Consider the following 45,542-nt stretch of genomic DNA (forward strand, 5'->3'; position numbering starts at 1 on the left):
AAGCCTTTCGCAGCTCTGGTTGAGAAGAAGTCAAAAAGTGGTGGTCGTAACAACAACGGTCACATTACTACCCGTCACATTGGTGGTGGTCATAAGCAGCATTATCGCCTGATCGACTTCAAACGTGACAAGGACGGTATCCCAGCAGTTGTAGAACGTCTGGAATACGATCCTAACCGCAGCGCAAACATTGCACTGCTGAAGTACGCCGACGGCGAACGTCGTTACATTCTGGCTCCTAAAGGCCTGAGTGCTGGCGATGCGATTGTGTCTGGTGAAGATGCACCGATCAAAGTAGGTAGCGCGATGTCTCTGCGCAACGTACCGGTTGGTAGCGTAATTCACAACGTAGAACTGAAGCCTGGTAAAGGTGGTCAGATCGCACGTTCTGCAGGTACCTCTGCTCAGCTGGTAGCGCGTGAAGGTGCATACTGCACTCTGCGTCTGCGCTCTGGCGAAATGCGCAAGGTTCTGTCTGATTGTCGTGCCACTATCGGTGAAGTTGGCAACAATGAGCACGCTCTGCGTGAACTGGGTAAGGCTGGTGCTTCGCGCTGGCGCGGTGTTCGTCCTACCGTTCGCGGTGTGGTAATGAACCCTGTTGATCACCCACACGGTGGTGGTGAAGGTCGTACCTCTGGTGGTCGTCATCCTGTTACTCCATGGGGCGTTCCAACCAAGGGCTACAAGACTCGTAAGAATAAGCGTACCGATAAACTTATCGTACGTCGTCGTTCTGCGAAATAATTAGAGAGGATAGAACTGTGCCACGTTCATTGAAAAAAGGTCCATTTATTGACCATCACTTGATGAAGAAGGTAGAGGCTGCTCTTGAGAAGAACGACAAACGTCCGATCAAGACCTGGTCTCGCCGCTCCACAATCTTTCCAGATTTCGTGGGGCTGACAATCGCTGTTCATAACGGCAAACAACACATGCCAGTTTTCGTAACTGAAGACATGGTAGGACATAAACTCGGCGAATTCGCGCTGACCCGTACTTACAAGGGTCATGTGGCGGATAAGAAAGCCAAACGTTAATAAGGGGTGAAATATGTCTGAAGTAGCCGCTGTATTACGTGGTGCTCGCTTGTCTGCACAGAAAGCACGTCTGGTTGCGGATCAGATCCGCGGCAAGAAGATTGATGAAGCTCTGAACATTCTTTCCTTCTCAGGTAAGAAAGGCGCAGACATCATCAAGAAAGTACTGGAATCTGCCATCGCCAACGCTGAGCACAACGACGGTGCCGACGTAGACGAACTCAAGGTTTCTACCGTGTTCGTTGACGAAGGTATGACAATGAAGCGTATTCGTCCACGTGCGAAAGGTCGTGCCGATCGCATCATGAAACGCACTTGTCACATCACTGTGAAAGTTTCAGAAAAATAGGAGTTGGTCAGATGGGTCAGAAAGTTCATCCAACCGGTATCCGTTTAGGTATCACTAAAGATCATAACTCGATCTGGTATGCCGGTAAGGATAAGTACGCCGACAACCTGCTGACTGACATTGCTGTTCGATCTCTGATCGAAAAGCGCCTGGAAAAGGCTTCAGTGAGCAAGGTCGTTATTGAGCGTCCAGCGCAAAACGCCAAAGTAACCATTCACACTGCCCGTCCAGGCATCGTGATCGGTAAAAAAGGTGAAGACGTAGAAGTTCTGCGTAAAGATCTCAGCGATCTGATGGGTATCCCGGTACACATCAACATCGAAGAAGTTCGTAAACCGGATCTGGATGCCAAGCTGGTAGCCCAGAGCGTTGCAAGTCAGCTGGAGCGTCGTGTGATGTTCCGTCGCGCTATGAAGCGTGCTGTACAGAATGCAATGCGTGGTGGTGCCGAAGGTATCAAGATCCAAGTGAGTGGCCGTCTGGGTGGTGCTGAAATCGCTCGTTCCGAGTGGTACCGCGAAGGTCGTGTTCCTCTGCACACACTGCGTGCAGATATCGACTACGCAACTTATGAAGCACACACTACCTATGGTGTTATTGGCGTAAAAGTATGGATCTTCAAAGGCGAGATCCTCGGTGGTATCCAAGAGGTACGTGACCGCGCTAAGAACCAGGGCAAAAAGAAAACCGGTCGTTCATAAGGGGAATTAGTTATGTTGTTACCAAAACGTACAAAGTTCCGTAAAGTTCAGACCGGCCGCAACCGCGGTTTGGCGATCCGTGGCTCTAAAGTGAGCTTCGGTGAGTACGCTCTGAAGGCTACTGGACGTGGTCGTCTGACTTCTCGTCAGATTGAGGCAGCACGTCGTGCGATGACTCGTAAAGTGAAGCGTGGTGGTAAAATCTGGATCCGCGTTTTCCCGGATAAGCCAATTACCGAGAAGCCTCTTGAGGTTCGTATGGGTAAAGGTAAGGGTAACGTTGAGTACTGGGTTTGTCAGATCCAGCCAGGTCGCGTTCTTTACGAAATCGAAGGCGTACCAGAAGAGCTGGCTCGCGAAGCCTTTGCTCTGGCTGCTGCGAAACTGCCTTTTGAAACCGCATTTGTTAAACGGACGGTGCTGTGATGAAAGCAAGTGAACTGAAAAATAAATCAGTGGCTGAGCTGCAATCTCAGCTGGAAGAACTGTTGAGCGATCAATTTAAACTGCGTATGCAGAAAGCGACAGGTCAGCTGGGTCAGACTCATCTGATCGGCCAGACCCGTCGTGACATCGCTCGCGTAAAAACCGTGCTGGCTAGCAAGGCAGGTGAATAATCATGACTGAGAACACAAAAACCGTTCGTACCCTGAGTGGTCGTGTCGTGAGCAACAAGATGGACAAGTCCGTCACTGTTCTGGTTGAACGCTTTGTTAAGCATCCGATCTATAAAAAGTTCGTGAAACGCTCTACTAAAGTGATGGCCCACGATGAAAACAACGAGTGCCAGATTGGCGATCTCGTTACTGTAAAAGAGTCACGCCCAATGTCTAAAAACAAGACCTGGGCGCTGGTAAATATCGACGAGCGCGCCGCCAAGGTCTGAGGACCGGGCGCAGTTAGTTAGGAGCGAGAGGCATGATTCAAACTCAATCAATGCTCGACGTTGCCGACAACAGCGGCGCGAAGCGCGTACAGTGCATCAAAGTACTGGGCGGTTCTCATCGTCGTTATGCCGGCATCGGTGATTTGATTAAAGTATCCGTTAAGGAAGCAATTCCTCGCGGTAAAGTGAAAAAAGGTCAGGTAATGAACGCCGTGGTAGTACGTACCCGTAAAGGTGTACGTCGTCCGGACGGATCTATTATCCGTTTTGATGTAAACTCTGCCGTTCTGCTGAATGCTTCATTGGCGCCAATCGGTACCCGTATCTTTGGCCCTGTGACTCGTGAGCTGCGCTCTGAGCAGTTCATGAAAATCATTTCCCTGGCACCAGAAGTGCTCTAAGGGAGGGGGACGAGATATGTTAAAGATTCGCAAAAATGACGAAGTAGTTGTTATTGCCGGTAAAGATAAAGGCAAGCGTGGCAAAGTGCAGAAAGTTCTGCAGGATGGCCGTGTGCTGGTATCTGGCATTAACGTGGTGAAAAAACACCAGAAACCAAACCCGTACCTGCAGCAGCCAGGCGGCATCGTTGAAAAAGAAACCGGTATTCAGGTTTCCAACGTAGCCATCTGGAACCCGAAAACTGAGAAAGCTGACCGCGTTGGCTTCAAAGTTGAAGGCGAAAGCAAGGTACGTATCTTCAAATCCACAGGCGATCAAGTCGACGCCTAATTGGAGTTGGATACTACTATGTCACGTTTACAAGAACTGTATAAAAACGAAGTAGTAGCCAAGCTGCAAGAAGAGTTTGGTTACAAAAACATTATGGAAGTGCCTAAAGTCACCAAAATCACCCTGAACATGGGTGTTGGTGAAGCACTGGGCGACAAGAAACTGCTGGACAACGCTGTGGCCGAAATGGAAGCCATCAGCGGCCAGAAAGTTGTTGTCACCAAGGCACGTAAGTCTGTCGCAGCTTTTAAACTGCGTGAAGGCTGGCCAATTGGCTGTAAAGTTACCCTGCGTCGTGAGCGTATGTGGGAATTCATGGATCGTCTGATCGACGTGGCTCTGCCACGTGTTCGTGACTTCCGTGGTATCAACCCTAAGTCTTTCGATGGTCGTGGTAACTACAGCATGGGTGTGAAGGAACAGATCATCTTCCCGGAAATTGAATACGATAAAGTAGACAAGGTCCGTGGTATGGATGTGACCATCACAACTACCGCAAAAACCAACGAAGAAGGCCGCGCTCTGCTGAAAGCGCTGCAGTTCCCGTTCCGTAACTAAGGAGTTAAGCATGGCTAAGATTAGCATGAAGAATCGTGAACTGAAGCGTGAAGCACTGGTTGCCAAGTTTGCCGCCAAGCGCGCTGAACTGAAAGCGATCGTGAGCAACGTTAACTCTTCTGACGAAGAGCGTTGGAATGCACAACAGGCTCTGCAGAAACTGCCACGCGATTCATCCGCGAGCCGTCTGCAGCGTCGTTGTCAAATGACAGGTCGTCCACACGGCGTATACCGTAAATTCAAGCTTTCACGTATTAAGTTGCGCGAAGAAGGCATGAAGGGTAATGTGCCAGGCCTGAAAAAAGCTAGTTGGTAAGCAATTCCCCCTTTCGGGTAGAACCGGAAGGGGGGCGCTGTACAACAGAGGTAACTATTAATGAGTATGCAAGATACGTTGGCGGACATGTTCACCCGCATTCGTAATGCCCAGCAAGCTGGTCATAAGAATGTAAGCATGCCGTCTTCAAAAATTAAGAAGTCTGTAGCCCAGGTTCTCGAAGCTGAAGGTTACATCAACAGTTTTTCTATCGATGAAGCGGTCAAACCGACCCTGACCATCGATCTGAAATACTACGAAGGTAAGCCAGTTATTGAACGTATCCAGCGCGTTAGCCGCCCTGGTCTGCGTCAGTACCGTGGCACCACAGAGCTGCCTAAAGTTGAAGCAGGTCTGGGTGTGGCTATCGTATCCACCTCTAAAGGCGTTATGACTGATCGCGCTGCTCGTGCTGCGGGCGTGGGCGGTGAAGTTATTGCGACCGTATTCTAAGGGGAATTACGATGTCTCGCGTAGCAAAAGCTCCTGTACAAATCCCAGCCGGTGTAGAAGTTAAACTGGCTGCAGACAAAATCGCCATCAAAGGCAAGCAAGGCCAGTTAGAACTGGATGTACATTCTTCTGTTGAAATCAAACAGGAAGAAAACGTACTGACCTTCGCTCCTAAAACTGGCGACAAGCAAGCCAACGCTCTGGCCGGTACTTTCCGCGCCCTGGTAAACAACATGGTTACCGGTGTTAACGTTGGTTTCGAAAAGAAACTGATTCTGCAGGGTGTTGGTTATCGTGCCAAAGCATCCGGCAAGTCATTAAATTTGACTCTGGGCTTCTCTCACCCAATCGACTATGAACTGCCGGAAGGCATTTCTGTCGAGACGCCAAGCCAGACCGAAGTGGTTATCAAAGGTATTGATAAGCAGAAAGTAGGTCAGGTTGCTGCTGAGATCCGTGGCTACCGTCCACCAGAACCTTATAAAGGTAAGGGTGTTCGCTATGCTGATGAAAATGTGCGTCGTAAAGAAGCCAAGAAAAAGTAAGGTCTAGGCCATGAATGAGAAGAAAAAAGCTCGTTTGCGCCGTGCCACCAAAACACGGATGAACATCCGTGAGAAAAGCGCGGTTCGTCTGTGCGTTCATCGTACGCCCAGACACATTTACGCTCAGATCATCTCTGCCAATGGCGCTACCGTCTTGGCGACAGCTTCAACCGTTGAAGCGGATCTGCGTAGTGACACTACTGGTAACGTTAATGCAGCGACCAAAGTTGGTCAGTTGATTGCTGAGCGTGCGAAAGCCGCTGGCATCACCAAAGTTGCGTTCGATCGTTCTGGTTTTAAATACCATGGTCGTGTTAAAGCTCTGGCTGACGCGGCTCGTGAAAGCGGCCTGGAATTCTAAGGGTAAAGATCATGGCAAATAATGAACGTGTAGAACGTAACGAAAGTGAACTGCAAGAGAAGCTGGTTCAGGTAAACCGCGTAGCCAAAGTGGTAAAAGGTGGTCGTATTTTCGCCTTTACCGCTCTGACCGTGGTTGGCGACGGCAATGGTCGTGTAGGTTTTGGTCGTGGTAAGTCCCGTGAAGTGCCTCTGGCAATTCAAAAGGCGATGGAACAGGCTAAGCGCAACATGGTCAATGTTCAGCTGGACGGCAACACTCTGCAGTATCCTGTCCGTGCCCGTCACTCTGGCGCACAGATTTACATGCAGCCGGCCTCTGAAGGTACCGGTATCATCGCCGGTGGTGCAATGCGCGCCGTTCTGGAGATGGTTGGTGTTAAAAACGTATTGGCTAAGTGCTATGGCTCTACCAACCCGGTAAACGTTGTTCGTGCAACCTTCAATGGTCTGGCACAAATGAAGTCTCCGGAAGAAGTAGCTGCCAAGCGCGGTAAGTCCGTAGAAGAGATCCTGGGGTAATACGTTATGGCTAAGAAAACCGTAAAAGTGACCCAGACACGGAGCACCATTGGCAAGCTGCCAAAGCACCGTGCAACCATGCAAGGCCTGGGTCTGCGTCGTATTGGTCATACCGTTGAGCTGGAAGATACTCCATCTGTACGCGGCATGATCAACCAAGTTCAATACATGGTTAAGGTAGAAGGGGAGTAATATGCGTCTCAACGAATTGAGCCCAGCTCCTGGTTCGAAGCCTGCTCCTAAGCGTGTTGGCCGTGGTATCGGTTCCGGTCTGGGTAAGACTGGTGGCCGTGGTCACAAAGGTCAGAAATCACGCTCAGGCGGTAAAGTGGCTCCGGGCTTTGAAGGCGGTCAGATGCCAATCCACCGTCGTCTGCCAAAATTTGGCTTTACTTCACGCAAAGCACAGTACGTTGCAGAGATCCGTCTGAACGAACTGGCTCTGGTTGAAGGCGATGTTGTAGATCTGGCAGCACTGAAAGCTGCAGACGTTATCGGCGAGAAGATCAAAGAAGCTCGCGTGATTCTGTCTGGTGAAGTCAAGAAGGCTTTGACCATCAAAGGTCTGAAAGTCACTCAAGGCGCAAAAGCTGCTATTGAAGCAGCCGGTGGAAAGGTCGAAGACTAATGGCTAGGCAAGGACTCCCACAGGGCATGCAAGGCGGACTGACTGAACTCTGGTCACGCATCCGCTTCGTGCTCCTGGCGATTGTAGTATATCGGATTGGCACCCATATCCCGGTGCCAGGTATTAATCCGGAAGCATTGGCACGTTTATTCGAGCAGAACCAGGGCACAATCCTGGAAATGTTCAATATGTTCTCCGGTGGTGCACTGGAGCGCATGAGTATTCTGGCGCTGGGCATCATGCCCTATATCTCTGCTTCCATTATCATGCAATTGCTGACGGCGGTGAGTCCGCAGCTGGAACAGTTGAAGAAAGAAGGCGAAGCCGGTCGTCGCAAGATTACCCAGTACACCCGTTACGGTACTGTACTGCTTGCAACGATTCAGGCCTTCGGCGTCTCGGCCGGCCTTGCCGGCCAGGGCGTTACTTTCTCTTCGGGCATTGATTTCTACATCGCAGCCGTACCTTCCTTCGTGGCAGGTGCAGTGTTCATGATGTGGCTGGGTGAGCAGGTTACCGAACGTGGTATCGGTAATGGCATCTCTATCCTGATCTTCGCCGGTATTGTTGCTGGTCTGCCGAGTGCAATTGGTCAGGCTTTCGAGTCTGCGCGTCAGGGTGACCTGAATATTCTGGTATTGCTGGTTATTGCTGCCCTGGCAGTCGTGGTGATCGGTTTCGTAGTCTTTGTTGAGCGCGGCCAGCGTCGCATCACCATCAACTACGCAAAACGTCAGCAGGGTCGTCAGATGTTTGCGGCACAGACAAGTCATTTACCGCTGAAACTTAATATGGCCGGTGTAATTCCTGCGATCTTTGCTTCAAGCCTGCTGTTGTTCCCTGCGTCTCTGGGAACGTGGTTTGGCCAGGGTGAGGGTATGGAGTGGCTGCAGGACATCAGTATGGCTCTGGCGCCAAGCCAGCCGCTGTACATCGTACTGTTCGCTGCCGGTATTATTTTCTTCTGCTACTTCTATACGGCGTTGATGTTCAACCCGAAAGATGTTGCCGAAAACCTGAAGAAGTCTGGTGCTTTCATTCCGGGTATCCGCCCGGGCATTCAGACTGCCAAGTATATTGATGCTGTCTTAGGACGCCTGACTCTGTTCGGTTCGCTGTACATTGCCGCGGTGTGTCTGATGCCTCAGTTCCTGGTAGTCGCTGCAGATGTACCTTTCTACTTCGGTGGCACATCGTTATTGATCGTGGTTGTGGTCGTAATGGATTTCATGGCTCAGGTTCAATCGCACCTGATGTCACACCAGTACGAATCGCTGATGAAGAAAGCAAATCTGAAGAATTTTGGCTCAGCACGCTGAGCCAGATTTAGGAGACTGTCATGAAAGTACGTGCGTCTGTTAAAAAAATCTGCCGTGAATGCAAAATTATTCGCCGTAACGGTAGTGTGCGCGTGATCTGTTCAGATCCAAAGCACAAGCAACGTCAGGGTTAATCCCCGGACAAGGTCGGGTGTGAGTATTACAGATGGCTTGATTTATTTTTGAGCTGACTGTAGTATCTCGCGCCCTTTCATCAAGTAAAGTGTAACGGAGTTAGACATGGCCCGTATTGCCGGTGTCAATATTCCTGACAACAAGCATGCAGTGATTTCTCTGACCTATGTCTATGGCATTGGTCGTACTACTGCCCAGCAGATCTGTGCCGCTACTGGCATTGCTGAGACCACCAAAATCGGTGATCTGAGCGAAGAGTTGCTGGATGTTGTTCGTAACGAAGTAGCTAAACATACGGTTGAAGGTGATTTGCGCCGTGAAGTGCAAATGAACATCAAGCGTCTGATGGATATGGCTTGCTATCGTGGTATCCGCCACCGTCGCAGCCTGCCACTTCGTGGTCAGCGTACTAAAACGAATGCTCGTACCCGTAAGGGCCCGCGCAAACCGATCCGTAAGTAATCTTACGGTCGGTCTTTTAGTGTAGCTGCATTCGACTTGTTGCAGTGTTGATATTAAAAGCAGGATTTAAAAATGGCTAAGCCACAAAGATCAACCAAGAAAAAGGTTAAAAAGACGGTAGTCGATGGCATTGCGCACATCCACGCCTCTTTTAACAACACCATCGTAACCATCACCGACCGTCAGGGTAATGCTCTGTCGTGGGCAACCGCCGGTGGTTCAGGTTTCCGTGGTTCTCGTAAGAGCACTCCTTTCGCCGCTCAGGTAGCAGCAGAGCGTGCTGGTGAAGCAGCAAAAGAGTACGGTCTGAAAAACCTCGACGTGGAAGTTAAAGGTCCAGGTCCAGGTCGTGAATCAGCAGTCCGCGCTCTGAACGCATGTGGATACAAGATCGCTAACATCACTGATGTTACTCCGATCCCACATAACGGCTGTCGTCCACCTAAGAAGCGTCGCGTATAAGGAGGCAGAAATATGGCACGTTATATTGGTCCTAAGTGTAAGCTGTCTCGTCGTGAAGGAACTGACCTGTTCCTGAAGAGCGGCGTTCGTGCATTAGACACTAAATGCAAAATGGAAACCAAGCCTGGCGTACACGGTGCTGGTCGCGGTCGTCTGTCTGACTACGGTCTGCAGCTGCGCGAAAAGCAAAAAGTACGTCGCTTGTACGGTATCCTGGAAAAGCAATTCCGCAGCTACTACAAAGAAGCAGCGCGTCGTAAAGGCGCAACCGGTGAAAACCTGCTGCAACTGCTGGAATCTCGTCTGGATAACGTTGTATACCGCATGGGCTTCGGCTCTACCCGCGCTGAATCACGTCAGCTGGTCACTCACAAAGCAGTAGCTGTGAATGGTCAGACTGTGAACGTTCCTTCGTTCAACGTTAAGAGCGGCGATGTGGTTACGATTCGTGAGAAAGCGAAAAATCAGGATCGTATCAAAACTGCTCTTGAGCTGGCAGCACAGCGCACTGATTGTGCGTGGATTGATGTCAATGCAGGTAAGATGGAAGGGACTTTCAAAGCAGTTCCTGAGCGCGCTGATCTCCCAGCAGAGATCAACGAAAACCTGATCGTGGAACTTTACTCTAAGTAATAGAGGAACTTAAGGGGCAGCTATGCAGCGTGCAGTTAATGAATTTTTGACACCTCGTCACATCCAGGTGGATGAGGTAAACAATACCCACGCTAAAGTGACTCTGGAGCCGCTTGAGCGCGGTTTCGGCCACACTTTAGGCAACGCATTGCGTCGTATCCTGCTTTCCTCTATGCCGGGTGCTGCAATCGTTGAATGCGAAATCGATGGCGTTCTGCATGAGTACAGCGCGATCGAAGGTGTACAGGAAGACGTAATTGAAATCCTGCTGAACCTGAAAGGTGTTGCGGTCAAATTACATGAACGTGACGAAGCGATTCTGAGCCTGGCGAAAGTTGGCCCGGCAACAGTAACAGCTGCCGATATTCAACTGGATCATGGTGTTGAGGTTGCTAACCCAGCTCACGTTATTGCCCATCTGGGTGAAGGCGCTGAACTGAAAATGACCCTGAAAGTTGCTTCCGGTCGTGGCTACGAGACTGTTGAGTCCCGTAACCAGAACGATGAAGAAACCAAGGCCATTGGCAAACTGCAGCTTGATGCTACCTACAGCCCGGTTAAGCGTGTTTCTTACAGCGTTGAAAGCGCTCGTGTGGAACAGCGTACCGATCTGGACAAACTGGTTATCGATCTCGAAACCAACGGTACCATCGATCCGGAAGAAGCGATCCGTCGTTCCGCGACCATCTTGCAGCAACAGCTGGCTATCTTCGTAAATCTGGAGAACGACGAAGTCGTTGAACAGATTCGTGAAGAAGAAGAGATCGATCCGATTCTCCTGCGTCCTGTGGACGACCTGGAGCTGACTGTTCGTTCTGCCAACTGTCTGAAAGCAGAAAACATTTACTACATCGGTGATCTGATCCAGCGTACAGAAGTAGAGCTGTTGAAGACTCCTAATTTAGGTAAGAAGTCTCTGACTGAAATCAAAGACGTTCTGGCCTCACGCGGACTGTCGTTGGGAATGCATCTGGAGAACTGGCCACCTGCCAGCCTCCGTAACGACGACAAAGTATTAGCCTGAGCAGAGCGTTCAGTTAGTTAAGGAATAAAACCATGCGTCATCGTAAAAGTGGTCGTCACTTCAATCGTACCAGCGCACACCGTCAAGCCATGTTTAAAAACATGGCGGTGAGCCTGTTCGAGCATGAAATTATCAAGACTACCCTGCCAAAGGCGAAAGAGCTGCGTCGCGTAGCTGAGCCACTGATCACTCTTGCAAAAGAAGATTCAGTTGCTAACCGTCGTCTGGCCTTTGCTCGTACCCGTAGCAAAGAAGCAGTAGGTAAGTTGTTCAGCGATTTGGGTCCTCGTTATCAAACCCGCCCGGGTGGTTACATTCGTATTCTGAAATGTGGCTTCCGTGCTGGTGATAACGCTCCAATGGCATATGTTGAACTGGTAGACCGTCCGGTTGCAGTAGCAGAAGCGGATGTTGTTGAAGTTCAGGATGAAGCCGCTGAGTAATTTCGGCAGTTAAATAAAAAGGCCCGCCGTCGTAAGACTGCGGGCCTTTTTATTGGCTTTTTTTTATTGGCCGTTATCCGCGCTTTTGCTGCTGTCTGGTAAAAGCCGCAATTTCATTCAGTGCCTGGCGAGCTTCAGGCATATAACCGGCGTGCAGCTGAAATACGTGCCACATCTGTGGGTATTCACTCAGGGTTACCTCAACGCCTGCATGGCGCATACGCTGAGCGAGGCGCACGCTGTCATCGTACAGAATTTCTTCGCTGCCAACCTGAATCAGGGTAGGTGGAAAATCGCTGAAGTCGGCATGCAGTGGCGATATATGCGGATTGTCCAGATTCTGCTGCCCGGCATACTGCTCCGCCGCAAAGAGAATCCAGTCTGTCTGCAGTAATACCTCCCGTTCTTTCCTTTCACTGATGGAAGCTCCGCTGCAGCTCAGATCACACCAGGGCGAGAATAAAACCAGAGCCTGTGGGCGTGGCAGCTGCTGTTCCAGAACAGCCGCAGTCAGGGCCAAACTCAGACCGCCGCCGGCAGAATCTCCGGCAATTATCACCGGCCCCTGAGCACTGAGGGTACGGTAGGCACTGAGTGCGTCCTCAAGGGCGGCTGGTGCCGGATGTTCAGGAGCAAGGCGGTAATCAATAAGCCAGGTATCAATACTACACTGGCGGGCGATACGGGCGACCATTTCACCATGACTGGTCGGTGAACCGACGACATAGCCTCCGCCATGCAGATACAGCATCACGCTTGCACCGGTATTTTGTGCGCTGCCGGCGTTATGTACGGTCGCCGGTGTCAGACGCCAGGCGGGAACGCCGCCACAGGGAGTAATCTGTTTGCGTACGCCAAAAGGCATGGGCATGAGTTGTTGCAGGGCATTTAAACGCTGGCGCTGGCGTTTAAGGCCGAATTCGGGTGTGAATGTCGGTTGCACCAAAGCACGCAGAAGAGTGCGTGTCAGGCGGGCGGTCAGACTGGCCATAAGCCTTCCTGTGATTTTTTATTGATTTTACTGATGGGGATAAAAAAAAGCGGGTCAAGATTAACCCGCAAACAACGTCTTAGGAAGGATACTCATCCATGAGCACGATCATGAGTTACTACCATAACCCAGGGCCATGTCAGATTGGGCAAGCAGCTGTAAAGAAGGGTCAGACGCTCCGCAGAGCGTCTGTGATCGTGTTTTACAGCAGCGCGAGGCTCAGGCCAGGCCAATAGGTAATAATCAGCACACAGGCGAGCAGAATAAAGAAGAACGGGATGGTGGCGCGGTACAGGGTCATAACCGGCTTATTAAAGCGGAAGCTGGCAATAAATAGGTTCATCCCAACCGGCGGCGTAAAGTAGCCCAGCTGCATATTCGCGAGGAACAGAATGCCCAGATGAATCGGATGAATGCCGTACTCAATGGCAATCGGCAGAATGATCGGAATCATAATGACGATGGCTGAGAAAATATCGAGCATCATGCCCAGAATCAGCAGGAAGATCGTCAGCAGCAGCAAAAAGGTGAACGAATCACTGACGTGTTGCTGGATAAAAGCAAAGATCTGCTCCGGAATGCCGGCATCAATCATGTAATTGGTTGAAGCCATGGAGACCGCCAGAATCAGCAGAATCGCGCCCACCAGTTTCATCGAGTCGCGCATCACCAGCGGCAGCCGGGTCAGGCTGATTTCTCGGCGGATAACCACACTGACGATCAGCACATAAAAGGCGGTCAGCGCAGCCGCCTCTGATACCGCGAAAAAGCCGCTGTAAATACCGCCCAGTACTACAAAAGGCAGCGGAATTTCCCATGCGCTGTCTTTAATCGCCGCCCAGGCTTCTGCTTTATCAAAAGGATGATGATCGCGCTCAATACCGCGTGACTGCCAGGCGCTGTAGAGCGACAGGGCAAACAACATCAGCAGGCCTGGCAGCAGACCAGCGAGGAACAGGTCATCGATGCTGACCGGCGTGTCCAGCGCCATTTGCTGAGCAACCACACCGTACAGAATCAGTGGCAGTGATGGTGCGAATAACAGACCCAGACTACCGGAAGTGGTAACCAGACCGAGATTAAACGACTCTTTGTAGCCTGCTTTCTGCAGGGCCGGCACCAGCAGCGCACCAAGAGCAACGATGGTCACCCCGGAGGCGCCGGTAAAGGCGGTAAACAGTGCACAGGCTGCCAGAGCCACAATTGCCAGACCGCCGGGCATCCAGCCAAGGAAGGCATCGGTAATGCGTACCAGGCGTTGTGGAGCCTTGCTTTCGCCCAATAAATAACCTGCGAAGGTAAACAGCGGAATTGCAATCAGCACCGGCATTTCAGCAATCTGATAGATGCTGATGGCCATGGTCTGCAGATCAACATCGGTTTGCCAGAAGCCCCACATCGCGCTGGCCGCAATCACGGTAAAGAGTGGTGCACCGGCCAATGCGAGAAATAACAGTAACAGCGGAACCAGAATGCTCATGCTTCAGCCTCCCGGGTCTGCCCGAGCAGTTCCTGCACGGCCTGCAGGCTGAAACGTAATCCCATCAGCGCGAAGCTTAACGGAATCACCAGTTGCAGAGGCCAGGCTGGCACACGTCCGAATGCGATATCGCCAAACTCGAAAGCAAAGCGCACAAAGGCCTGAGCATTCCAGGCTACAACCAGACAGATAAAGGCCGCAAAGGCCGAGGTCAGTACCGCCAGCCAGCGTTTGGTTTGCGGACCAGCGAGGCGGTTGATCAGATCAATGGCGATATGTTCGCGTGAGCGGGTGGCAAGCAGGGCACCGAGCAGGCCAAGCCAAAGTACCATAACCCGCAGCAATGGCTGCACCCAGACCACCCCGCCACCAAACAGTGTACGGGCGAGAATATCGACGCCGGCGAGAACAATCATCGCCAGCAGTAACAGCACCAGTACAGCATCTTCGATGCGGTGCAGGGTAGACAGCCATTTCTTCATTACTGCGCAGCCGCCTGACGGTTGTTGTTCAGGCTCTGCTTCAGCTTGTTGTACAGCTCAACCGGGTAAACCGATTTCTCGCGCAGGGTGTTAATGCTGTCCTGTGCCATCTTGCGCCAGGCCAGCTTATCTTCTTCGGTCAGCTCGACAAACTGCATGCCATTCTGTGCCAGTGCCGCACGTGCACCCTGCTCGTCTTTTTCGTTCTGTACATCCATCGCGCGGAAGGTTGCGGCCATAATGCGTTTCACAACGGCCTGATCAGCAGCGTCGATTTTGCTGAAGGCGCGTTCGTCAACGACCAGCATGCCGAAGATAAAGGCCAGTGGAAAATCGGTGGCATAGCTCAGTTTGGTGTGCCATTGCAGGGCAATCGCCGAGGTGGCATTGACGGCAACGGTATCAATCAGGCCAGTCTGCAGGCTGGTATAAACATCGGATACCGGCAGGGAGATCGGCTCAACCTGACCATTCTCAAAAGTGGTCTGGCTGATGATATCGCCTTCCGGCACCCAGACTTTCTGGCTGCGAACATCCACCGATGATTTCAGTGGCTTGTTGGACATCAGATAAGCAAAACCGCCTTCTGACAGGCCCAGCAGGATGTAGCCTTTTTCCTGCAGCGCTGCAGCGATGTACTGGTCGTACTCGGCGCGCACAGCACGAACTTCATCGAGATTGCGGAACGTGAATGGCAGGCTGTACAACTGCGTCACGTTGGTAATGTGTGACATTGCACCGGTAGAAACGGCACCACCCTGCAGCTGACGGATCTGCATTTTACGCAGCACGCTTTTATCGCTGCCCTGTACGCCTCCGGGGAAATATTTGATTTTTACCCGGCTGTCGGTTTCCTGCTTGATGTCATCAGCAGCCTGACGCATCAGCTTCATCCAGTTGGTGCCATCAGGAACCAGAGTGGCAATTTTCAGGGTGGTGGCAGCCTGAGCCAGAGGACTCAGCAGACTCAGGGTCAGCGCCAGGGCGGTGATCAGTTTCATAGGATCTCACTCAAAGTATTCAGAGGATTCGGCTAACAGAACGGCTGCCTGGCGCTGGGCCAGACGGTTAATCAGGGTGAGCCCCTCGCTGTGCGGGTCGGCATCCAGAGCTTCCTGTAATAAGCGGTCGTGCAATTCCTGTTCAAACATCAGGCGGGCGTATTGCTTGGCGTACAGCACCTTGGCCATCAGGTTTTCGCCCCGGGTCATGTCGATGGCGCGTTCAAAATATTCCCGTCCCAGTTCCGGTTTACCGCCCAGTGACGGAGGGAGCTGGGTTTCCAGTACACCGAGGTAAACCTGCACGGTCGCGTGATCGTAGGCGGGGTTCTGGGTTGCGACCCACTGCATCAGAATTTTGACCTTGCCGAGCTGGGCGATAGCATTCCAGTCGTCGCTGTTGGCCTGAATCCAGCCGGCCCAGGCGGCAGCCATGGCGTAGAACACGGCGATATCGTCGGCGTCGTAGTCTTCTTCCAGACCGGCCAGCAGATCATTCTGTGGGCCGTCGATTAAGGTGCAGGCATCTTCATCGTATTCGCACAGGGCGCGGCGGGCGTAGCCGATGGCCTTGTCGGCCATGCGTTTGGCCTGATCCGGGTCCTGAGCAAAGACGCCGGCATAAGCGCCGTACAGACGGGAGCCGGCGAGCAGGAAGTCTTCGTTTTCGGGGTAAGTAAGAATCAGGGCATCAAGTAACAACAGATAGGCCGGAGCACCGGCGGCGACGATGGCCGGGTCATCCTGGTTCATCATTGAACGGGAGAGGTTGCCGGGCAGGTTACTCACCGAGCAGGCGCTGAGTAACCCGAATAACATAAGACTGACTAGTGTTTTCATACCGCTTTCAGAACCAGAGCGCTGCTTTCAGGAGCGCGGATTGTACACTGGTTATCCTTGCGGTTTCATTACCTGCTCAGGCCATAAACCCCGGGTGTGTCAGCCAAGCTTCTCCAGCGGCTGATATTCAGCCGGTGCGCCGACGACAAAGTCGATACCAATAGAACGCAGAATTTCCCAGACGTTATTGTTGGCGCTGTATTCGGCGATGGTTTTTTTGGCCATAAAATGGGTGATTTCCTGAATGGATTTCACCAGCGCATAATCGGCTGAACTGGTATGCAGCCCGTCAATAAAGCTGTGATCGATCTTCACATAGTCAACCGGCAGGGCTTTGAGGTATTCGAATGACGATTGTCCGGTACCGAAATCCGACAGCACAAACTGGCAGCCGAGACTGCGCATTTCATGCATAAAATCGGCGGCATCTTCCAGATTGCGGATAGCGGATGTCTCGTTCAGCTCAAAACAGAGTTTCTTCACCGGAACATCTTTTTCGCGCGCCTGCTCAAAAATATAGGCCAGCAGGCTTTCATCATTGATGGCATGACCCGACAGGCGCAGCACAAAACGGCTGATACTCTGGGCGGCATTGGGGTGATCATGCAGCCACTGCACCAGTTGCTCCAGGGTCCAGCGGTCGAGCATATACATACGGTTGTAGTTTTCAGCAGCCTGCAGATATTCCAGTGGCGGAATCTGAGCACCATTTTTATCCCGGATGCTGATAATGATTTCGTACTGACGGGTACCTTTGTGGCGTTCCTGAATGGCGGTGATCGGTACGCACAGCACCTGTAACTGGTTGTTGGCCAGCGCCTGATTGAGTTTGTTGCCCCAGGCCATAAACTCATCGTGACGCAGGCGGCCGGCGTCATCGAATTCGTACTGAACGATACGTGAGCCACCTTTTTCCTTGGCAATCAGGCAGGCAGATTCGGCCTGCTCAACCAGATCGGATGCGTCGGTGATATCGGCATTCATGGCGGCCAGGCCGACACTGATATGAATATGGAAACTGTCTGAGCCACTGCTGATGGCAGTGCCTTCTATATTTTTCTTCAGTAGTTTGATGCTGGCTTCGGCCTGCTCCATATCCGCGTGATTGAGCAGTACGGCAAACTCGTTACTGCCGATACGGGCGCACAACGCATCTTTGCACTCTTCTTCCAGCATAGTCGCCACGGCCTGCAGGCAGGTATCGCCGCCATCGACGCCGTAGTTTTTGTTGATCAGTTTGAACTGGTCGATATCGATCATGGCCAGAGTGCAGGGTGCCGGGTTACGCAGGCTGGCCTGGAAGCGTTCCTGTAACTGACGCAGGAAATGCTGACGATTGGTGAGACCGGTAAGAGCGTCGATATTGGCCTGCTCAGACAGATCGCGGTAAATCTGTTGCACCAGTTTATCAACGCCCTGATCGACCGCTGATTCGTCCTGTTCGTACATCCGTTTCACCCGGCCTTCATCAAAGGCGCGGGCCAGTTCGGCCAGAGTAAAGTCGACCACTTTCATACCGCTGTGATTGACGCAGGCAAACTTGGAAGCATCCTGCGCAATCCACACCACAGACACCGCCTGATCCTGTTCCACCAGTAACAGCCAGTCGCCGATCTGCAGATTCATGGCACGGCGTACACCGCGACCTTCCGGCACCACTTCGGCGGGCTTGGCGACGAAGGTTGGCAGGTCGATGGCTTCACGGATTTCGCCCTGATTCAGATGGCTTTCGGCGGCGGCCATAATTTCGTCATACCAGCGCTGGTGCTCCGGCAGGCTGCCATTCAGCCGATCAAGCTCGGCGCGGGCCAGCTCCATCATCGGCTGAAAGCGCTGCAGTAATTCCCGCCGGCCACTGTTGTCGGGATTAAACAGTGCCAGTACCTGACGGTAGAGCTTAACCGCACCTTTAAAGCGCTTGCTGTCCGGACCTTCGCGCAACAGCAGCAATGCCAGTATCTGTTGCCAGCCCTGCTGCAGCCATTCAACGACACAGGATGGCAGTGTCCGGTCGGAGCTGTCTTTACCGACCAGATGTTCAATCTGGCGGCGGACCTTCTGTAACTTATGCTCGCCCTCAGCAGCCTGAGCTACGCGCTCGGCATTTTGCCGGGCTTTGCGTTCTGCGCCGCTGACCAGACCCTGCAGGCTTTCGAGCAATTCATCGAGTGAGCTTTCATCATTGCTGATGTTGTGCACAACCGGGTCAACCAGGCTTTGCAAACGGGCTGTTATCTGAGCTTCGCCGCTGGTGGTGAGCTGACCCAGCTTGGCCAGTTGATTCAGTACCTGCCGGCCGGGATGGTCAGGGTTGAACAGCAGGCTGGCGTCTTTCAGCATCAGCTGCAGTAATGGCCAGCCCAGACGTTCAATAAAGGGTTTGATAAATTCGGCAACCTGATCGCTCGACAGCAGGTGCTGGGTGACGTGTTCCAGTGTGTCGATGGCGTCACGGGATTCGGCTGGCAGGCTGACGTCTTTCTCGGCCAGGGCTTTTTCAACGTGCTCGCGTACATGGCCCTGAGCCAGGCTCTGCTGCTGGGCGACATGGCTCAGAACATTGCTGATCAGTTCAGGCTCCGCTGCCGGTAAGGCATCCTGTGCCAGAGCCGCCTGTTCAAAGCGCTGGTAGCGCAATTGCAGCAGATTCTGAATATTGGAATAGGCCTGGCGGGCTTCTTCCTGGTGACGCTGGAAGTTCTGCAGGGTCTGTTCGTTATAGTGAGCCGGCTGCATATTACGCGCAGCTGAACCTGAGCCAGCGGAGCTGCTGATGGGAGAGATATTTCCTGCGCCGCTGTTACTGGAGCCGCTGTTGTTACCAGAACCGTTGTTGCCGGAGCCGTTGTTGCCGGAACCATTCCCTCCGCCGTTATTCTGGTTCTGTTGCGGGGCGTTTTCCTGCTTTTCCGGAGTGGGTCTCCGGTAGCGGAAGGTCAGTGGAATATCGATCTGTTTAACCAGATTCTGATACGTGGTTTGCAGGTTGCCACCGGCAATCTGTTCAAAGGTTTCAAAGGCCAGTGCCCGTGCTTCCTGTGGCAGCTGCAGTTTTTCCAGCGCATCGCGGAAGGCTTCGGTAACCGTGCCCGGGCCAATCGGGTTAAAGCAGTTTTCGATGCTGGCGTCGGACAGTGTGTCGAGCAGCTGACGCAGCTCGAAGGTCATGTGGGCCAGCCGTGACTGCAGGTGGGAGGAGGTCACTTTGGCCAGTAACCAGTCTTCAAATTCTGCCTGCTGTACCAGCGACAGACGCATATCGCCGCTGGCCTGCTGATTTTCGGCGCTGTATTCCGGCTTGCCTTCGGACCAGAGTTCAAGCTGACGTTTCAGGTTCTGGGTAAATTTCTGATGCAGTGCCGCGGCTTTGTCTTTCGACTGTTTTTCCAGTCGCAGCCACTGTTGCTGCTCAGTGGTGTTGCGCGCCATGTTGGCTTTGGTAAAGGTGCCTTCAAGAAATTCCGGCAGCCAGAGTTTGGGCAGGCGGTCTATCAGGGCGTTGGCTTCCTGATGGAACAGCTCCAGATATTTTTTGCGCTGCTCGGGGCTGAGCTTCTTTACATTGCGGTGATTCTGGTTGAACTCCTGCAGCTGCAGAAACAGACGGTCGTCTGCTTGATGCAGGCGTACTCCGGCGTGCTGCTCGTTACAGAATACCCATTCTACTTTGACATTGGTTTTTTGCTGATCCAGTGACAGCTCCAGTGTCAGGGTGCCATTGGTATTCTGTGGCTGGCCGTGTGGCCAGAGCAGGTGCATGCCGCTTTGCGAATAGTCCAGTACCTGACAGTCGAGCGCGGTGCCATCGGCAAATAACAGGCGTGCGTTAACGTAGGTGGAAAATCGCGGGTGTTCTCTCAGTTCGACAGCCATGTTTCAGTCCATTTATGCGGGGCAGCTTGAGCTGGCCCCGGTTTTGGAGCCCGGATTATCAGTATAGTCCGTCGCTCCATCCCTTCCTGTTCTGTGCAGTAATGCTGTTATATCCCGGCATTACCTGCGTTCGGGCGCACGAATACCAGCCAGTGCAGTGGCAGTATAGGGGGCCGGCAGGAATATATCTGTAAACGCATATTTTATCTGAATCCATGGCCGCGCCTACTGTTATTACGGCCAAAGTATCAGAAGGTTACGGCGTACAGACACCCGTTTAATCGCTGTCAACAGATCCCGTATTGCGGTGATTATCTGCCCGCGCCTGCTTCAGTTTGCGGTACAGCGTGCGTTCACTGATGCCCAGTTTGTGAGCCAGTCTGGCATTGTCTCCCGGGTGACGGGCGGCCAGTTGGGTAAGATAAGCGCTCTCGAGCTGATCCAGTGGCATGATATCCGGCAGGCCATTGTGGGCAATCAGGGCTGCAGGATTGTTATCTGCAGCATGCTGATGCTGGCTGAACTGGTGCAGATTCAGGCGCAGGTGTTCGGGTTCAATCTGTGAGCCGTCACACAGCAGGATGGCGCGCTCAATGCGGTTGCGCAGCTCGCGGATATTGCCGGGAAAATCCTGCTGTATCAGCCAGTCGCAGGCTTCTTCTGAAAGCTGCAGGACACGGTGCTGGCTGAGTTGCTGCAACAGGTGAGTCGCCAGTGGAATGATGTCTTCCGGCCGCTCGCGCAGGGAGGGCAAAACCACCGGGAAAGGGCTGATGCGGTAATACAGATCCTGGCGGAAGGTGCCGGCGGCAACCATATCACCCAGTTGGCGGTGAGTAGCGCAAATCAGACGGAAATCGGCATGACGCGGCGTAATACTGCCCACTGGACGGTAACTGCCGGATTCGATCAGACGCAATAACTTAACCTGCATTGGCAGCGGAATATCGCCGATTTCATCCAGAAATAACGTGCCACCACGTGCTGCTTCTACCAGTCCGGGTTTGCGGTGAGTAGCGCCGGTAAAAGCGCCTTTCTCGTGCCCGAATAATTCACTTTCAAACAGGCTTTCAGTCAGTCCTGAGCATTCTACGGTAACAAAGGGGCTGTTACGCCGCGGACTGTGGCCGTGCAGATACTGTGCGGCCAGTTCTTTACCGGTGCCGGATTCGCCCAGCAGCAGGACGCTGATATCGCTGGCGGATGCACGACTGAGCAGTTCCAGCATCTGGGTATAAGCGGGGCTGTAACCAACCATCTGTTGTTCAAACGGGCAGTCGCCATGCTGCACCGGATTCATAATTTCTACGAAGAAACGGATTTCGCCCTGCTCATCACGGATCGGGCTGATTTCAACATCCACATGCTCACGTCCGCGGGCCGTGTTGTGAATATGCAGAATGCGCTGACGCTGGCCACTTTCGAAACACTGACGCAGCGGGCAGGTTTCACCGGCCTGATCGCAGGGCACCTTGTAGCCATGGGATACGTCATAGCAGTGTCGGCCGACCACATCATCATTACCGGCGAATGTGTGGCGATAGGCTTCGTTGGCGGCACAGATTTCATAATCCGGACTGAGCAGTACGGCAGGTGCGGCAATGGCATCCAGCAAAGAAGAGATGGCAGGCAGAGAGCGGTAATGTGGATTGCTGAACATAACATGACGCCTGTGGCAGGTGGTGTGTCAAATCTGGCAGTCCGTCAGTAATTTGTAAAGCATTGTCTGGGATTTATCCTGCGGTGCGGGCCTTTCAGCACGTTTATCCGGATTGGCCTGCTCCTTGCTATGCTCTGTGCCGCCCGGCGCGGCATATGGATAGTCCGCATCCCTGCGACAAAGCATCGCAGTGCTGTTACTGATATATTGCTTTATGCTGATAAAGTTATTTTGGCGTTTTATGTTTCTGTCGCGCTGCAGAGGATCTGCCGGCCATTGCCGGCCTACGGTGTGTCACTTTTGCAAGAGAACGTTTATGGCAAAAAAATCCCTGTTTTCTGTACCTCTGGTGCGCGAGCTGATGGTCGTTCTGCTGATCAAGCTGGTGTTGATTTTTGCCATCCGCATTTTCTGGTTTTCTGACCCTGTGGACATGACCAATCCGCAGGATGCTGTTTCGCAACAATTAGGTCTTTCAACTATTACCCCCTCGCAATCGGAGGATCAGCAATGATCAGTGAGAGTCTCGTCGATTTATCGCGGCTGCAGTTTGCTATCACCGCGCTTTATCACTTCTTGTTTGTACCATTAACGCTGGGTCTGTCATTTATTCTGGCGATTATGGAATCTGCTTTCGTGATGACCGGTAAACAGGTCTATCAGGATATGGTGAAATTCTGGGGCAAGTTATTCGGTATTAACTTTGCCCTTGGCGTAACCACGGGCCTGACCATGGAATTCCAGTTCGGTACGAACTGGGCGTATTACTCACATTATGTGGGTGACATCTTCGGTGCACCGCTGGCGATTGAAGGCCTGATGGCATTCTTCCTCGAATCGACCTTTATTGGTTTATTCTTTTTTGGCTGGGACCGCCTGACCCGCGTACAACATTTAATGGTGACCTGGCTGGTGGCGATTGGCTCTAATATGTCGGCACTGTGGATTCTGATTGCCAATGGCTGGATGCAGAATCCGGTGGGGGCAGAATTTAATTACGAAACCATGCGCATGGAAATGACTGACTTTGCTGAGGTGATTTTTAACCCGGTAGCGCAGGTTAAATTTGTACATACCGTATCCGCCGGTTATGTCACCGGGGCAATGTTTGTGCTGGCAATTTCAGCGTATTACATGCTGAAAAAACGCGACCTTCCTTTTGCCCGCCGCTCGTTTGCCATTGCCGCAAGCTTCGGTTTTGCCTCTATTATCAGTGTGATTATTCTCGGTGATGAATCCGGTTACGAAATCGGTGATGTGCAGAAAACCAAACTGGCGGCGATTGAAGCCGAATGGCATACCCAGGAGCCACCGGCAGATTTCACCCTGATTGGCTTCCCGAATCAGGAAACCATGGAAACCGATTACGCAGTTAAAATTCCGGGCGCTCTGGGGTTAATTGCTACCCGTTCGGTGGATGAAGAAATTGTCGGTATTAAAGATCTGCTGAAGGAACATGAGCTGCGCATTCGTCGTGGTATTGAAGCTTATGCTCTGCTTGAAAAAATGCGTCATGGCGATAAGTCTGATCCGACGGTTGCAGCCTTTGATGCACTGAAAGACGATCTTGGTTATGGCCTGCTGCTGAAGAAATATACCAACAATGTGGTCGATGCCACCGAAGAACAAATCAAACAGGCGGCGCAGGATACCATTCCGAAAGTGGCGCCTATGTTCTGGGCATTCCGTCTTATGGTTGGCCTTGGCTTCCTGATGCTGATTCTGATTTCACTATCGTTCTACTACAGCACACAGCACAACGTAGAAACCAAAACCTGGTTGTTAAAAGCCCTGATTATTTCGTTACCGGCGCCGTGGATTGCCTGTGAAGTAGGCTGGTTTGTCGCTGAATTCGGTCGCCAGCCGTGGTCGATTGCCGAAGTGCTGCCAACGCATTTATCCGTATCAACCCGTTCGGTGGAAGATCTCTATATGAGTCTGGCAGGGTTTATCGGTTTTTATACGCTGCTGTTAATTGTCGAAATGTACCTGATGATCCGCTTTGCCCGACTGGGGCCATCCAGTCTGCATACCGGCCGTTATCATTTTGAACAGAATCACGCTGCCGGTGCGGCTATCGCCCAGCCTCAGCAAGCTGTCGCCGATCAGGCATAAGGAGCAGAACATGGATTACGAAAGCCTTAAATTAATCTGGTGGGTATTAATTGGTGTGCTGCTGATTGGTTTTGCAGTGACCGACGGTTTTGATATGGGCGTAGGTGCCTTGTTACGTGTGCTCGGTAAAACCGACAGCGAGCGCCGCGTGATGCTGAATACCATTGGCCCGCACTGGGATGGTAATCAGGTGTGGTTTATTACCGCGGGTGGTGCCATTTTTGCGGCCTGGCCGGTGGTGTATGCCGTCGCATTTTCCGGTTTTTACTGGGCGCTGTTGCTGGTGTTGTTTGCACTGTTTTTCCGTCCGGTGGGTTTTGAGTACCGCTCGAAAATGGAAGATCCGCGCTGGCGCAGTGCCTGGGACTGGGGTCTGACCGTTGGCGGCGCGGTTCCGGCATTGGTGTTTGGTGTGGCCTTCGGCAATTTATTCCTCGGCGTGCCATTTACTCTGGATGAATTTATGCGCTCCACCTATACCGGTTCATTCTGGGCGCTGCTGAATCCGTTTGCGCTGGTGGCCGGTCTGGTCAGTCTTGGTATGCTGGCCATGCACGGTGCAACCTATCTGCAGATGCGTACCGATGGTGACCTGCACGAGCGCGCGCGGAAAATCTCCATGCTGCTGGCGATTATCGTTGCCGTACTTTTTGCCACGGCCGGCATCTGGATTTATGCGGGAATCGACGGTCTGGTAATTACCAGTACGATTAATACTGCCGCGGCCATGACGCCACTGGATAAAACCGTGGACGTCGCAGCGGGTGGCTGGCTGGAAAATTATTCCCGTTATCCGCTCATGATCAGCGCACCGGTGATCGCTTTTACCGGCCTGTTAATTACCGTGCTGATGTCTGCTGCTAACCGTGGTGCTCTGGCCTTTATCGGCAGCTCGCTGGCGGTGACCGGTATTATCTGTACCGCAGGGTTCAGCCTGTTTCCGTTCATTATGCCATCGAGTCTGGACCCTTCGTTCAGCCTGACGGTATGGGATGTGGTTTCCAGTCAGAAAACGCTGGGCATTATGTTCTGGGTGGCGATGTTCTTTGTACCGATTATTCTGCTCTATACCACCTGGGGCTATTACAAAATGCGCGGTCGTTTGACCACGGCTTTTATTGAAGATAATAAATACAGCACTTACTGAGAAAGGAGACGATTTATGTGGTATTTCGCCTGGATTTTAGGGGTGTTGCTGGCCTGTTCTTTTGGTCTGATTAACGCCATGTGGCTGGAAATGAACGAAAACTTCGACCGCGATGCGGATCTGAAAGAGTAAACCATGAACGCACCGGTGGATTACAAAGCTTACGGCCCGCTGTATGCGGGCTGGGCCCGGGCATTGTCACTGCTGGCAGCGCTCGGTTTATCGGGATTATTGCTGGTGGTGCCGCATGTGGTCGCCAGCGAAACCATGAATATTGACCATGGCCTGCTGTCGCTGTGCCTGTGGGGCATCAGCGCTGGTTTTGTGCATGGTGTTGGCTATGTGCCGGAAATGAAAATCTGGCGTCTGGTGTTCAGCCCTTATATCGGCTGGCCACTGATGCTGGTTTGTGGCTGGTGGTGGATCGTCTGACCCTGTTGTATCAGTGTCGGGGCTGCCATACCGGCTGTATTTCTGTATGCTTATCCGGAAATGTAAAAGGAGAACTGACATGGCATTAAGCAAAGACGATTTATTGGCCGAAGCCCGCTCTGCGGTGAATCCTGTTGATGCCGCCGCCGCTGAGGCGTTGCTGGCGAACGGCGCTGTGGTACTCGATGTACGTGAGCCAGCGGAGTTTGATATGGGCCACCTGCCGGGTGCGGTTAACGTCCCGCGCGGTGTGCTGGAATTCCGTGTCGGTGATCACCCGGCGCTGACCAATCCCCAGGCCGAGATTCTGCTGTATTGTAAAAATGGCGGCCGCAGCACACTGGCAGCCTACACCCTGAAACGCATGGGGTTTGAGCAGGTGAAAATGCTGGTGGGTGGCTTCGATGGCTGGAGCGGCACCGTGCATAAAGTGGAAGTTGACCCAAGCGTGTATCGCTGAGGAGTTGCAGGCCATGGGAATGTTAAAACGCAGTGTGTTGCTGACGGCAATGCTAGGTCTGGCGCCGGAGTGGGTGACCGTGGTGGTGGCTGCCGATAATACTCAGCTGACGCCGGAGAGGGTGACAGTGGTTGCGGCGGCCGACAATGCTCAGCTGACTCAGGAAGCCCGGCAACAGACCAAAGCCTTTGCTCAGGCATTGCAGAAAACCCTGAAGCAGGGGATTCAGGCGAGCGGCCCTGAAGCGGCGATTCAGCTGTGCAATACCGAAGCTCCGGCCATTGCCGCCGGGCTGAGCCAGAATGGCTGGCAGGTGGCGCGCACCTCAACAAAAATCCGCAACCCGGATAATGTTGCCGATGATTGGGAACTGCAGACGCTGGAAGATTTTTCCCGCCGAATGCAGGCCGGTGAAGACCCGGCGGGCATTGAAGCGACGACCGTTGCCGATGGCGAATTCCGTTATATGAAAGCCATTCCAACGGCGCCGCTGTGCCTGACCTGTCATGGCTCACAACTGGCACCGGCGGTAACCGCCAGGCTGGACGAGTTGTATCCTGCCGATCAGGCACGCGGCTTTAATGCCGGCGATCTGCGTGGTGCTTTCACTTTGCGTAAAACACTGGAGGAATAACGTGTCGGAACACCGTATTGATATTCGCTGGGAAAAACAGGGTGAGTTTTCCCATGAGGGATTTGAGCGCCGCCATAATATTCAGTTTTTACCTCAGGTCAGTCTGGCTGCAGGTGGGGCCGGTAACAATTTTGGTGCCGACCCTGAACAGATGCTGGCGGCGGCAATGGCCAGCTGCCATATGCAGACCTTTCTGGCACTGGCGGCAAAAAAGCGCCTGCAGGTGTTGTCGTATGACGATTCGGCGGTGGCGGAAATGGAACAGCGCGACGATGGAAAATTCTGGGTTGCCCGTATCCGTCTGAATCCGAAGGTGGTTTTCGGCGGTGATAAACAACCGGATGAAGCGGCGGTGATCGCCATGCACGATAAAGCACACCAGCATTGTTTTATTGCTAACTCCACTACCAGCGACGTTCAGGTTAACCCGCTGTTCTGAGTGCTGTAAGCGGCGCCGATTGCCTTTATGGGTGATCTGCGTCGCCTTTTACCGTTAAGATTCAGCTACTCTTTTACGTAACCAATGTTTATCAAGTGGTTTACCTGACGGTGCTGAACTGAGCTTTGATGATTCTCTCCTTTTCTAAAATGGTCGGCCTCTCCGGCGTTGATAACAACGAAAATGCCCGCGCCCGGCGCATTGGCCGTATGTTTGAATGGCCGATGATTCTGATCGCCTTCTGGATTGTATTCGAGTGGTATCTCGAAGCCCGCGCCGATGGCCCACTGCCGTACACCTACATTACCGACTGGTTTTTGTGGACTTTCTTTTTGCTGGAAACCCTGGTGCTGACTGCGGTGGTGGACGATAAGGCGCGCTATTTACGTAATAACTGGAGCAATCTGGTGATTGTGATTGCCGGTATGCCGTTGCTCTGGCAGGCCTTTCCCCACGCAGGTGGCTTACGTGCACTGCGATTGCTGGCGATGTTCACCATGCTGATGAATATGTCCGGCTCGTTCCAGAAAATTATGGGAAGAAATCACCTCGGGCCGACCCTGATGGTGAGTTTCATCATCATCATTATGGCCGGCACTTTAATGGCGGTGATTGATCCCAATGTGCAAACACCGATGGATGGTATCTGGTGGGCCTGGGTAACGGTAACCACCGTGGGCTATGGTGATATTGTGCCGGGCAGCACCGCCGGGCGTTTATTCGGGTCGGTACTGATTCTGATGGGAATTGGTTTATTTTCGATGATGACCGCCAGCTTTTCTGCGTTTTTTATGCAGCAGGAAGAAGAAGACCTGATTGCCAAAGAAACGGCGAATGCTGACCGGCTGGCTAAAATGGAAAGCCGTATGGAGCAGCTGGAAACCAAACTGGATCAGCTGCTGACCATTGCCCTGGAAGCTGAGCAGCAACGCCGTGAACAGGGACGCGACCTGGATGGTGGCGAGCGTTAATCAGTCTGTTCTGCGCACTGGATACATTGGGTTGTGTAAGGAACGGCCTGCAGGCGCTTTTCGTCAATCGTATTTCCACATTCGCTGCATTCGCCATAAATTCCTGCATCCAGACGCGCCAGTGCCTGATTGATCATCGTGATCTCGTGTAAAGATTCACCGGCAATGGCATGCAGTACATCGTCATTTTCCCGCTCTACCGCTTGTTCGGCAAAATCTGCGGACAAAGGCTCATCGCGGTGACTGGCATCACGCTCAACCTTACTGGCGCGGTTTTCCAGCATGGCTTTACGCTGTGTTAACACTTGTCTGATGGCGCTGGTATCCATATCACTTTCCTTTGTTAGCTTTACTTCAGGCTAGGCCAGAGGAGGGTTTTTCTCCTTGATGTGCATCAGGAAGCTGGCAACTTCCTGCGCTGAGGGCGGATGGCTTAGCCTACACTGTGCCAAACGGCGGAGAGGCACGTTATGGAAGATCCACTCTATCTGAATGATCCCTATCAGGTTCTGGGACAGAAAATGCATTTTATGCAGCGACTGGAGCGTCTTTACCGGGTATTGCGCGAGCAGTACGAGGGCGTGCAGCGTTTTGCGCTGGTGCTGTACAACCCTGAAGATGGGCTGCTGTCGACTTTTGTTTATGAAAGCGATGACACCTCGCCGCTGTTAGGTTACAGCGTGCGGCTGGATGACGTGCCGTCACTGCAGGCTCTGGCCGATAAACCGGCTTTGCGGGTGGTTAATGACATGCGCTGCTTCCGTCATAAGAGTTTGTCTGTTCATACCGCAGCGTTGTTGTCGCAGGGCTACCGGGCGAGCCTCACCATGCCGGTATTCCATGATGGTGCTTTGCTGGGATTTCTGTTCCTGAACTCACTGCAGCGGCATTATTTTTCTGAGCAGAAAATTGCCTACTGCAACCTGTGGGCGCATCTGGTTGGCCAGTTGCTGGTGCGCGAACATGATGCGGTTGCCCGTATGCAGGCGCTGGTAAAATTTGCCACCGACGTCAGCGGTCGCCGTTCGGTAGAAACCGATGCCCATGTGCGGCGCATGGCTGCCTATGCGCGCATGATTGCCCGTGCACTGCAGAAAAAACTGCAGTTAAGCGATGCCTTTATCGAATATCTGGCGTTGTTCGCTCCTCTGCATGACATCGGTAAAATTGCCATTCCCGACAGTATTCTGCACAAAGCCGGCCCGCTGACGGCGGACGAATTCGAGCGAATGAAATCCCATGTGAAAGTCGGGCGCGATATTGTCGACCAGGCTCTGGAGCATTTTGCGCTCGGCGATATGGAGCACACAGAAATGCTGCGCAACATTGTTCAGTATCACCATGAAAAACTGAATGGCAGTGGTTATCTCGGGGCAGAAGGCGATGACGTACCGCTGGAAGCACGGATTATTGCGGTGGCCGATATTCTTGATGCCTTGTTAAACCGGCGCAGCTACAAGGAAGCCTGGCCACAGGACAAAGTCTTCGCTGAATTACAGCAAATGGCGGCGCACAACGAGCTCGATCAGGCTTGTGTGGATGCCGTGTTAAAGCATCCACAACAGGTTGATGATATTCAGCGACGCTATCCGTCCTGAGTCTGCTCAGGACTGTTCCAGCAATTCAATCGCCAGACGGACAAAGTCTTTGGAGCTGAGCAGACCGATCAGATGATTTTCACTGTCAGTAACCAGTAAGCACCCCTGACGGCTGTTGCGTAATTGCTGACCGGCGACGGTCAGTGGCATATCGGCCGGAATGGTTTGTACATCGGTATTAATGCAGGAGCTCAGTTTGGTTTGTGCCAGATACGTCTGCAGATTATGCGCGCCAAATTTATCGGTAATACGGAATGCTTCGGTTAAAAATTCTTTCTGACTGAGCAGGCCGAATATTTTCCCTTCTGCATCAACTACCGGAATGTGGCGAACCTGATGGCGCCCCATCGTTTGTTCAGCATCCTGCAGGGTATCGTCGGGCAGGTGAGTAAGCAGTTCGCGGGTCATCAGGTCGCTGACCAGTTTCATAGCATGTTCCTGTAAAAGTACGCCGGACGGAGCAGTCGCTACGGCGGTGTGGTTGTGTATTGTTTATCAGTAAAGCAGGAAATAGCCGGAGTGCTATGCTGAAACTATTCAAAGGAGGGTGGTATGAGCATCAATAATCACATTCGTAATTACTATGAACAGCTGGTTGCCGAAGAGATCCTGCGTCGTTTACATGGCCAGTCGCCAGCGGTCAGCATCGAACATATGGCTGATATCGCCTGTGTTGCTCTTAACCGACTTCCTCCCCGCTATATCCGCTTTGAGGTGGATATGGCGTTTTTTATGACTCCGGATGAACTGGTGAAAACCAATAACAGTGTGACCGAGGCCGTCACGGAGGCTATCGCTTTCGTCGAAAAACACCGGCGTGAAGAAGATGAGTAGTGACCTTTTCTTTACATAATGTAAAGAAACACTCCAGCTGCTTGAAACTACAGCACTTTTTCTCCGACACTGGACCCCGGACCCGGGGGGACGTATGAATCTGTTATTAGTTGATGACGATCAGGAGCTGTGCGCATTACTGCGCCGCTACCTTGAGCGTGAATTATTTAAAGTGACAACGGTACACACCGCAGACGAAGGATTGAGTGAAGCACTGACCGGCAAATACCAGGCAGTGATTCTGGATATTATGCTGCCGGGTGGTAACGGCCTGGAGATTCTGCGCAGTATCCGTCAGCGCAGTGATCTGCCGGTTATTATGCTGACGGCCAAAGGGGACGAACTGGACCGTATCGAGGGGCTGGAAATCGGCGCCGATGATTATCTGCCCAAACCCTGTAACCCGCGTGAGTTATCCGCCCGCCTGCGTTCAGTATTACGCCGTAATCGCTCTGCAGAAGTGGTATCTGCCAACATTGAGCTGGATGAACTGGTGATTGATCTCGACCAGCATCAGGTATTGCGCAACAACGAAGCAGTCGAATTAACGGTGACGGAATTTAATATCCTCAGTGTGCTGGCCCGTGATGCCGGCAAAGTGGTGGAAAAGAACCGCTTGGCAGAGCAATCCATGCAACGCTCTCTGACGCTGTTTGACCGCAGTCTGGATATGCATCTGAGCAATTTGCGTAAAAAACTCGGACCCAACCGTAACGGCGATGCCCGTATCCGTACCATTCGTGGCGTTGGCTACATGTACGCTCCGGAACAGGAGATGGCTCAGGCCTGATTCGTGCGCGGCATTTTTATCCGGATCTATCTCGCCTTCATGGTCACCAGTCTGGTGGCCACGCTGGTGACCCTGTTACTGGCAATGTATTACCGCCAGTGGTCGAACGACTCCGTTAACCTGATTGCGCCAACCGGCGGGTATATCTCCGCAGCTGAACTGATTCTGCAGCGTGGCGGTGAACCTCTGCTGCTCGAATGGCTGTTAACCTTCGAGCGTCATCCCAGCGTGAACGCTTATGTGTTTGATGATCAGGGCATCAGCCTGCTGCCCAATGTGCCGGCTGACGTGCTGGAATATGCCTTTGCCTCTGACTCTTATCAGGCGCGGGTTAACCCCCTTGGGCAAACTGAAATCCTGGTGAAAGCACCGCTGCAGAGTCATGACGGCCGGGTTTATCTGCTGGTGGTGGAGTTCCTCCATCCGCTCGCGGTGTTTAACCTGCCGGCCTATCTCGGCTGGGGTTTTCTGGCATCGCTGCTGTTATTTGCCATCTGGGGTTTTGTACTGTCGCGCTATATGGCGCGGCCATTACTGTCTTTACAGCGCAGTGTGCGCGCCTTTGCCGATGGCCAGTGGCCGGTGCGGATTGCGCCGAAGTTATTACTGCGGCGTGATGAAATCGGCGAGCTGGGGCGTGAATTCGGGCAGATGGCCGAGCGTCTGCAGCGCCTGATTTCCGATCAGCGCCAGCTGTTGCGCGATGTTTCCCATGAGCTGCGCTCGCCGCTTGCCCGCACTGCCGTGGCGCTGGAACTGGCGCGGCTGGATGCGCTACCAGAGCAGGTGGAATATCTGGACCGTATTGAGCTGGAAACTCAGCGCCTGAACGAACTGATTGAAGACCTGCTGAGTATGGCCCGGCTTGAAACTGTGCAGGATTACAGCCACTGGCAAACGGTCGATTGTACTGCGTTGCTGCAGCAGGTCGCCGCTGATGCACGCTTTGAGCGACCACAGAATGTCTTGCAACTGAATGTGCCGGCAGATGCCGTCAGGGTGCAGGGTGATCCCCGCCTGCTGACATCGGCGGTTGAAAATATTGTCCGTAATGCATTGCTGCATACCGCAGCCGGCACATCGGTCGATATCGATCTGAGCAGCAGGGACGGCCAGATACAGATTGCGGTGCGTGATCATGGGCCCGGTGTGCCGGAGCATCTGCTGGCCGATTTATTAAGACCCTTTGTACGCAGTGAACAGGCCCGCGAACGTAGTCCCGACAGCCTGAACAGTGGGCACCGAGGTTTTGGTCTGGGCCTGGCAATTGCTGATCGTGTTATTCGTCACCACGGTGGTGACCTGCGCCTGAGTAATCATGAGCAGGGTGGGTTGGTGGTTACTATCAGGCTCCGGCAGAGGTCAGCGGCAGATGGCTGAAATGGCACTTTACGTCCCTTTTACGCCTGCAGGGCTGGGTATTTGCGGCAGGCTGCCGTTAAAATCCATGAATTCTTGTTACGGGGTTTGTCTGTGAGGTTATCGGGCTTATTGTTATGTTGTTGCGTCTGGACGGCTCATGCCGCGCCTGATGTACACATATTGCCAGCAGAACCCGCCTCTGTTCAGCCTCCTGTGCAACATCCCGGACTGCAGCTGGAATGGAACAACAGCCGCCCGGAGCAGCGTCAGGCCCTCGATAATTTCTATCGCTCAATACAGAACATGCAGGTGCAAGAGCAGGCCATACAGCGTATGGAACGCCAGCAACGTATCGAGCAGCTGCGCGGCATGTCGCCTGAGCAGCGTCAGCAACAATTCCTCAACTTCGTTCAGCAACAGCAGCTTGCCCCCGGGCGCTGATCCTCTTCTTTTCCCAATCTCTTGCGCAGGTCGCCAGTTGGCGGGTCAGGCATTAGAATGCGTGTTTTTATTTTTCCGGATCTGGTTATGAAAACGCGTATTACTGAATTGCTGGGCATTGAGCATCCATTGCTGCTGCCCGGTATGAGCTGGATTTCTACCCCTGAGCTGGTGGCCGCTGTCTCCAATGCCGGTGGCCTGGGAATTCTTGCCAGTGGTCCGCTGACGGTCGGTGAAACCCGTGCGGCTATTCAGCGTATCCGCGAACTGACAGATAAGCCTTTTGGTATCGGCGTTACCCTGCTGATGCCGGGCGCGAAAGAAAACGCCGAAGTCGCGCTGGAAGAAAAAGTACCGGTCATCAACTTCTCTCTGGGCAAAGGCGACTGGCTGGTTAAGCGCGCCCATGAATATGGCGGCAAAGTGATTGCTACCGTCGTCAGCGAAAAACATGCGCTGTCGGCTCAGTCGATTGGCGCCGATGCTTTGCTGGTTACCGGCCATGAAGCAGCGGCCCATGGTGGTGACGTTACCTCGCTGGTGCTGGTGCCTGCCATCGCGGCCAAAGTCAGTATTCCGGTGATTGCTACCGGTGGTTTTGCCGATGGTCGCGGCCTGCTGGCGGCGCTGGCGCTGGGTGCCGAGGCAGTAGCCATGGGCTCACGTTTTGCCACCAGTGCAGAAAGCCCGCTGCATCAGAAAACCAAAGAAGCCGTGGTTGCACGCAGCGAGCAGGACACTATCTATTCGAAAAACTTTGATGGTATTCCGGCGCGTGTAATGCGCACACCACGCTCGATCAAAGCGACCCGTAAACCGATGAATTTCCTGCTGGCCTGTTGGGAAGCGACGCGCGCTGCACGTATGGTCAAGCAGCCGGTATGGAAAGTGATGATTGGTATGCTGGCGATGATGGATAAGGTCAAGCTGCTGGCCTATTTCGGCGCCAGCGTGCCGCGTCTGAAAGCAGCAACCATTGACGGTGACCTGCAGCAGGGCGTGCAGTTTATCGGCCAGACTCAGGGCCTGATTCATGATATGCCGGGTGTTGAAGAGATCGTGCAGCGGGTGCTGCGTGAAGCTGAAGAAATCCATCAGCAGCAACAACGCTTCTGGCAGTGAGTATTTGTGCCGTTTCGTAACGAAGCTTCTACACTGAAGTCATTTCGTTACGTTACGGCATTTATGGTTAGCTCCTTCTCCCGGGAACACAAGCGCCTGAAATACAGCTATGTGCTGTTTGCGCTACTCACCTCTCTGGCTTTACTGCTGTTGCTGCTGGCAGCCGGGCAGAGTGAGTGGCGCAGGCTGCAGCAGAAGTTCAGTGCTGACACTTCGGTGGTCAGTCAGTTTGTGCGTGAGAAAATGCTGCAGAACGAGACGCTGTTGCTGGCGTTATCGACCTACTTCTCCGGCACGCAATCGCCCGATATGAATGCAGTGCAGCGCTATGCCGCGACCATGCAGCGGCGCTTTCCCCATGTCAGTATGTTTCAGTCAGCGCTGTATCTGCAGAACGGATCATCATTACAGGTCTTTCGCCAGATAATGCAGGAACAACAATTACCGGATAACGTTAAAAGCCTGCGCGGCGGACGGTATCTGGAAAGTATCAGCCCGTCGGAACATAAGGCTTTGCCGGTGATTATGGTTTTCCCGGATAACGCCGAAAGTCTGGTGGTGGGGCTGGATCTGTTTACGGTGGACTTTATTGCACGTCGTCTTCCTGCGCAGCAGCAAAGCAGGATCACACTGTCTGAGCCGTTTACCCTGCTTGATGAAAACCCGGTCGTGGTCATGATGCTGCCGGTCAGCAATGCACAGGGCATTACTTATCTGAACCTGCTGGTGGTTGAAGTTTCCAACCTGCTGCCGCCGGAGCAATCTTATTACAACCGGATGTCGTTCCGCCTGCGGGTCGCTCAGGATCAGGGAGATGCATTTCCGCTGTTGAGCCATGCGTTGCCATCTGCCGGCCTTGCGCTGGCACAATTACGCCAGCAGCAGACGCTGCCGTTTACCGGCTTTCAGTTGCTGGCGGAGTATGAGCGTCCGCTTGGCATAACCGATATTAACTGGGGCTGGCTGGTTTTGCTGACGCTGGCTTTGCCGTTGTCATTACTGCTGTGCTGGCGGCTGTACCGGGTGCATCGTCGCCAGGCGGAAGGGCTGGAGTATCAGCATCAGCTGCTGTACCGCAAAGCCAATTACGATGAACTCACTGGTCTGCCCAATCGTTATCATTTTGAAGATTATGCCAGTCGGCTGCTCTCCAGTGCCGAGCGCAGCGGTACGCATTTGGCTATTCTGTTTATCGACCTTAACGGCTTTAAACGCATCAATGATGAGATGGGGCATGCCGCCGGAGATAACGTGCTGGCTGCCGTAGGCGCGGCGCTGAGCAAGCTGATTCGCCGTGGCGATATGGCTGCCCGCCTTGGGGGAGATGAGTTTGTCGTACTCGTCGACCCGATTTCTGACAACGATCAGCTGAACAGCGTGATCGATAAGCTGCACAGGCTGATAGCCAATACCCGCTACGAGCACAGCAAACGTTACCCTCTGTCAGCCAGCCTGGGCTGCGCCTTTACCGAGATTCATGGCTATGATCTGCGCAACCTGTTGCGGGTGGCGGATATGGCGATGTATCACGACAAACAGCATCCGCGGACAGTCTGACACTTTTCCCTTAACCTGACTTTCCTGCCTGCTTTTGAGGGTGTCTGGAACGATAGAACAATTTTCTGGGCGCGATTTGTCTATGCTGGCCTTCTCCGTCTTCGACCATAGCCTCAGGTGTTGTGGCTGACCCGTCTTGCCCTACCGCTCTTGTGGTGCTGACCTACACTGAGTTCGCTTTTGCAGTATCAGGGAACCTTCCCGTTCAGCGCAGTACGGGCAGAAGTGCGGTTTCCAACAAAAATAACAAATTCAAGGAACGCTCATGCTAAGCAAAATACTCTCTGTGGCAGCACTGTCTGCCGTGCTGTTTTCGGCCCAGGTGTCGGCAATGTCGGCAACCCCGGAAAGTGGTTACACCGCCACCAAATACCCCATCGTTCTGACTCATGGCCTGTATGGCTTCGACAGTCTGCTGGGTGTTGATTACTGGTATAAAGTCCCGGAAACCCTGCAAAAGGATGGCGCGCGGGTGTTTGTCACCACCGTGTCCAACTCCAACTCACCGGAAATCCGCGGTGAACAGCTGATTCCGCAGATTGAGCAGATTCTGGCCATTACCGGTGCTGAAAAAGTTAACCTGATCGGTCACAGTCATGGTGGCCCGACCACCCGTTATGTGGCTTCTGTGCGCCCGGATCTGATTGCATCGGTAACCACCATTGCGGGTGTTAACCGCGGTACTCCAGTGGCTGAAACCCTGAATGACTGGGCCAATGGTTCGACGGCGTTCGAAGGTCTGATTTCGGCACTGGGTAACGCTCTGGCGGAAACCATTAACTTCCTGTCCGGCGGTGATTACGACCAGGATATCCTGATGTCTATGCGTTCCATGACCTTTGCGGAAACCGCAGCCTTTAACCAGCAGCATCCGGGCGGCATTCCGACCACGGCCTGTGGTGAAGGGGACTATCAGTACAATGGAGTGCGCTACTACTCCTGGAGTGGTGCCAAGCCGCTGACCAACGTACTCGATCCGCTTGATCTGCTGACCGGTACGACCAGCCTGTTCTTCCCGGCGGGAGAGAAAAACGATGGTCTGGTGGGTTCCTGTTCCAGTCGTCTGGGGATGGTGATCCGTGATGATTTCCGCATGAACCATCTGGATGAAGTAAACCAGACTCTGGGTCTGCATGATCTGACCGAAACCGATCCGCTGACCGTTTTCCGTACTCACGCCAACCGTCTGAAAAACATCGGGCTGTAAATCATGAAGCCACTTCACGGTGCATTGGGTATCACACTGTCGGCAGTGGCGGTCGTCCTGCTGGTTTATGCCGTGCAGGACGGCAATCTGGTGCAGCGGGCTGAATTTCAGCCCGCTGCAGCGGAAAACGATCAGGCTATAGCTACCCCTCTGGTTTTACCGCAGGCAGGTACTGTCGATACCCAAAATGTAATGACCTTCCGCGGTGCCAGTGTGGATGGTTATCTGCGTACCGACCACCGTGGGCAGTTGGTTGTTGATATACAGCTGCGTCACTGGATGGATTTTTATCTGTCGGCTCAGGGTGAAGTGCCGCTGGATGATCTGCTGCAGACCATGCGCAGTCAGATTGCAGGTCTGCCTGAGCCCGGGCAGTCGCAGGCATTAAAAATCATGGACGAATATCTTGGATATCTGGCGGCTCTGGGTGATTACGACCGGGATGCGGAAAAGCGTGTCAGCCAGTCGGGTATGGATGAGCTGGCCGCACGAGTTGCCTGGCAACAGCGTCTGCGCCGGGAATGGCTGGAACCCAACGTCGTGGAAGCATTCTTTCACGCCGACGAAATTATGGACAACTACACACTGGCGCGTCAGCAGCTGCGCGCACAGGGTGCCGATGAAGCACAGCTGGCTGCACTCGACAGCAGCCTGCCGCCAGAGTTGCAGCACATGCGTGAGCAGTCACAACAGGTGCTGAGCTTACAACAGCAGGAGCAACAGCTGCGTCAGCAGGGAGCTTCGGCTGCCGTCGTTCAGCAATGGCGCGAACAACAATATGGCAAAGAGGCCGCCGAGCGACTGGCCGGTGTTGATCAGCAACAGCAGCAGTGGCAGCAGCGGTTAAAAGATTACCAGCAATACCGTGATTCACTGGCTTTGCAGGGACTGGATAATCAGGACCGTGAGATGTTGCTCAGAACCTATCGCAGTCGTCACTTTTCGGATACTGAGCAAAAACGCCTGAACGCGGCCCTAACGCTTCTCGCTGGCGAATAACATATCGGCCTGTTGCAGCAGTTGCTGCAGTGGGCTGAATAACGCCGGCACTGCCAATATAATATTCTCTCCGCACAGTTGCGGATTTACTCCCTCAGGTAAGGCATGAATATGGCCGAACTGTACGCCGGCTTCGCGTGCAATTAATTGTGCGGCGGCAAAATCCCAGGGCTTAACCGTTTCGTAATAAGCGTCCAGCCGGCCGCAGGCCACCCAGCAGATATCCAGTGCGGCTGAGCCCAGACGGCGAATATCCGCACACTGCGTCAGAACCGCCTGCAGGCGCTGAATCAGCTGGGGAATATCGTGTTTATCATAAGGAAAGCCGGTCGCAATGAGTGCCCGGCGCATATCCTGTGTTGTTGCACACTGAATCGGGAGTTGATTCAGCCATGCCCCCCGACCGTTAACGGCACTGAATGTCTCGTTCAGAAAGGGGTTATGCACAACAGCGACCTGAGCTTTGCCCTGATGATAATAGGCAATGGAAATAGCCACCTGTGGATGCAGGTGGGCGTAATTCACCGTGCCGTCGATAGGGTCGATTACCCACAGATGCTCACAGTCGGTCGGGTTATCCGGCGCCAGTTCTTCGGACAGAATCTGGTGATCCGGAAAGTGAGCAAGAATGCCATCACGGATAATCTGATCCGCGGCAACGTCGGCCTGAGTTACCAGCTCGGTTCCCTGTTTAAACTGAATATCCAGCTGGTGGCGTTGCTGGACGATTGCGTTGCCGGCCTTTTGCGCAAGCTGCAGGGCCGTATCGTACAGTGTCTGACTGTCGATCTGGGACTGATCCATTCAGGAATTCTCATATTGATAATTAAAACCGCTTGCCGCTGCCGGATATTTTAGCCGGCACAAAACACTACTGTTGCTGTAATGATTTCTGCAGTGGCGGTTTCTGTTCCAGATAACGCTGGCGGAAAACATCCGCTGGTACCGGTTTGCTGAAATAGTATCCCTGATAACTGTCACAGGCCAGCGCCTGCAGCAGCGCCAGTTGCTGGTGGTTTTCAACCCCCTCGGCCACAAGTTCAAGCCGCAGGGTCTTGGCCAGTGCAATAATGGCCCGGACGATCGCTTCATCTTCCGGGTCATTATTAATTTCGTTGATAAAAGCCCGGTCGATTTTCAGCTTACTGATCGGAAACTGCTTCAGATAACTCAGCGATGAGTAGCCTGTACCAAAATCATCCATCGCAAAGCGCACACCCAGCTTATTGATGTTATCCAGAATCCTCAGATTTTCCTGAACATTATCCAGCAGTAAGCTCTCGGTGATTTCCAGCTCCAGATATTTCGCCTCCAGCCGGCTGATGTTCAGAATTTCCTGTGTGCGTAACACAAAGGCATCATCTAACTGGCGTACAGAGACGTTAACCGAAATAGTCATATCCAGAGCGAAGGTGTTATTCCACTCGCGGAATTGCTTACAGGCTTCCAGTAATGCCCAGTCACCAATTTCCCGGATCAGGCCAGTTTCTTCAGCAATCGGAATAAAATCAGCGGGAGACACTATACCGGCACTTGGGTGTATCCAGCGGATCAGTGCTTCGGCACCCAGCAGGCGATTATCAAAGGTGCTGACCTGAGGTTGATAATAAAGCTCGAATTCCTGATTTTTAACTGCGCGGCGCAGTTCATTTTCAAGCGTCAGACGGGAATTTACTTTCTGATTCATTTCTTCGGTATAAAACTGATAGCAATTGCCGCCGCGGGATTTTGCCTGATACATGGCGGTGTCGGCATTGCGCAGAAGAATATAAGATTCGCTGGAGTCATCGGGGCAAACACTGATGCCGACGCTGCAACTGGTTGATAATTTATAGTGGTCAAGTTGATACGTCTGGCTGACCGCACTGATAATACGTTCCGCCAGATGTTCAATTTCCAGCGAGCTTTCCGGCTCGTTCATCATGACAATAAATTCGTCACCGCCCAGTCTTGCCACCATGTGTTTGGGGCCAACCAGATGACGTAAACGATCTGCGACGAGTTTTAATAAACGGTCACCGACCTGATGGCCGAGCGAATCATTAACGGTTTTGAAACGGTCAAGATCAATAAACAGCAGGGCAATTTTTCCGCTGCCTGGGGTCAGCTCTTCAATCGAGTTCATCAGCTCGTCATTGAAATAATAACGATTGAACAGTTCGGTAAGAGGATCGCGGGTGGCGAGATACTCAACATGCTGCTGTGACAGGGTATGGTCGGTAATATCAATTAACAGCCCTTCCAGTTGGCAGGGATTCTGTTTGCTAAAGACAACCTGACCGCGATCCATAATCCATTTCAGTTCATGTTGCCGCGTCTGAATGCGGTAGATAATTTTATAGGGCTTGCCACTGCTGCAATGGCTGTCAATTTCCTGCAGGTATTTTTCCTGATCATCGGGATGAATAAGCGCGAGCAGGCTGTGGCGTCCGGCGTGTTCATTGGCAGTATCACTGAAGATCTGCAGGTCTCCATTGCTGATAAAATCAAGCAGATGCTCAGGCAGGCTGATCTGGTAAATACTTCCGGGAATATTACTCATCAGCATATCGATGATTTTCCCTTTCTCGCTGAGCGCGCGCGCTTCCTGCGAGTAGCGGCGTTCATTTTGCTGCGTATTTTTAAGGGTATGGCGGTAACTGCGCCAGGCTGCTGCCAGCAGTATGCCGAAAAACAACAGCGGCCAGGCGATGTCTTCCAGCCACAGGGTGAGCAATGAGGCCATGGGCAGTGAGATAATCTGCAGCAGTTGTGACTGCGGATCGAAGCTGACCACCCCCAGGCGTTTACTGCCATCAAATTCAGTCTTATTGGAAAAATAGGTAAAACCTGAAGTGCCCGGAGCGGGGATATTCAGGTTCTTTTGTTGCCGGTCACTGATACGGGTACCGATGATTTGCTGGCGGCTGACAGGTAACGGGGATGCGAGCAGTAAAATACCATCAGGGCTGAGCAGACGCTGTGCTGAATGTTCCAGACTGCCGGAAGCTGGCCACTGCAGATTATTGTTGCTGGTTGAGGTCAGCAGGCAGATAACCCGTGCAACCTTTTGTGACACGGGTAAACAGTAGGGCAGATAACGGCCCTTATTAATCAGCATGGTGCTGATAAAACGGGGATTCTGCTGTTGTTGCAGCAGATTCAGATCCTCAGCACGGATATCCGGTGGTGATTGCTGGATGTCTGTGCTGTCAAAGGAGCTTGCCAGCAGCTGGCCGTCGGCAGAATACAGGGCGATATGGCTGTATAGCGGTCGTGGTTTATGTTGCTGGCGGACCCACAGTGACCAGTCCTGCAGACTCTGTGCTGGCAGGTTCTGTTGCAGGCTAACCAGTTGAGACGTCAGCTGTTGTTGCAGCAGGCGGGTGTTGCTCTGGGCTACAGTCGCCAGGGCTTCGAGCTGAGCCAGAGTGCGCTGGCGGTTGGTTTCCCAGCTGCCGGACAGGTAGAGCAGAAGCAATACGGCAAGCAGGAGTAGTCCTGGCAGCAAGTAGGTTTGCCGTGCCTGTATGGCTCGCAGTCTGCTCAAATAGCGGCTGAACATAGCATCGATCCCTGATTATCCGGAGCATCAGGCAGAATGCCGCAGGCCCCTCAGGAATGGAGTATAGAAGTCAGTCGTTGTTAGTGCTCAGATACTCACTTAACCAACCGTTCAGCACTGACAGTACGGCATCGCGCATCAGAGGTTGTGCGGCACTGGTCGGGTGGATGCCATCAGGCTGCATCAGCTCTGCTTTGGTGGCGATACCTTCCAGCAGAAATGGCAGCAGCAGGGTGTTTTGTTGTGTGGCCAATTCAGCGAACACCGCCTGAAAGGCGCTGGCATATCGCGCACCATAGTTAGGCGGAATCTGCATGCCCAGTAAGAGAACGTCGCTGTTTGCCTGATTGGAAAGCATGATCATGCGTTGCAGGTTTTTTTCGATGACACGCACCGGAGTACCGCGCAGGCCATCATTACCGCCCAGCTCGATAATCGTCAGATCCGGTTGATGCTGCTGCAGCAGTGCGGGCAGGCGTGTCAGGCCGCCGCCGGTGGTGTCACCACTGATGCTGGCGTTAATCACCTGAACTGCGGGAACGCGCTGTTGCAGCGATTCCTGTAATAAAGCGACCCAGCCCTGTTGCACCGGCACGCCAAATCCGGCACTAATGCTGTCACCAACGACCAGAATCCGCGGTTCTGCCTGTACACTCATGGGCAGAGCCAGAAGTATTAATAACGGCAAAGGGAGAGTGACTTTGACGGACAGTGTGAGCAACAGCCTGAATCGCGCAACGACAGACGATATCAGCGGGCGTGACCGAACAGCGACAGACAGTAAGAAAGCAGACACCGGGTTTTCTCTCCGTATTCAGCAGCTGGGCAAAGAAGTGGATACCGGCGCCCAGCGGCTGACCATCTTGCAGGCTGTGAATATTGAGATCAAGTCGGGCGAGAGCGTGGCCATTGTCGGCGCCTCCGGCAGTGGTAAATCAACCCTGCTGGGCATTATGGCCGGGCTGGATCTGCCGACCACGGGCAGTGTTGAGTTGCTGGGGCATGAGCTGGGGGCGCTGGATGAAGATCAGCGTGCTGCGGTGCGGGCGCAGGGTGTCAGCTTTGTGTTCCAAAACTTCCAGCTGTTACCGGGGCTGACGGCGCTGGAGAACGTCATGCTGCCGCTGGAGATCCGTGGTGTGCGTAACGCCCGTGACGAAGCCCGGCAATTACTGACGCAGGTGGGTCTGGGCGAACGGCAGCTGCATTACCCGACGCAATTATCTGGCGGCGAGCAGCAACGGGTTGCTATTGCCCGCGCCTTTGCCGGCAAACCTGCGATTCTGTTTGCCGATGAACCCACCGGTAATCTCGACAGCAAAACCGGCGCGCAGATCGAAGATCTGTTATTTGAGCTGAATCAGGCCGGCGGCACCACGCTGGTGCTGGTGACCCACGATGAACGTCTGGCGCAACGTTGCCAGCGCCGGGTGCATATGAACGCTGGCCGGCTGGAGGCGTTATGACGCTGTACCGTCAATGGCTGCTGGCGCTGCGCCTGCTGTTGCGCGAGGCCCGCAGCGGTGAACTGACCCTGATTCTCGCGGCCCTGCTGATTGCCGTCACCTCCACCACCGCCATTGCCCTGTTCAGTGCCCGTCTCGATCTGGCGATGCAGTCCCGCTCCAACGATTTACTCGGTGCTGATCTGCGCCTGCAGTCGACCAGTCAGATTGATCCGGCCTGGCAGGAAGAAGCACAGAGGTTAGGGCTGAGCACCAGCCAGACCCTGACATTCCCTTCGGTGGTGCTGCATGGTGATGATATGTCGCTGGCGGCGATCAAAGCGGTGGATAAAGGCTATCCGCTGCGCGGTATTCTGCGCATCCGTGAACAGGCAGGCGATGACGCCGCCACGCTGGATGCAACGCAGGGGCCGCTGCCCGGTGAGGCCTGGGTGGAGCCGCGTCTGCTGGCACTGCTGAATGCGCAACTGGGCGATGAAGTCGAGCTGGGTACGACCCGCCTGCGCCTCAGTGCGGTCATTGTTGAAGAAAGTGACCGTGGCGGAAATTTTTATAATCTGTCACCGCGGCTGATGATGAACTGGGCCGATCTGGAAAGCAGTGGGTTAACCGCTGCCGGCAGCCGTCTGAACTGGCGCTTGCTGTTGCTCGGCGATGAGCAGGCACTGGCGCAGCTGCGGACCTTCCGCGATCTGGCGCCCAATCAGAAATTTGAATCACTGGCCGACAGCAATCAGGCGATGGCCAATGCCCTCGATAAGGCGCGGCGTTATCTTGGCTTAGCGGCGATGCTGGCGGTGGTGCTGGCCAGTGTGGCGGTGGCGATCAGTGCCCAGCGCTATGCCAGCCGCCATTTTGATATCAGCGCGCTGATGCGTACCTTTGGTCTGGCGCGGGCACAGGTGTGGAATATCTACGCCTTACAGCTGTTGCAGCTGGGGCTGGTGGCGACGCTGGCCGGTCTGGCGCTGGCGGCCGGGTTACAGGCGGGCTTGTTGGCGGTTCTGGGTGAACTGGTGCCGCAGCCGTTACCGGCGGCGCCCTGGTCGGCCTGGCTGCTGGGCGCCAGCAGCGGGTTGCTGACTTTGCTCGGCTTTGCTTTGCCTTATCTGTTACCGCTGGCGCGGGTGACGCCGCTGCGGGTGCTGCGCCGTGATTTGCAGCCGGTGCCGTTATCCGGCTGGCTGATTACCTCGCTGGCGTTGATCGCGCTGACCCTGCTGCTGTTCCTGTTTACCCATGATCTGCCGATGACGCTGGGCATGATGGGCGGTGGCAGTCTGCTGGTGGTGATTATGCTGCTGGCGCTGAATGGTCTGATTCAGTATCTGCGCCGTCTGCTGGCACAGCATGATTTACCCCTGATGTGGCGTTTTGCCTGGCAGCATCTGAGCCGCAACAGCCGCCAGAGTGCCGGGCAGATTCTTGCCTTTGCCCTGACGATGATGGTGATGCTGGTGATCGGCGCACTGCGCAATGACCTGCTGGCCGACTGGCAGGCAAGCCTGCCGGACGATGCGCCCAATGTGTTCGCCATTAATATCCAGCCCTATGAAGTGGATGACTTCCGCCAGTCACTGCAGGACGCCGGACTGCAAAGTCAGAAACTGTACCCGATGGTGCCCGGCCGCCTGTTGCGCATTAATGATGTCAGCGTGCAGGAGCTGGCGGTGGCCGATGACCCGGCGATTAACCGCGATCTGGCGCTGACGTCGGATCAGCAACTACCGGCTGCCAATGCGATTGAAGAGGGCAGCTGGCAAACGCTGCTGGATGAGAGCGGGCAGGTATCGCTGGAGCAGCGCCTGGCCGGACGGCTGGGTGTTGGTCTGGGCGACACTCTGAGCTTCAGTGCCGGTGGGGTGGAATTCAGCGCAGTGGTCAGCAGTATCCGCAGTGTTGACTGGGGCACCATGACGCCGAACTTTTACATGATGTTCTCCGCTGATGTGCTGGCGCAGTTGCCGGCCAATTACCTCACCAGTTTTTATGCGCCACCGGCATCTCAGGCGCAGCTGACGGCGCTGATTCGTCAGTATCCGGGCATTACCCTGCTGGATATGCAGGTGGTGCTGGGCCAGGTGCAGGCGCTGCTCAGTCAGGTCAGTCTGGCGGTGGAGCTGATTCTGCTGTTTGTGCTGGTGGCTGCACTGCTGGTGATGCTGTCGTCGCTGGTGGCGGCATTACCGGAGCGTCTGCGCGAAGGTGCGGTGTTGCGCACCTTAGGTGCCGGTACCGCGTTATTGCGCCGCGGCCATCTGGCGGAATTTGCTTTGCTCGGGTTTATTTCCTCGTTGCTGGCGCTTATCGGTGCCGAAGCGATTTGCTTTGGCCTGTACCGCGGTCTGCTGTCACTGCCATACGATGGTCTGGGCTGGGTGTGGTTATGGCTGCCACCGCTGGCGGCGCTGCTACTGGCGCTGCCGGGTATGTGGCTGATGCGGCGCACCGTGACGGTGGCGCCACTGACCGTATTGCGTGAGCTGGTGGAGTGACAGGTGGGTGGATGCTAGGGCCTGTCGACACTAA

General features: G+C 53.6%; 56 protein-coding genes. 44 read left to right on the top strand and 12 right to left on the bottom strand.

Features of this window, described 5'->3' with window-relative positions; translation table 11 throughout:
- From rplB to rplQ, 24 genes are all read left to right on the top strand, one after another.
- A partial coding sequence (gene rplB / locus B3P58_RS10985) for a 50S ribosomal protein L2 (protein WP_286717520.1) occupies positions 1–747 on the top strand: 747 nt, incomplete at its 5' end.
- Positions 748–764: 17 nt separating this feature from the next.
- Entirely contained in the window at positions 765–1,040 is a 276-nt protein-coding gene (gene rpsS, locus B3P58_RS10990) for a 30S ribosomal protein S19 (RefSeq protein ID WP_145466720.1), read from the top strand.
- Positions 1,041–1,053: 13 nt separating this feature from the next.
- The gene (gene rplV / locus B3P58_RS10995) at positions 1,054–1,389 is read left to right on the top strand and encodes a 50S ribosomal protein L22 (protein WP_145466719.1); all 336 of its coding nucleotides are present in this window, start codon (positions 1,054–1,056) and stop codon (positions 1,387–1,389) included.
- A gap of 11 nt (positions 1,390–1,400) precedes the next feature.
- A complete protein-coding gene (rpsC, locus tag B3P58_RS11000; RefSeq protein ID WP_145466718.1) occupies positions 1,401–2,090 on the top strand; it encodes a 30S ribosomal protein S3 in 690 nt (229 codons plus the stop codon).
- A gap of 12 nt (positions 2,091–2,102) precedes the next feature.
- Positions 2,103–2,516: a 50S ribosomal protein L16 gene (rplP, locus tag B3P58_RS11005; protein ID WP_145466717.1), complete on the top strand. Its 414-nt coding sequence runs from the start codon at positions 2,103–2,105 to the stop codon at positions 2,514–2,516.
- A complete protein-coding gene (rpmC, locus tag B3P58_RS11010) occupies positions 2,516–2,707 on the top strand; it encodes a 50S ribosomal protein L29 (protein ID WP_145466803.1) in 192 nt (63 codons plus the stop codon). Before rplP ends, rpmC begins: the two co-directional genes overlap by 1 nt.
- Positions 2,708–2,709: 2 nt before the next feature.
- Complete coding sequence (gene rpsQ, locus B3P58_RS11015) at positions 2,710–2,976, top strand: 30S ribosomal protein S17 (RefSeq protein ID WP_260976894.1); 267 nt, start codon at positions 2,710–2,712, stop codon at positions 2,974–2,976.
- A gap of 32 nt (positions 2,977–3,008) precedes the next feature.
- Positions 3,009–3,377, top strand: coding sequence for a 50S ribosomal protein L14 (gene rplN / locus B3P58_RS11020; protein WP_145466715.1), 369 nt, complete (start codon positions 3,009–3,011; stop codon positions 3,375–3,377).
- A gap of 16 nt (positions 3,378–3,393) precedes the next feature.
- Positions 3,394–3,708, top strand: coding sequence for a 50S ribosomal protein L24 (gene rplX / locus B3P58_RS11025; protein WP_260976893.1), 315 nt, complete (start codon positions 3,394–3,396; stop codon positions 3,706–3,708).
- Between the two features lie 18 nt (positions 3,709–3,726).
- Positions 3,727–4,266, top strand: coding sequence for a 50S ribosomal protein L5 (gene rplE, locus B3P58_RS11030; protein ID WP_145466713.1), 540 nt, complete (start codon positions 3,727–3,729; stop codon positions 4,264–4,266).
- 10 nt (positions 4,267–4,276) lie between these two features.
- A complete protein-coding gene (gene rpsN, locus B3P58_RS11035; RefSeq protein WP_145466712.1) occupies positions 4,277–4,582 on the top strand; it encodes a 30S ribosomal protein S14 in 306 nt (101 codons plus the stop codon).
- A gap of 60 nt (positions 4,583–4,642) precedes the next feature.
- On the top strand, positions 4,643–5,035 hold the full coding sequence (gene rpsH, locus B3P58_RS11040) for a 30S ribosomal protein S8 (protein WP_260997558.1): 393 nt from the start codon (positions 4,643–4,645) through the stop codon (positions 5,033–5,035).
- A gap of 11 nt (positions 5,036–5,046) precedes the next feature.
- Positions 5,047–5,580 carry a 50S ribosomal protein L6 gene (gene rplF, locus B3P58_RS11045; protein ID WP_145466710.1) on the top strand — a complete coding sequence of 178 codons (534 nt, stop codon included), beginning with the start codon at positions 5,047–5,049 and terminating at the stop codon, positions 5,578–5,580.
- A gap of 10 nt (positions 5,581–5,590) precedes the next feature.
- Positions 5,591–5,941 carry a 50S ribosomal protein L18 gene (gene rplR / locus B3P58_RS11050; RefSeq protein WP_145466709.1) on the top strand — a complete coding sequence of 117 codons (351 nt, stop codon included), beginning with the start codon at positions 5,591–5,593 and terminating at the stop codon, positions 5,939–5,941.
- 11 nt (positions 5,942–5,952) lie between these two features.
- Entirely contained in the window at positions 5,953–6,462 is a 510-nt protein-coding gene (rpsE, locus tag B3P58_RS11055; RefSeq protein ID WP_145466708.1) for a 30S ribosomal protein S5, read from the top strand.
- Positions 6,463–6,468: 6 nt separating this feature from the next.
- Positions 6,469–6,654, top strand: a complete 186-nt coding sequence (gene rpmD / locus B3P58_RS11060; RefSeq protein ID WP_145466707.1) for a 50S ribosomal protein L30 — start codon at positions 6,469–6,471, stop codon at positions 6,652–6,654.
- 1 nt (position 6,655) lies between these two features.
- Positions 6,656–7,090, top strand: a complete 435-nt coding sequence (gene rplO / locus B3P58_RS11065; RefSeq protein WP_145466706.1) for a 50S ribosomal protein L15 — start codon at positions 6,656–6,658, stop codon at positions 7,088–7,090.
- Positions 7,090–8,409: a preprotein translocase subunit SecY gene (gene secY / locus B3P58_RS11070; protein WP_145466705.1), complete on the top strand. Its 1,320-nt coding sequence runs from the start codon at positions 7,090–7,092 to the stop codon at positions 8,407–8,409. Before rplO ends, secY begins: the two co-directional genes overlap by 1 nt.
- A 20-nt stretch (positions 8,410–8,429) precedes the next feature.
- The gene (gene rpmJ / locus B3P58_RS11075) at positions 8,430–8,543 is read left to right on the top strand and encodes a 50S ribosomal protein L36 (protein ID WP_145466704.1); all 114 of its coding nucleotides are present in this window, start codon (positions 8,430–8,432) and stop codon (positions 8,541–8,543) included.
- A gap of 106 nt (positions 8,544–8,649) precedes the next feature.
- Positions 8,650–9,006 carry a 30S ribosomal protein S13 gene (gene rpsM, locus B3P58_RS11080; RefSeq protein WP_145466703.1) on the top strand — a complete coding sequence of 119 codons (357 nt, stop codon included), beginning with the start codon at positions 8,650–8,652 and terminating at the stop codon, positions 9,004–9,006.
- 72 nt (positions 9,007–9,078) lie between these two features.
- Positions 9,079–9,468, top strand: a complete 390-nt coding sequence (gene rpsK / locus B3P58_RS11085; protein ID WP_145466702.1) for a 30S ribosomal protein S11 — start codon at positions 9,079–9,081, stop codon at positions 9,466–9,468.
- A gap of 12 nt (positions 9,469–9,480) precedes the next feature.
- A complete protein-coding gene (rpsD, locus tag B3P58_RS11090; RefSeq protein WP_145466701.1) occupies positions 9,481–10,101 on the top strand; it encodes a 30S ribosomal protein S4 in 621 nt (206 codons plus the stop codon).
- A gap of 22 nt (positions 10,102–10,123) precedes the next feature.
- A complete protein-coding gene (locus tag B3P58_RS11095; protein WP_145466700.1) occupies positions 10,124–11,125 on the top strand; it encodes a DNA-directed RNA polymerase subunit alpha in 1,002 nt (333 codons plus the stop codon).
- 32 nt (positions 11,126–11,157) lie between these two features.
- On the top strand, positions 11,158–11,568 hold the full coding sequence (rplQ, locus tag B3P58_RS11100) for a 50S ribosomal protein L17 (RefSeq protein WP_145466699.1): 411 nt from the start codon (positions 11,158–11,160) through the stop codon (positions 11,566–11,568).
- Positions 11,569–11,641: 73 nt separating this feature from the next.
- Here rplQ and B3P58_RS11105 read toward each other — a convergent pair whose 3' ends face one another.
- The 7 genes from B3P58_RS11105 to B3P58_RS11135 all read right to left on the bottom strand — a co-directional run bounded on the left by B3P58_RS11105 (position 11,642) and on the right by B3P58_RS11135 (position 21,895).
- Complete coding sequence (locus tag B3P58_RS11105; protein WP_286717531.1) at positions 11,642–12,559, bottom strand: alpha/beta hydrolase; 918 nt, start codon at positions 12,557–12,559, stop codon at positions 11,642–11,644.
- Positions 12,560–12,761: 202 nt separating this feature from the next.
- On the bottom strand, positions 12,762–14,039 hold the full coding sequence (locus B3P58_RS11110) for a TRAP transporter large permease (RefSeq protein ID WP_145466697.1): 1,278 nt from the start codon (positions 14,037–14,039) through the stop codon (positions 12,762–12,764).
- Positions 14,036–14,521, bottom strand: a complete 486-nt coding sequence (locus tag B3P58_RS11115; protein WP_286717533.1) for a TRAP transporter small permease — start codon at positions 14,519–14,521, stop codon at positions 14,036–14,038. Before B3P58_RS11115 ends, B3P58_RS11110 begins: the two co-directional genes overlap by 4 nt.
- Positions 14,521–15,522, bottom strand: a complete 1,002-nt coding sequence (gene dctP / locus B3P58_RS11120; RefSeq protein WP_145466695.1) for a TRAP transporter substrate-binding protein DctP — start codon at positions 15,520–15,522, stop codon at positions 14,521–14,523. The genes B3P58_RS11115 and dctP overlap by 1 nt, the downstream gene beginning before the upstream one ends.
- A gap of 6 nt (positions 15,523–15,528) precedes the next feature.
- Positions 15,529–16,362 (bottom strand): TRAP transporter TatT component family protein, encoded by an 834-nt coding sequence (locus B3P58_RS11125; RefSeq protein WP_286717535.1) that lies wholly within the window; start codon positions 16,360–16,362, stop codon positions 15,529–15,531.
- 99 nt (positions 16,363–16,461) lie between these two features.
- On the bottom strand, positions 16,462–20,235 hold the full coding sequence (locus B3P58_RS11130) for a DUF1631 family protein (protein WP_286717537.1): 3,774 nt from the start codon (positions 20,233–20,235) through the stop codon (positions 16,462–16,464).
- A gap of 277 nt (positions 20,236–20,512) precedes the next feature.
- Positions 20,513–21,895: a sigma-54 interaction domain-containing protein gene (locus B3P58_RS11135; protein WP_225692823.1), complete on the bottom strand. Its 1,383-nt coding sequence runs from the start codon at positions 21,893–21,895 to the stop codon at positions 20,513–20,515.
- 316 nt (positions 21,896–22,211) lie between these two features.
- Here B3P58_RS11135 and cydP point away from each other — a divergent pair, with 316 nt between their 5' ends.
- The 9 genes from cydP (at position 22,212) to B3P58_RS11180 (ending at position 28,093) form a co-directional block, all read left to right on the top strand.
- Positions 22,212–22,409, top strand: coding sequence for a cytochrome oxidase putative small subunit CydP (cydP, locus tag B3P58_RS11140; protein ID WP_230332385.1), 198 nt, complete (start codon positions 22,212–22,214; stop codon positions 22,407–22,409).
- Positions 22,406–24,010, top strand: a complete 1,605-nt coding sequence (locus B3P58_RS11145; RefSeq protein WP_286717539.1) for a cytochrome ubiquinol oxidase subunit I — start codon at positions 22,406–22,408, stop codon at positions 24,008–24,010. Before cydP ends, B3P58_RS11145 begins: the two co-directional genes overlap by 4 nt.
- Positions 24,011–24,020: 10 nt before the next feature.
- Positions 24,021–25,157, top strand: a complete 1,137-nt coding sequence (gene cydB / locus B3P58_RS11150; RefSeq protein WP_286717541.1) for a cytochrome d ubiquinol oxidase subunit II — start codon at positions 24,021–24,023, stop codon at positions 25,155–25,157.
- Positions 25,158–25,172: 15 nt separating this feature from the next.
- Positions 25,173–25,289: a cytochrome bd-I oxidase subunit CydX gene (gene cydX / locus B3P58_RS11155; protein ID WP_145466689.1), complete on the top strand. Its 117-nt coding sequence runs from the start codon at positions 25,173–25,175 to the stop codon at positions 25,287–25,289.
- A 3-nt stretch (positions 25,290–25,292) separates the two neighbouring features.
- Positions 25,293–25,589: a cyd operon YbgE family protein gene (locus B3P58_RS11160; RefSeq protein ID WP_230332387.1), complete on the top strand. Its 297-nt coding sequence runs from the start codon at positions 25,293–25,295 to the stop codon at positions 25,587–25,589.
- 79 nt (positions 25,590–25,668) lie between these two features.
- On the top strand, positions 25,669–26,049 hold the full coding sequence (locus B3P58_RS11165) for a rhodanese-like domain-containing protein (RefSeq protein ID WP_145466687.1): 381 nt from the start codon (positions 25,669–25,671) through the stop codon (positions 26,047–26,049).
- A gap of 13 nt (positions 26,050–26,062) precedes the next feature.
- Entirely contained in the window at positions 26,063–26,683 is a 621-nt protein-coding gene (locus B3P58_RS11170) for a Tll0287-like domain-containing protein (protein ID WP_286717545.1), read from the top strand.
- A 1-nt stretch (position 26,684) separates the two neighbouring features.
- Positions 26,685–27,122, top strand: coding sequence for an OsmC family protein (locus B3P58_RS11175; protein WP_286717547.1), 438 nt, complete (start codon positions 26,685–26,687; stop codon positions 27,120–27,122).
- Between the two features lie 128 nt (positions 27,123–27,250).
- Positions 27,251–28,093, top strand: coding sequence for a potassium channel family protein (locus tag B3P58_RS11180; RefSeq protein ID WP_225693558.1), 843 nt, complete (start codon positions 27,251–27,253; stop codon positions 28,091–28,093).
- On the opposite strand, the gene B3P58_RS11185 is transcribed toward B3P58_RS11180, so the two are convergent.
- Positions 28,090–28,422 (bottom strand): TraR/DksA family transcriptional regulator, encoded by a 333-nt coding sequence (locus tag B3P58_RS11185; RefSeq protein WP_145466684.1) that lies wholly within the window; start codon positions 28,420–28,422, stop codon positions 28,090–28,092. The two genes, B3P58_RS11180 and B3P58_RS11185, sit on opposite strands and share 4 nt — an antisense overlap.
- A gap of 141 nt (positions 28,423–28,563) precedes the next feature.
- Here B3P58_RS11185 and B3P58_RS11190 point away from each other — a divergent pair, with 141 nt between their 5' ends.
- Positions 28,564–29,691: an HD domain-containing phosphohydrolase gene (locus B3P58_RS11190; RefSeq protein ID WP_225692828.1), complete on the top strand. Its 1,128-nt coding sequence runs from the start codon at positions 28,564–28,566 to the stop codon at positions 29,689–29,691.
- Between the two features lie 6 nt (positions 29,692–29,697).
- On the opposite strand, the gene B3P58_RS11195 is transcribed toward B3P58_RS11190, so the two are convergent.
- Positions 29,698–30,120, bottom strand: a complete 423-nt coding sequence (locus B3P58_RS11195) for an HPP family protein (RefSeq protein WP_145466682.1) — start codon at positions 30,118–30,120, stop codon at positions 29,698–29,700.
- Between the two features lie 123 nt (positions 30,121–30,243).
- Between B3P58_RS11195 and B3P58_RS11200 the strand changes: the two genes are divergently transcribed.
- The 8 genes from B3P58_RS11200 to B3P58_RS11235 all read left to right on the top strand — a co-directional run bounded on the left by B3P58_RS11200 (position 30,244) and on the right by B3P58_RS11235 (position 38,003).
- Positions 30,244–30,525: a late competence development ComFB family protein gene (locus B3P58_RS11200; protein WP_145466681.1), complete on the top strand. Its 282-nt coding sequence runs from the start codon at positions 30,244–30,246 to the stop codon at positions 30,523–30,525.
- 94 nt (positions 30,526–30,619) lie between these two features.
- Positions 30,620–31,315, top strand: a complete 696-nt coding sequence (locus B3P58_RS11205; protein WP_145466680.1) for a response regulator transcription factor — start codon at positions 30,620–30,622, stop codon at positions 31,313–31,315.
- A gap of 3 nt (positions 31,316–31,318) precedes the next feature.
- Positions 31,319–32,695 carry a sensor histidine kinase gene (locus B3P58_RS11210; RefSeq protein WP_145466679.1) on the top strand — a complete coding sequence of 459 codons (1,377 nt, stop codon included), beginning with the start codon at positions 31,319–31,321 and terminating at the stop codon, positions 32,693–32,695.
- A gap of 162 nt (positions 32,696–32,857) precedes the next feature.
- Positions 32,858–33,118, top strand: a complete 261-nt coding sequence (locus B3P58_RS11215; RefSeq protein ID WP_243989425.1) for a DUF3106 domain-containing protein — start codon at positions 32,858–32,860, stop codon at positions 33,116–33,118.
- Positions 33,119–33,205: 87 nt separating this feature from the next.
- Entirely contained in the window at positions 33,206–34,240 is a 1,035-nt protein-coding gene (locus B3P58_RS11220; RefSeq protein WP_225692831.1) for an NAD(P)H-dependent flavin oxidoreductase, read from the top strand.
- Positions 34,241–34,303: 63 nt separating this feature from the next.
- Positions 34,304–35,797 (top strand): GGDEF domain-containing protein, encoded by a 1,494-nt coding sequence (locus B3P58_RS11225; protein WP_286717554.1) that lies wholly within the window; start codon positions 34,304–34,306, stop codon positions 35,795–35,797.
- Between the two features lie 265 nt (positions 35,798–36,062).
- Positions 36,063–37,004, top strand: a complete 942-nt coding sequence (locus tag B3P58_RS11230; protein WP_225692833.1) for a lipase family alpha/beta hydrolase — start codon at positions 36,063–36,065, stop codon at positions 37,002–37,004.
- 3 nt (positions 37,005–37,007) lie between these two features.
- Positions 37,008–38,003, top strand: a complete 996-nt coding sequence (locus tag B3P58_RS11235; RefSeq protein ID WP_286717556.1) for a lipase secretion chaperone — start codon at positions 37,008–37,010, stop codon at positions 38,001–38,003.
- On the opposite strand, the gene B3P58_RS11240 is transcribed toward B3P58_RS11235, so the two are convergent.
- The 3 genes from B3P58_RS11240 to B3P58_RS11250 form a co-directional block, all read right to left on the bottom strand.
- Positions 37,980–38,807 carry an inositol monophosphatase family protein gene (locus tag B3P58_RS11240; RefSeq protein WP_286717558.1) on the bottom strand — a complete coding sequence of 276 codons (828 nt, stop codon included), beginning with the start codon at positions 38,805–38,807 and terminating at the stop codon, positions 37,980–37,982. The two genes, B3P58_RS11235 and B3P58_RS11240, sit on opposite strands and share 24 nt — an antisense overlap.
- A gap of 67 nt (positions 38,808–38,874) precedes the next feature.
- Positions 38,875–41,547, bottom strand: a complete 2,673-nt coding sequence (locus B3P58_RS11245; protein WP_230332396.1) for a putative bifunctional diguanylate cyclase/phosphodiesterase — start codon at positions 41,545–41,547, stop codon at positions 38,875–38,877.
- 70 nt (positions 41,548–41,617) lie between these two features.
- Positions 41,618–42,205: an arylesterase gene (locus B3P58_RS11250; RefSeq protein WP_145466671.1), complete on the bottom strand. Its 588-nt coding sequence runs from the start codon at positions 42,203–42,205 to the stop codon at positions 41,618–41,620.
- A 91-nt stretch (positions 42,206–42,296) separates the two neighbouring features.
- Between B3P58_RS11250 and B3P58_RS11255 the strand changes: the two genes are divergently transcribed.
- Complete coding sequence (locus tag B3P58_RS11255; protein ID WP_414716568.1) at positions 42,297–43,013, top strand: ABC transporter ATP-binding protein; 717 nt, start codon at positions 42,297–42,299, stop codon at positions 43,011–43,013.
- A complete protein-coding gene (locus B3P58_RS11260) occupies positions 43,010–45,508 on the top strand; it encodes an ABC transporter permease (protein ID WP_286717561.1) in 2,499 nt (832 codons plus the stop codon). Before B3P58_RS11255 ends, B3P58_RS11260 begins: the two co-directional genes overlap by 4 nt.
- The last annotated feature ends 34 nt before the right edge of the window (positions 45,509–45,542 follow it).

The organism is Thalassolituus sp. UBA2009, assembly GCF_002335285.1.
Taxonomy (GTDB): domain Bacteria; phylum Pseudomonadota; class Gammaproteobacteria; order Pseudomonadales; family Oceanobacteraceae; genus Venatoribacter; species Venatoribacter alkanivorans.

What these genes read in the sequence shown, in the direction of transcription:
- rplV (WP_145466719.1), top strand. Translation starts at nt 1,054, where the DNA reads ATGTCTGAAGTAGCCGCTGTATTACGTGGTGCTCGCTTGTCTGCACAG.
- rpsC (WP_145466718.1), top strand. Translation starts at nt 1,401, where the DNA reads ATGGGTCAGAAAGTTCATCCAACCGGTATCCGTTTAGGTATCACTAAA.
- rplP (WP_145466717.1), top strand. Translation starts at nt 2,103, where the DNA reads ATGTTGTTACCAAAACGTACAAAGTTCCGTAAAGTTCAGACCGGCCGC.
- rpmC (WP_145466803.1), top strand. Translation starts at nt 2,516, where the DNA reads ATGAAAGCAAGTGAACTGAAAAATAAATCAGTGGCTGAGCTGCAATCT.
- rpsQ (WP_260976894.1), top strand. Translation starts at nt 2,710, where the DNA reads ATGACTGAGAACACAAAAACCGTTCGTACCCTGAGTGGTCGTGTCGTG.
- rplN (WP_145466715.1), top strand. Translation starts at nt 3,009, where the DNA reads ATGATTCAAACTCAATCAATGCTCGACGTTGCCGACAACAGCGGCGCG.
- rplX (WP_260976893.1), top strand. Translation starts at nt 3,394, where the DNA reads ATGTTAAAGATTCGCAAAAATGACGAAGTAGTTGTTATTGCCGGTAAA.
- rplE (WP_145466713.1), top strand. Translation starts at nt 3,727, where the DNA reads ATGTCACGTTTACAAGAACTGTATAAAAACGAAGTAGTAGCCAAGCTG.
- rpsN (WP_145466712.1), top strand. Translation starts at nt 4,277, where the DNA reads ATGGCTAAGATTAGCATGAAGAATCGTGAACTGAAGCGTGAAGCACTG.
- rpsH (WP_260997558.1), top strand. Translation starts at nt 4,643, where the DNA reads ATGAGTATGCAAGATACGTTGGCGGACATGTTCACCCGCATTCGTAAT.
- rplF (WP_145466710.1), top strand. Translation starts at nt 5,047, where the DNA reads ATGTCTCGCGTAGCAAAAGCTCCTGTACAAATCCCAGCCGGTGTAGAA.
- rplR (WP_145466709.1), top strand. Translation starts at nt 5,591, where the DNA reads ATGAATGAGAAGAAAAAAGCTCGTTTGCGCCGTGCCACCAAAACACGG.
- rpsE (WP_145466708.1), top strand. Translation starts at nt 5,953, where the DNA reads ATGGCAAATAATGAACGTGTAGAACGTAACGAAAGTGAACTGCAAGAG.
- rpmD (WP_145466707.1), top strand. Translation starts at nt 6,469, where the DNA reads ATGGCTAAGAAAACCGTAAAAGTGACCCAGACACGGAGCACCATTGGC.
- rplO (WP_145466706.1), top strand. Translation starts at nt 6,656, where the DNA reads ATGCGTCTCAACGAATTGAGCCCAGCTCCTGGTTCGAAGCCTGCTCCT.
- secY (WP_145466705.1), top strand. Translation starts at nt 7,090, where the DNA reads ATGGCTAGGCAAGGACTCCCACAGGGCATGCAAGGCGGACTGACTGAA.
- rpmJ (WP_145466704.1), top strand. Translation starts at nt 8,430, where the DNA reads ATGAAAGTACGTGCGTCTGTTAAAAAAATCTGCCGTGAATGCAAAATT.
- rpsM (WP_145466703.1), top strand. Translation starts at nt 8,650, where the DNA reads ATGGCCCGTATTGCCGGTGTCAATATTCCTGACAACAAGCATGCAGTG.
- rpsK (WP_145466702.1), top strand. Translation starts at nt 9,079, where the DNA reads ATGGCTAAGCCACAAAGATCAACCAAGAAAAAGGTTAAAAAGACGGTA.
- rpsD (WP_145466701.1), top strand. Translation starts at nt 9,481, where the DNA reads ATGGCACGTTATATTGGTCCTAAGTGTAAGCTGTCTCGTCGTGAAGGA.
- B3P58_RS11095 (WP_145466700.1), top strand. Translation starts at nt 10,124, where the DNA reads ATGCAGCGTGCAGTTAATGAATTTTTGACACCTCGTCACATCCAGGTG.
- rplQ (WP_145466699.1), top strand. Translation starts at nt 11,158, where the DNA reads ATGCGTCATCGTAAAAGTGGTCGTCACTTCAATCGTACCAGCGCACAC.
- B3P58_RS11105 (WP_286717531.1), bottom strand. Translation starts at nt 12,559, where the DNA reads ATGGCCAGTCTGACCGCCCGCCTGACACGCACTCTTCTGCGTGCTTTG.
- B3P58_RS11110 (WP_145466697.1), bottom strand. Translation starts at nt 14,039, where the DNA reads ATGAGCATTCTGGTTCCGCTGTTACTGTTATTTCTCGCATTGGCCGGT.
- B3P58_RS11115 (WP_286717533.1), bottom strand. Translation starts at nt 14,521, where the DNA reads ATGAAGAAATGGCTGTCTACCCTGCACCGCATCGAAGATGCTGTACTG.
- dctP (WP_145466695.1), bottom strand. Translation starts at nt 15,522, where the DNA reads ATGAAACTGATCACCGCCCTGGCGCTGACCCTGAGTCTGCTGAGTCCT.
- B3P58_RS11125 (WP_286717535.1), bottom strand. Translation starts at nt 16,362, where the DNA reads ATGAAAACACTAGTCAGTCTTATGTTATTCGGGTTACTCAGCGCCTGC.
- B3P58_RS11130 (WP_286717537.1), bottom strand. Translation starts at nt 20,235, where the DNA reads ATGGCTGTCGAACTGAGAGAACACCCGCGATTTTCCACCTACGTTAAC.
- B3P58_RS11135 (WP_225692823.1), bottom strand. Translation starts at nt 21,895, where the DNA reads ATGTTCAGCAATCCACATTACCGCTCTCTGCCTGCCATCTCTTCTTTG.
- cydP (WP_230332385.1), top strand. Translation starts at nt 22,212, where the DNA reads ATGGCAAAAAAATCCCTGTTTTCTGTACCTCTGGTGCGCGAGCTGATG.
- B3P58_RS11145 (WP_286717539.1), top strand. Translation starts at nt 22,406, where the DNA reads ATGATCAGTGAGAGTCTCGTCGATTTATCGCGGCTGCAGTTTGCTATC.
- cydB (WP_286717541.1), top strand. Translation starts at nt 24,021, where the DNA reads ATGGATTACGAAAGCCTTAAATTAATCTGGTGGGTATTAATTGGTGTG.
- cydX (WP_145466689.1), top strand. Translation starts at nt 25,173, where the DNA reads ATGTGGTATTTCGCCTGGATTTTAGGGGTGTTGCTGGCCTGTTCTTTT.
- B3P58_RS11160 (WP_230332387.1), top strand. Translation starts at nt 25,293, where the DNA reads ATGAACGCACCGGTGGATTACAAAGCTTACGGCCCGCTGTATGCGGGC.
- B3P58_RS11165 (WP_145466687.1), top strand. Translation starts at nt 25,669, where the DNA reads ATGGCATTAAGCAAAGACGATTTATTGGCCGAAGCCCGCTCTGCGGTG.
- B3P58_RS11170 (WP_286717545.1), top strand. Translation starts at nt 26,063, where the DNA reads ATGGGAATGTTAAAACGCAGTGTGTTGCTGACGGCAATGCTAGGTCTG.
- B3P58_RS11180 (WP_225693558.1), top strand. Translation starts at nt 27,251, where the DNA reads ATGATTCTCTCCTTTTCTAAAATGGTCGGCCTCTCCGGCGTTGATAAC.
- B3P58_RS11185 (WP_145466684.1), bottom strand. Translation starts at nt 28,422, where the DNA reads ATGGATACCAGCGCCATCAGACAAGTGTTAACACAGCGTAAAGCCATG.
- B3P58_RS11190 (WP_225692828.1), top strand. Translation starts at nt 28,564, where the DNA reads ATGGAAGATCCACTCTATCTGAATGATCCCTATCAGGTTCTGGGACAG.
- B3P58_RS11195 (WP_145466682.1), bottom strand. Translation starts at nt 30,120, where the DNA reads ATGAAACTGGTCAGCGACCTGATGACCCGCGAACTGCTTACTCACCTG.
- B3P58_RS11200 (WP_145466681.1), top strand. Translation starts at nt 30,244, where the DNA reads ATGAGCATCAATAATCACATTCGTAATTACTATGAACAGCTGGTTGCC.
- B3P58_RS11205 (WP_145466680.1), top strand. Translation starts at nt 30,620, where the DNA reads ATGAATCTGTTATTAGTTGATGACGATCAGGAGCTGTGCGCATTACTG.
- B3P58_RS11220 (WP_225692831.1), top strand. Translation starts at nt 33,206, where the DNA reads ATGAAAACGCGTATTACTGAATTGCTGGGCATTGAGCATCCATTGCTG.
- B3P58_RS11225 (WP_286717554.1), top strand. Translation starts at nt 34,304, where the DNA reads ATGGTTAGCTCCTTCTCCCGGGAACACAAGCGCCTGAAATACAGCTAT.
- B3P58_RS11230 (WP_225692833.1), top strand. Translation starts at nt 36,063, where the DNA reads ATGCTAAGCAAAATACTCTCTGTGGCAGCACTGTCTGCCGTGCTGTTT.
- B3P58_RS11235 (WP_286717556.1), top strand. Translation starts at nt 37,008, where the DNA reads ATGAAGCCACTTCACGGTGCATTGGGTATCACACTGTCGGCAGTGGCG.
- B3P58_RS11240 (WP_286717558.1), bottom strand. Translation starts at nt 38,807, where the DNA reads ATGGATCAGTCCCAGATCGACAGTCAGACACTGTACGATACGGCCCTG.
- B3P58_RS11245 (WP_230332396.1), bottom strand. Translation starts at nt 41,547, where the DNA reads ATGTTCAGCCGCTATTTGAGCAGACTGCGAGCCATACAGGCACGGCAA.
- B3P58_RS11250 (WP_145466671.1), bottom strand. Translation starts at nt 42,205, where the DNA reads ATGAGTGTACAGGCAGAACCGCGGATTCTGGTCGTTGGTGACAGCATT.
- B3P58_RS11260 (WP_286717561.1), top strand. Translation starts at nt 43,010, where the DNA reads ATGACGCTGTACCGTCAATGGCTGCTGGCGCTGCGCCTGCTGTTGCGC.